General features: G+C 38.4%; 65 protein-coding genes and 1 riboswitch (2 of these 66 running past the window's edge). Of the genes, 60 read left to right on the forward strand and 5 right to left on the reverse strand.

Annotated elements, in window-relative coordinates; all coding sequences use genetic code 11:
- The 21 genes from lysA to ACFQRG_RS00685 form a co-directional block, all read left to right on the forward strand.
- On the forward strand, positions 1-1,087 hold the 3' portion of the coding sequence (gene lysA / locus ACFQRG_RS00585; RefSeq protein WP_380962579.1) for a diaminopimelate decarboxylase. The gene continues 236 nt to the left of window position 1, outside the view; only the last 1,087 of its 1,323 coding nucleotides appear in the window; its start codon lies beyond the left edge, outside the window; it ends in the stop codon at positions 1,085-1,087.
- Between the two features lie 71 nt (positions 1,088-1,158).
- Positions 1,159-1,308: riboswitch (FMN riboswitch) on the forward strand.
- Between the two features lie 232 nt (positions 1,309-1,540).
- A complete protein-coding gene (gene ribD, locus ACFQRG_RS00590) occupies positions 1,541-2,629 on the forward strand; it encodes a bifunctional diaminohydroxyphosphoribosylaminopyrimidine deaminase/5-amino-6-(5-phosphoribosylamino)uracil reductase RibD (RefSeq protein ID WP_380962581.1) in 1,089 nt (362 codons plus the stop codon).
- A gap of 5 nt (positions 2,630-2,634) precedes the next feature.
- The gene (ribE, locus tag ACFQRG_RS00595) at positions 2,635-3,291 is read left to right on the forward strand and encodes a riboflavin synthase (RefSeq protein WP_380962582.1); all 657 of its coding nucleotides are present in this window, start codon (positions 2,635-2,637) and stop codon (positions 3,289-3,291) included.
- Positions 3,284-4,504 carry a bifunctional 3,4-dihydroxy-2-butanone-4-phosphate synthase/GTP cyclohydrolase II gene (locus ACFQRG_RS00600; protein ID WP_380962584.1) on the forward strand — a complete coding sequence of 407 codons (1,221 nt, stop codon included), beginning with the start codon at positions 3,284-3,286 and terminating at the stop codon, positions 4,502-4,504. The genes ribE and ACFQRG_RS00600 overlap by 8 nt, the downstream gene beginning before the upstream one ends.
- Before the next feature lie 47 nt (positions 4,505-4,551).
- Complete coding sequence (gene ribH / locus ACFQRG_RS00605) at positions 4,552-5,022, forward strand: 6,7-dimethyl-8-ribityllumazine synthase (protein WP_380962586.1); 471 nt, start codon at positions 4,552-4,554, stop codon at positions 5,020-5,022.
- Between the two features lie 147 nt (positions 5,023-5,169).
- Positions 5,170-5,529 carry a GNAT family N-acetyltransferase gene (locus ACFQRG_RS00610; protein WP_380962588.1) on the forward strand — a complete coding sequence of 120 codons (360 nt, stop codon included), beginning with the start codon at positions 5,170-5,172 and terminating at the stop codon, positions 5,527-5,529.
- A gap of 456 nt (positions 5,530-5,985) precedes the next feature.
- A complete protein-coding gene (locus ACFQRG_RS00615; protein ID WP_380962590.1) occupies positions 5,986-6,237 on the forward strand; it encodes a hypothetical protein in 252 nt (83 codons plus the stop codon).
- A gap of 92 nt (positions 6,238-6,329) precedes the next feature.
- On the forward strand, positions 6,330-7,094 hold the full coding sequence (locus tag ACFQRG_RS00620; RefSeq protein WP_380962592.1) for a segregation/condensation protein A: 765 nt from the start codon (positions 6,330-6,332) through the stop codon (positions 7,092-7,094).
- Positions 7,081-7,671 carry an SMC-Scp complex subunit ScpB gene (gene scpB / locus ACFQRG_RS00625; protein ID WP_380962594.1) on the forward strand — a complete coding sequence of 197 codons (591 nt, stop codon included), beginning with the start codon at positions 7,081-7,083 and terminating at the stop codon, positions 7,669-7,671. Before ACFQRG_RS00620 ends, scpB begins: the two co-directional genes overlap by 14 nt.
- Positions 7,672-7,765: 94 nt before the next feature.
- Positions 7,766-8,230: a DUF3907 family protein gene (locus tag ACFQRG_RS00630; protein WP_380962596.1), complete on the forward strand. Its 465-nt coding sequence runs from the start codon at positions 7,766-7,768 to the stop codon at positions 8,228-8,230.
- 164 nt (positions 8,231-8,394) lie between these two features.
- Positions 8,395-9,549 carry a D-alanyl-D-alanine carboxypeptidase family protein gene (locus tag ACFQRG_RS00635; protein WP_380962598.1) on the forward strand — a complete coding sequence of 385 codons (1,155 nt, stop codon included), beginning with the start codon at positions 8,395-8,397 and terminating at the stop codon, positions 9,547-9,549.
- Complete coding sequence (locus ACFQRG_RS00640; protein WP_380962600.1) at positions 9,542-10,135, forward strand: nucleoside recognition domain-containing protein; 594 nt, start codon at positions 9,542-9,544, stop codon at positions 10,133-10,135. Before ACFQRG_RS00635 ends, ACFQRG_RS00640 begins: the two co-directional genes overlap by 8 nt.
- Complete coding sequence (locus ACFQRG_RS00645; RefSeq protein ID WP_380962602.1) at positions 10,136-10,666, forward strand: spore maturation protein; 531 nt, start codon at positions 10,136-10,138, stop codon at positions 10,664-10,666.
- 69 nt (positions 10,667-10,735) lie between these two features.
- Positions 10,736-11,464, forward strand: a complete 729-nt coding sequence (locus ACFQRG_RS00650; protein WP_380962604.1) for a pseudouridine synthase — start codon at positions 10,736-10,738, stop codon at positions 11,462-11,464.
- A 169-nt stretch (positions 11,465-11,633) separates the two neighbouring features.
- On the forward strand, positions 11,634-12,161 hold the full coding sequence (gene resA / locus ACFQRG_RS00655; protein WP_380962606.1) for a thiol-disulfide oxidoreductase ResA: 528 nt from the start codon (positions 11,634-11,636) through the stop codon (positions 12,159-12,161).
- Positions 12,162-12,176: 15 nt separating this feature from the next.
- Positions 12,177-13,829 carry a cytochrome c biogenesis protein ResB gene (gene resB, locus ACFQRG_RS00660; protein ID WP_380962608.1) on the forward strand — a complete coding sequence of 551 codons (1,653 nt, stop codon included), beginning with the start codon at positions 12,177-12,179 and terminating at the stop codon, positions 13,827-13,829.
- Positions 13,822-15,018, forward strand: coding sequence for a c-type cytochrome biogenesis protein CcsB (ccsB, locus tag ACFQRG_RS00665; RefSeq protein ID WP_380962744.1), 1,197 nt, complete (start codon positions 13,822-13,824; stop codon positions 15,016-15,018). The genes resB and ccsB overlap by 8 nt, the downstream gene beginning before the upstream one ends.
- Before the next feature lie 260 nt (positions 15,019-15,278).
- A complete protein-coding gene (locus tag ACFQRG_RS00670) occupies positions 15,279-15,998 on the forward strand; it encodes a response regulator transcription factor (RefSeq protein WP_380962610.1) in 720 nt (239 codons plus the stop codon).
- Entirely contained in the window at positions 15,998-17,794 is a 1,797-nt protein-coding gene (locus ACFQRG_RS00675) for an ATP-binding protein (RefSeq protein WP_380962612.1), read from the forward strand. Before ACFQRG_RS00670 ends, ACFQRG_RS00675 begins: the two co-directional genes overlap by 1 nt.
- Positions 17,795-17,883: 89 nt before the next feature.
- Positions 17,884-18,939: a FecCD family ABC transporter permease gene (locus tag ACFQRG_RS00680; RefSeq protein ID WP_380962614.1), complete on the forward strand. Its 1,056-nt coding sequence runs from the start codon at positions 17,884-17,886 to the stop codon at positions 18,937-18,939.
- Between the two features lies 1 nt (position 18,940).
- Entirely contained in the window at positions 18,941-20,197 is a 1,257-nt protein-coding gene (locus tag ACFQRG_RS00685) for an ABC transporter ATP-binding protein (protein ID WP_380962616.1), read from the forward strand.
- A 55-nt stretch (positions 20,198-20,252) separates the two neighbouring features.
- On the opposite strand, the gene ACFQRG_RS00690 is transcribed toward ACFQRG_RS00685, so the two are convergent.
- Complete coding sequence (locus ACFQRG_RS00690) at positions 20,253-20,507, reverse strand: ferredoxin (protein ID WP_380962618.1); 255 nt, start codon at positions 20,505-20,507, stop codon at positions 20,253-20,255.
- 199 nt (positions 20,508-20,706) lie between these two features.
- Between ACFQRG_RS00690 and ACFQRG_RS00695 the strand changes: the two genes are divergently transcribed.
- The 5 genes from ACFQRG_RS00695 to ACFQRG_RS00715 all read left to right on the forward strand — a co-directional run bounded on the left by ACFQRG_RS00695 (position 20,707) and on the right by ACFQRG_RS00715 (position 24,637).
- Positions 20,707-21,753, forward strand: coding sequence for a YpbB family protein (locus ACFQRG_RS00695; protein ID WP_380962620.1), 1,047 nt, complete (start codon positions 20,707-20,709; stop codon positions 21,751-21,753).
- A 1-nt stretch (position 21,754) separates the two neighbouring features.
- Positions 21,755-23,260: a RecQ family ATP-dependent DNA helicase gene (locus ACFQRG_RS00700; protein ID WP_380962622.1), complete on the forward strand. Its 1,506-nt coding sequence runs from the start codon at positions 21,755-21,757 to the stop codon at positions 23,258-23,260.
- On the forward strand, positions 23,257-23,844 hold the full coding sequence (locus tag ACFQRG_RS00705; RefSeq protein ID WP_380962624.1) for a CPBP family intramembrane glutamic endopeptidase: 588 nt from the start codon (positions 23,257-23,259) through the stop codon (positions 23,842-23,844). Before ACFQRG_RS00700 ends, ACFQRG_RS00705 begins: the two co-directional genes overlap by 4 nt.
- A gap of 2 nt (positions 23,845-23,846) precedes the next feature.
- Complete coding sequence (locus tag ACFQRG_RS00710; protein WP_380962626.1) at positions 23,847-24,116, forward strand: hypothetical protein; 270 nt, start codon at positions 23,847-23,849, stop codon at positions 24,114-24,116.
- Between the two features lie 71 nt (positions 24,117-24,187).
- Positions 24,188-24,637 carry a DUF2663 family protein gene (locus ACFQRG_RS00715; protein ID WP_380962628.1) on the forward strand — a complete coding sequence of 150 codons (450 nt, stop codon included), beginning with the start codon at positions 24,188-24,190 and terminating at the stop codon, positions 24,635-24,637.
- Between the two features lie 50 nt (positions 24,638-24,687).
- On the opposite strand, the gene ACFQRG_RS00720 is transcribed toward ACFQRG_RS00715, so the two are convergent.
- Genes ACFQRG_RS00720 through ACFQRG_RS00730 form a run of 3 tightly spaced genes read right to left on the reverse strand, consistent with a single transcriptional unit; the run spans position 24,688 to position 25,779 of the window.
- Positions 24,688-25,257, reverse strand: a complete 570-nt coding sequence (locus tag ACFQRG_RS00720; protein ID WP_380962630.1) for a manganese catalase family protein — start codon at positions 25,255-25,257, stop codon at positions 24,688-24,690.
- Between the two features lie 24 nt (positions 25,258-25,281).
- Entirely contained in the window at positions 25,282-25,551 is a 270-nt protein-coding gene (locus ACFQRG_RS00725) for a spore coat protein CotJB (protein ID WP_380962746.1), read from the reverse strand.
- Positions 25,552-25,557: 6 nt separating this feature from the next.
- Entirely contained in the window at positions 25,558-25,779 is a 222-nt protein-coding gene (locus tag ACFQRG_RS00730; RefSeq protein ID WP_380962632.1) for a spore coat associated protein CotJA, read from the reverse strand.
- A gap of 64 nt (positions 25,780-25,843) precedes the next feature.
- Here ACFQRG_RS00730 and ACFQRG_RS00735 point away from each other — a divergent pair, with 64 nt between their 5' ends.
- The 5 genes from ACFQRG_RS00735 (at position 25,844) to ACFQRG_RS00755 (ending at position 31,360) form a co-directional block, all read left to right on the forward strand.
- Positions 25,844-26,728, forward strand: coding sequence for a metallophosphoesterase (locus ACFQRG_RS00735; protein ID WP_380962634.1), 885 nt, complete (start codon positions 25,844-25,846; stop codon positions 26,726-26,728).
- 145 nt (positions 26,729-26,873) lie between these two features.
- Positions 26,874-27,482 (forward strand): genetic competence negative regulator, encoded by a 609-nt coding sequence (locus ACFQRG_RS00740; RefSeq protein WP_380962636.1) that lies wholly within the window; start codon positions 26,874-26,876, stop codon positions 27,480-27,482.
- A 282-nt stretch (positions 27,483-27,764) separates the two neighbouring features.
- Complete coding sequence (locus ACFQRG_RS00745) at positions 27,765-28,676, forward strand: D-alanine--D-alanine ligase family protein (protein ID WP_380962638.1); 912 nt, start codon at positions 27,765-27,767, stop codon at positions 28,674-28,676.
- A gap of 306 nt (positions 28,677-28,982) precedes the next feature.
- A complete protein-coding gene (locus tag ACFQRG_RS00750) occupies positions 28,983-30,257 on the forward strand; it encodes a Glu/Leu/Phe/Val family dehydrogenase (protein WP_380962640.1) in 1,275 nt (424 codons plus the stop codon).
- 101 nt (positions 30,258-30,358) lie between these two features.
- Entirely contained in the window at positions 30,359-31,360 is a 1,002-nt protein-coding gene (locus ACFQRG_RS00755) for a YpdA family putative bacillithiol disulfide reductase (RefSeq protein ID WP_380962642.1), read from the forward strand.
- An 18-nt stretch (positions 31,361-31,378) separates the two neighbouring features.
- On the opposite strand, the gene ACFQRG_RS00760 is transcribed toward ACFQRG_RS00755, so the two are convergent.
- Positions 31,379-32,353, reverse strand: a complete 975-nt coding sequence (locus ACFQRG_RS00760; RefSeq protein WP_380962644.1) for an asparaginase — start codon at positions 32,351-32,353, stop codon at positions 31,379-31,381.
- 125 nt (positions 32,354-32,478) lie between these two features.
- On the opposite strand from ACFQRG_RS00760, the gene prsW reads away from it, so the two are divergent.
- The 29 genes from prsW to trpD form a co-directional block, all read left to right on the forward strand.
- Positions 32,479-33,144: a glutamic-type intramembrane protease PrsW gene (gene prsW, locus ACFQRG_RS00765; protein ID WP_380962646.1), complete on the forward strand. Its 666-nt coding sequence runs from the start codon at positions 32,479-32,481 to the stop codon at positions 33,142-33,144.
- A gap of 112 nt (positions 33,145-33,256) precedes the next feature.
- Entirely contained in the window at positions 33,257-34,039 is a 783-nt protein-coding gene (gene sleB, locus ACFQRG_RS00770; protein WP_380962648.1) for a spore cortex-lytic enzyme, read from the forward strand.
- A gap of 15 nt (positions 34,040-34,054) precedes the next feature.
- Positions 34,055-35,377 (forward strand): germination protein YpeB, encoded by a 1,323-nt coding sequence (ypeB, locus tag ACFQRG_RS00775; protein WP_380962650.1) that lies wholly within the window; start codon positions 34,055-34,057, stop codon positions 35,375-35,377.
- A gap of 144 nt (positions 35,378-35,521) precedes the next feature.
- Positions 35,522-35,764, forward strand: coding sequence for a DUF5359 family protein (locus tag ACFQRG_RS00780; protein ID WP_380962652.1), 243 nt, complete (start codon positions 35,522-35,524; stop codon positions 35,762-35,764).
- Between the two features lie 62 nt (positions 35,765-35,826).
- Complete coding sequence (gene cmk, locus ACFQRG_RS00785; RefSeq protein ID WP_380962654.1) at positions 35,827-36,504, forward strand: (d)CMP kinase; 678 nt, start codon at positions 35,827-35,829, stop codon at positions 36,502-36,504.
- Positions 36,501-37,082: a lysophospholipid acyltransferase family protein gene (locus tag ACFQRG_RS00790; protein ID WP_380962656.1), complete on the forward strand. Its 582-nt coding sequence runs from the start codon at positions 36,501-36,503 to the stop codon at positions 37,080-37,082. The genes cmk and ACFQRG_RS00790 overlap by 4 nt, the downstream gene beginning before the upstream one ends.
- 266 nt (positions 37,083-37,348) lie before the next feature.
- Positions 37,349-38,494 (forward strand): 30S ribosomal protein S1, encoded by a 1,146-nt coding sequence (gene rpsA, locus ACFQRG_RS00795; protein ID WP_380962658.1) that lies wholly within the window; start codon positions 37,349-37,351, stop codon positions 38,492-38,494.
- 99 nt (positions 38,495-38,593) lie between these two features.
- Positions 38,594-39,190, forward strand: a complete 597-nt coding sequence (locus tag ACFQRG_RS00800; RefSeq protein ID WP_380962660.1) for a YphA family membrane protein — start codon at positions 38,594-38,596, stop codon at positions 39,188-39,190.
- A 181-nt stretch (positions 39,191-39,371) separates the two neighbouring features.
- On the forward strand, positions 39,372-40,688 hold the full coding sequence (gene der, locus ACFQRG_RS00805) for a ribosome biogenesis GTPase Der (protein WP_380962662.1): 1,317 nt from the start codon (positions 39,372-39,374) through the stop codon (positions 40,686-40,688).
- 18 nt (positions 40,689-40,706) lie between these two features.
- Positions 40,707-41,300, forward strand: a complete 594-nt coding sequence (plsY, locus tag ACFQRG_RS00810; protein ID WP_380962664.1) for a glycerol-3-phosphate 1-O-acyltransferase PlsY — start codon at positions 40,707-40,709, stop codon at positions 41,298-41,300.
- 69 nt (positions 41,301-41,369) lie between these two features.
- Positions 41,370-42,425 (forward strand): NAD(P)H-dependent glycerol-3-phosphate dehydrogenase, encoded by a 1,056-nt coding sequence (locus ACFQRG_RS00815; RefSeq protein ID WP_380962666.1) that lies wholly within the window; start codon positions 41,370-41,372, stop codon positions 42,423-42,425.
- A 79-nt stretch (positions 42,426-42,504) separates the two neighbouring features.
- Positions 42,505-42,765, forward strand: a complete 261-nt coding sequence (locus ACFQRG_RS00820) for a stage VI sporulation protein F (RefSeq protein ID WP_380962668.1) — start codon at positions 42,505-42,507, stop codon at positions 42,763-42,765.
- A gap of 208 nt (positions 42,766-42,973) precedes the next feature.
- Complete coding sequence (locus ACFQRG_RS00825) at positions 42,974-43,159, forward strand: DUF2768 domain-containing protein (RefSeq protein WP_380962670.1); 186 nt, start codon at positions 42,974-42,976, stop codon at positions 43,157-43,159.
- A gap of 44 nt (positions 43,160-43,203) precedes the next feature.
- Complete coding sequence (locus ACFQRG_RS00830; RefSeq protein ID WP_380962672.1) at positions 43,204-43,917, forward strand: hypothetical protein; 714 nt, start codon at positions 43,204-43,206, stop codon at positions 43,915-43,917.
- A gap of 174 nt (positions 43,918-44,091) precedes the next feature.
- Complete coding sequence (gene spoIVA / locus ACFQRG_RS00835) at positions 44,092-45,570, forward strand: stage IV sporulation protein A (RefSeq protein ID WP_380962674.1); 1,479 nt, start codon at positions 44,092-44,094, stop codon at positions 45,568-45,570.
- Positions 45,571-45,875: 305 nt separating this feature from the next.
- Complete coding sequence (locus ACFQRG_RS00840; protein ID WP_380962676.1) at positions 45,876-46,121, forward strand: hypothetical protein; 246 nt, start codon at positions 45,876-45,878, stop codon at positions 46,119-46,121.
- 24 nt (positions 46,122-46,145) lie between these two features.
- On the forward strand, positions 46,146-46,721 hold the full coding sequence (locus tag ACFQRG_RS00845; RefSeq protein WP_380962678.1) for a hypothetical protein: 576 nt from the start codon (positions 46,146-46,148) through the stop codon (positions 46,719-46,721).
- A gap of 253 nt (positions 46,722-46,974) precedes the next feature.
- Positions 46,975-47,247, forward strand: a complete 273-nt coding sequence (locus ACFQRG_RS00850; RefSeq protein WP_380962680.1) for an HU family DNA-binding protein — start codon at positions 46,975-46,977, stop codon at positions 47,245-47,247.
- A gap of 375 nt (positions 47,248-47,622) precedes the next feature.
- The gene (gene folE, locus ACFQRG_RS00855; RefSeq protein ID WP_380962682.1) at positions 47,623-48,186 is read left to right on the forward strand and encodes a GTP cyclohydrolase I FolE; all 564 of its coding nucleotides are present in this window, start codon (positions 47,623-47,625) and stop codon (positions 48,184-48,186) included.
- Between the two features lie 24 nt (positions 48,187-48,210).
- Positions 48,211-48,432: a trp RNA-binding attenuation protein MtrB gene (gene mtrB, locus ACFQRG_RS00860; RefSeq protein ID WP_380962684.1), complete on the forward strand. Its 222-nt coding sequence runs from the start codon at positions 48,211-48,213 to the stop codon at positions 48,430-48,432.
- Between the two features lie 135 nt (positions 48,433-48,567).
- Positions 48,568-49,371 (forward strand): heptaprenyl diphosphate synthase component 1, encoded by an 804-nt coding sequence (locus ACFQRG_RS00865; protein WP_380962686.1) that lies wholly within the window; start codon positions 48,568-48,570, stop codon positions 49,369-49,371.
- 4 nt (positions 49,372-49,375) lie between these two features.
- Positions 49,376-50,077: a demethylmenaquinone methyltransferase gene (locus ACFQRG_RS00870; protein WP_380962688.1), complete on the forward strand. Its 702-nt coding sequence runs from the start codon at positions 49,376-49,378 to the stop codon at positions 50,075-50,077.
- Positions 50,078-50,108: 31 nt separating this feature from the next.
- Positions 50,109-51,077: a heptaprenyl diphosphate synthase component II gene (gene hepT / locus ACFQRG_RS00875; RefSeq protein ID WP_380962690.1), complete on the forward strand. Its 969-nt coding sequence runs from the start codon at positions 50,109-50,111 to the stop codon at positions 51,075-51,077.
- A 311-nt stretch (positions 51,078-51,388) separates the two neighbouring features.
- On the forward strand, positions 51,389-51,832 hold the full coding sequence (gene ndk / locus ACFQRG_RS00880; protein ID WP_380962692.1) for a nucleoside-diphosphate kinase: 444 nt from the start codon (positions 51,389-51,391) through the stop codon (positions 51,830-51,832).
- Between the two features lie 135 nt (positions 51,833-51,967).
- Positions 51,968-52,744: a CheR family methyltransferase gene (locus tag ACFQRG_RS00885; RefSeq protein ID WP_380962694.1), complete on the forward strand. Its 777-nt coding sequence runs from the start codon at positions 51,968-51,970 to the stop codon at positions 52,742-52,744.
- Positions 52,745-52,876: 132 nt separating this feature from the next.
- Complete coding sequence (aroC, locus tag ACFQRG_RS00890) at positions 52,877-54,043, forward strand: chorismate synthase (RefSeq protein ID WP_380962696.1); 1,167 nt, start codon at positions 52,877-52,879, stop codon at positions 54,041-54,043.
- The gene (aroB, locus tag ACFQRG_RS00895; RefSeq protein WP_380962698.1) at positions 54,043-55,110 is read left to right on the forward strand and encodes a 3-dehydroquinate synthase; all 1,068 of its coding nucleotides are present in this window, start codon (positions 54,043-54,045) and stop codon (positions 55,108-55,110) included. Before aroC ends, aroB begins: the two co-directional genes overlap by 1 nt.
- 240 nt (positions 55,111-55,350) lie before the next feature.
- A complete protein-coding gene (gene trpE / locus ACFQRG_RS00900) occupies positions 55,351-56,853 on the forward strand; it encodes an anthranilate synthase component I (protein WP_380962700.1) in 1,503 nt (500 codons plus the stop codon).
- Positions 56,846-57,671, forward strand: partial view of an anthranilate phosphoribosyltransferase gene (gene trpD / locus ACFQRG_RS00905; protein WP_380962702.1) — the 5' portion only. It continues 197 nt past the right edge of the window; only the first 826 of its 1,023 coding nucleotides appear in the window; the start codon lies at positions 56,846-56,848; the stop codon falls past the right edge of the window. The genes trpE and trpD overlap by 8 nt, the downstream gene beginning before the upstream one ends.

Genomic DNA, 57,671 nt, shown 5'->3' on the forward strand with positions numbered 1-57,671 from the left:
TTTATCATTGGATGTTGTATCCGGAGGTGAATTGTATACTGCTGTTAAGGCGGGATTTCCGCCTGAACGGATTCACTTTCATGGAAATAATAAGACACCGGATGAACTTAAACTGGCTTTAGATGAAAAAATAGGAACAATTATTGTTGATAATTTTTATGAATTAACTTTATTGGATCAACTTTGCGCGGAACGTCATCAAACGATTGATGTTCTTTTAAGGACGACGCCCGGTGTCGAAGCACATACCCACACTTACATTATGACTGGTCAAGAGGATTCTAAATTTGGATTTAACCTTAATAACGGCAGCTTAGAAGAGGCGATACAGATGACCAGTGATTCGCCGAATATTGTATTAAAGGGGCTTCATTGCCATATTGGCTCGCAAATTTTTAATGATAAAAGTTTTGCGCAAGCAATTAACAAAATGTTTCAGAAGTTTGATAAATGGAGAAAACAATATGGTTTTCAGTTGAATGTTTTAAATGTGGGCGGCGGCTTTGGTATTAAATATTCTGAAGAAGACGAACCGCTAATGATTGAAAAATTTGTTGATACAATTGTCGATACGGTTATTGAAGAATGTAACAGGCTTAGTATGGCTTATCCGGAAATCTGGGTGGAACCGGGCAGAATTTTAGTTGGTGAAGCGGGAACAACCCTTTATACGATAGGTGCTTTCAAAGATATTCCCCAAACAAGAAAGTATATTTCTGTAGATGGCGGAATGACGGATAATCTGAGACCGGCCCTTTATCAGGCTAAATATGAATGCATGGTAGCTAATAAGGCACTGGCACCCGCTGATGATACAGTAACGGTTGCGGGTAAGTGCTGCGAAAGCGGAGATATTTTAATCTGGGATGCTAAACTGCCGAAAGTAACAGAGCCTAACGATATTCTTGCTGTTTTTTGTACAGGAGCTTACGGATATGCGATGGCAAACCATTATAACCGTATTCCGAAACCTGCGGTCGTATTTGTCGAAAATGGATCAGCACAACTGGTTATTCAAAGAGAAACATACGAGGATTTAATTAAACATGAATTACCGCTGATTCAATCAGTTTTAGTTAATAATTAGACAAAAGACAGCTTTTTTGTGTATAATAGATTTACAAACAGTGATGTTGAACATGTACTAATTGAATATAAGTATGCCTTCGGGGTTGGGTGAAATTCCCTACCGACGGTGATGAAGCAAATTCTGCTTCTAAGTCCGTGACCCGTGCGAGTGAAACTCAAGCGGTGGATCTGGTGAAAAACCAGAACCGACAGTAAAAGTCTGGATGGGAGAAGGCCGATGTTTTCTGATACTATCAGGATTTATATCTATGTATATTGTTTAAGGACTAATCATAGATATATAAGATAAGAGATAGTATAAGTAAAACTGCGAATCATAACGGATACTATAAAAATAGGTTATCTATGCTTATTTTTATGGCTTATTTCCTATGGAATCGTTTGAACCCCGAGGACAATTGTTCTCGGGGTTTTTGGTGTTCATTGTTTTCTTATGAAGGGAGTGAAGAGTGTGTCTGATATTGAGTACATGTCATTGGCTTTAAATATGGTTAAAGGAACCTCAGGACAAACAAGCCCGAATCCTGCCGTAGCAGCTATTGTTGTTAATCATGGTCGAATCGTCGGTTTAGGTGCTCATTTAAAAGCTGGAGAAGCACATGCGGAAGTACATGCTTTAAATATGGCGGGTCAAAAGGCGAAAGGCGGAACGATATATGTGACGCTGGAACCTTGCAGCCATTTTGGGAAAACGCCGCCGTGCGCTGATTTAATTATTGAAAAGGATATCTCGCGGGTTGTTATTGCAACAGTTGATCCCAATCCTCAAGTTGCCGGAACAGGTATAAAAAAATTAGAAGATGCCGGAATTGAGGTTACGGTTGGAGTCATGGAGGATGAGGCTCGTCAATATTATCAAAGCTTTTTTCATTATATTAAAACCAAAAAACCTTATGTAACAATAAAAATGGCTGTCAGCTTAGATGGGAAAATGGCAACTGCAAGCGGTGAAAGTAAGTGGATTACCGGCCCAGAAGCGAGAAAGGACGGACATTACTTAAGGCATACACACGATGCGATTTTAGTTGGCATTGGTACTGTGTTAGCTGATAACCCGTCACTGACAACGCGCCTTGACGATCATCAAGGCCGTCACCCTATCCGGATCATATTGGATCGCCATTTAAGAACACCGATCGAGGCAATTATAGTAAATGATGGCCTTGCGCCAACATGGATTTTAACTTCTAAAGAGCATGAAAATAGTCAAAAAGCAGCGGACTTAAAAACCCGGGGTGCCAATATATACTATTTTGAAAATTTATCCATTTATAACGTTCTCACCTTTTTAGGCCAAAAAGAAATCGTTACCTTGCTTGTAGAAGGAGGCTCAAGTGTCCATGACGCATTTCTTCAAACAGGTAAAGTGAATCAAATCATCGCTTATATCGCACCAAAAATTATAGGCGGTCAGGATGCTTTAACAGCTTTTGGCGGAAAAGGTGCAGCCAGTCTGGCAGATGCGCTGCCTCTGGAATTTGAAGAAATGACAAAGATAGGGAACGATTTGAAAATTGTTGCTCATGTAAAGGGGGAATAATTAACATGTTTACCGGAATTATTGAAGAAATAGGGACAATAAGAATGATTGAGCAATCAGGAGATGCTGTCGTTATGACGATTGAAGCTCCGCAAATTATAAAGGATGTTTCATTAGGCGATAGTATAGCGGTTAACGGTGTCTGTTTAACGGTTAATCATTTTCAGGACAGTATTTTTACCGTTGACTTAATGCCTGAGACGGTAAAAGCAACATCCCTCAGCCAATGCCGGACAGGCTCTAAAGTGAATTTAGAAAGGGCGATGGCGGCTAACGGCCGGCTTGGCGGCCATATTGTTTCAGGGCATGTTGATGGAATTGGTATGATAACAAAAAAGGAAGCCGTAGATAACGCTGTTTACTACACGATAAAAGTCTCTGAACAGTTATCACATTACATGGTATATAAAGGTTCAGTTACGGTTGATGGAACGAGCTTAACTATTTTTGGTTTAAATGAAAATGAATTTTTGATTTCTCTTATTCCTCACACGATGACTCATACAATATTAGGGGAAAAAGGCGTTAATGATATTGTTAATATTGAAACAGACGTTGTCGGCAAGTATATTGAGAAATTTATTCAGCAACGCGACAGCAGCGAGGATTCACAAGGTTTAACGATAACAAAATTAAAAGAGAGCGGGTTTATCAATGGATAAAAAAGCAGAACAAGGACAACTCTTTGATTCTATTGAAGAAGCGATTGAAGATTTAAAAGCAGGCAGTGTGATTATCGTTTGTGATGATGAAAACCGCGAAAATGAAGGAGATTTTCTCGCATTAGCTGATAAAGCGACACCTGCAGTGATTAATTTTATGGTTACCGAAGGCCGCGGATTGCTTTGTGCGCCAATTGATGAAGAAACAGCCTCAAGACTTCAATTAAGTCCGATGGTTGACCATAATACAGATTCTAATGGCACTGCATTTACAGTAAGTGTTGACCATAAAAACACAACAACCGGGATTTCAGCTTTTGAACGTTCAGAAACGATCCAAGCTTTGGTAGACCCATTTGCCGAAGCCTGTGATTTTAAACGGCCGGGTCATATTTTTCCGCTCATTGCCAAGTCAGGCGGTGTGTTAAGAAGAGCGGGACATACGGAAGCGGCGGTAGACCTCGCCCGTTTGTCAGGTGCCCGTCCAGCCGGTGTGATATGCGAAATTTTGAAAGAAGATGGTCAGATGGCCAGAGTTCCTGATTTAAGGAAAATCGCAGATCAATTTCATTTAAAAATGATTACTATAGAAGATTTAATACAATATCGAAAGGAACACGATCCGCTGGTAAAACGTGAAGTCGCTGTTGACTTGCCGACCGACTACGGTGATTTTAAAATTATTGCCTATTCAAATCAGATTGACGGCAAAGAGCATTTAGCCATTGTTAAAGGGGATATTTCTTCTGAGAGGCCGACACTGGTAAGGGTGCATTCTGAATGTTTAACAGGTGACATTTTCGGATCACATCGATGTGATTGCGGACCTCAATTGCATACGGCGCTTTCACAGATTGAAAATGCCGGTCAAGGCGTTCTCATTTATATGCGTCAAGAAGGCCGCGGTATCGGTCTGTTAAATAAATTGAAAGCTTATAAACTTCAAGAACAAGGATATGATACCGTTGAAGCAAATGAAAAGTTAGGATTTGCACCAGATTTACGAGATTACGAGGTAAGCGCACATATTTTAAAAGATCTTGGTATTAAATATATTCGTTTGCTGACAAATAATCCTCGTAAAATTAAAGGATTGACAAAGTACGGTATAGAAATAGAAGAGCGGGTGCCTCTCGAGATGCCGGCAAACAAAAGCAATATTCGCTATCTTAAAACTAAGCATGAAAAGTTAGGACATCTTATTCACTGTTAAAAATAGATGACACATAATAAATATAAAAGTTAACGGAGGTTAATATCATGGGACAAATCTTTGAAGGACATTTATCAGCGGAAGGAATAAAAACAGCAATTGTAGTTGCCAGGTTTAATGATTTTATTACTGAAAAGCTGTTGGCAGGTGCCAAAGATACGCTTAGGCGTCACGGCGGAAAAGAAGAAAATATTGATATCGTTTGGGTACCGGGTGCATTTGAGATTCCATGGGCCGCCAAAAAATGTGCCGATACCGGCAAGTATGACGCAGTTATTACTTTAGGCGCAGTCATTCGCGGGGCAACGCCGCATTTCGATTATGTTTGCAATAGCGCAGCTAAAGGTATAGCGGATATCTCTTTATCATCCGGTATTCCTGTTATTTTTGGTGTGTTAACAACAAATACGATTGAACAAGCTGTTGAACGTGCTGGTACTAAAGCAGGCAATAAAGGGTGCGAAGCTGCTTTAGCAGCTATTGAAATGGCAAGCCTCAATCGTGCATTATCAAATTAATGATGCACATTTTTTTCAAGATTGGTTATAATATATCACATAGGTATCATTTAATGATGTTCAAAAAGGCTAAGGAACCTTTTGAACTTGTATCATAAATTAATTATGGAAAGATTGATTTTTTAGAAGTAAGCTGAGGGGTTTATTATGTTAATTCGCTATAAGAAAAGCTATGAAAAAATAGCTATGGGATTATTGTCCTTTGTTCCGTCAGAAAAAGATTTGAAGAAGCTGCGGCAAACAATGAAAACTTATGAAGAGCAAAAGGATTGGCAGCTCTTTCTTTGGAAGGAAGAGGACATTATAGGGATTATTGGCATCAAGCTTCAAGAAAATAAGGCCGAGCTTCACCATGTAAGTGTCAATCCATCATATCGCGGACAAGGTATCGGAAAGAAAATGATTATCTCGCTTCATCAATTCCTGGGCGATGAATATACGATTGTTCCAACTAGACAGGTGTATGATTTTTATAAAAATTGTATTAAAAAGAACGAATCCGTTTAGTCAGTGGATTCCCGCTTATGAAGCTCATGCTGTATCAAGTTATCATTGGCCATATTGCTTGGTTTACCCCAAATAATATGATTTCAGTTACATCTTTCCATGTATTTGATTAAAATATTTTTCCGTAAAAATTGGAAAGTTAAATCCTTTAAATATTTGTATATACAAAATGTTGTTTATCTATGATTTTTAGTATTATAAAAAGCTCATTGACATTTATCCCTGTTTTAAACCATTTTAATAGGGATAGATATCTTTGAGCTTCTTTTCATTCGTTTAGAAGGTATCAAAGTACCTTTATATAATAAAATCCGCACTTACCCTCATATATACGACTATTGATATAAGCCCCTTTTTGCATAGTTTATCATAAAGGTTTTTTGAACCTGCATAAATACCTTTTTCTCCATCCCCAATTGTGAGAGGATAATTTATGAGGGAGTGAGGAGGTTAGCAATGTCAGCTGAATATTACTATAATCTTTGTGCTCAATCGGTCGGAGAAACCGTCGAGGTCGAGACATCTGACGGGGCTGTTGAAAGAGCTATGATAGCTGATCTCGATCATAACTACTTATATATCAATAAATTTGAAGTTTATGATAATGAAGTTAAATCGATGCAAAATTATTTGTTTCTAAAAAAAGAAATTTTCGCAATACCGCTTTCGTCTATTATGTCGTTGAATTTTATGCCGTGTTTATGGTAAAAAATTTTTATAGATTTAATAAACCTCGTTGCCCGAATGTTTTCGATTATGCTATAATACCGTCAGCTTAATGACGGTCGGGATGATGAATATTGGAATATAAAATTAAAATTGACGCCTTTGAAGGTCCGTTGGATTTGTTATTGCATTTAATTAAACAACTGGAAATTGATATATATGATATTCCTGTTGCCAAAATTACAGAACAGTATCTTGATTTTATACATCAAATGCAAGTTCTTGAATTAGATGTTGCCAGTGAATTTTTAGTAATGGCGGCTACATTAATTGAAATGAAGAGTAAAATGCTTTTGCCCAAACCGGAACCTTTAGAGGACGATTTAGAAGGACCTGTAATGGACATTGAGGATGATCCTCGGGAAGAATTAATGAGGAGATTATTAGAATACCGGCAGTATAAGCAAGCTGCACAAATTTTAAAAGAGCGGGAACAGGAACAAAGCATGCATTATACCAAGCCGCCAAGTAATCTCAGTCATTTAATGACGGAAACTCAACCGCAAGTATCAAATGTTACCATTTATGATATGGTATCCGCTTTTCAAGGGATATTTAAACGAAAGAAGCTCAATCAACCGCTGAACGCCAAAATACAGCGTCAATCATTGCCAATCGGTAAAAGGATGGGTGAAGTGATAGAAGTATTAAAAAGAAGCAAAGAACCTGTATCCTTCGAATCCCTATTCCCATATCCTAATCGGTCGCATATCGTTGTGACTTTTATGGCTCTTTTAGAATTAATGAAAAAAAAGCAAATCGTCTGTACTCAAGATCATAATTTCCAAGACTTTTCGATTTGTTTAGCGGAAGGGGCCGAAACAGTTGCAATTAAATGAAATGAAAGCCATTATTGAAGGACTGCTCTATATTACCGGGGACGAAGGTCTCTCAATGGAACAACTAAAAGCTGTTCTGGGTCAAGAAGAAACGGTCATTAAAAATGTAATAAATGATATGAAGAATGAACTTGACCAAGAAGACAGAGGGCTTATAATAAAAGAAATATCAGGCGGTTATCAGTTAATGACTAAGCCCTTCTTATCAAAATATATTGAAAGCTTTGTAGAGGCGCCAAAGCCTGCCACTTTATCTCAAGCGGCTCTGGAAACATTAGCGATTATTGCTTATAAGCAGCCGATTTCCCGGGCTGAAATTGAAGAAATCCGAGGGGTAAAATCCGAAAAGGCGCTGAATACTTTAACGACAAGAAATCTTGTTAAAGAGATTGGCCGGGCGGATGGCACGGGACGCGCCATTTTATACGGAGTAACTGAAGATTTTTTATCTCATTTTGGTTTGCAATCATTAAACGAACTACCGCCTATTGAAGAAGGAAAATGGGAAGAAACTCAAGGTGATCAGGAATCAGATTTGTTTTATGAGAACTTTAAACAAACCATTGATGATCTTTAATATAGTTTTTAATATCCTCTTAATAAAATTTAAGGATAGATAATCAATTTACGAATAATAATATTATGGAAAACATCGTTTTGGGGGGACATGGATGGATACTCCGCATGAGCAACAAGTTAATGGAGTAAAGAGAATTTTGCAGAATGCTTCTTCGTCTTTAGTTAATTATTTGGAGGAAACAACGTTAACCATGCTAATCGAGGAAGATATAAAAGCAGATAAGGAAAAATATCAAGCTGTTTTATCATCGATCCGCAGACTGTCTGTACATGTAGAAGAGTCTATAGATTTGTGTGAACGGTTGTCGAGAACAGCTTATTTATCCGAAGCAGCTAAGAATAAAGCATTCAAAAAACTCTATGTCCATTGTGTTGAAGCTTTTTATAATCCGAAAAATGATGCATGGCAGGAAAACAGCCGCGCCTCCTATAGCAATAAAATGGGAGTTGAATTTGATCAGCCGGTTGCAGGTTCATTGATTGAATTAATGAAAAAAATCAGTCCTGATTTTGATCAGCTTCGTGAAGAACTGGAAATATATGAACATCAATATTAAAACTTAGCCTTGGGGCTGAGTTTTTTTTATAGCAGGAAAAAATAAAGGTATGTTTCTTCGCCGTTTATTCACTGGCAAAGAAATCTTGATAGTGTTTTTCTTTATCATAATCATTTTGTCCTTGCATAAACTTGTACAAAACTCCTAGTAAGGGACGAGATGAGATGAAGAGATTTTGGAAAAGAGCCATGATAATGATATTAGTGTTATTCCTTCTCTATCCCGCACTACCGATGAAAAAGGCCTCAGCAAAAGTTTCAGTGTCGGCAGAGTCGGCAATTCTGATGGATCAAACGTCAGGAAGGGTTTTATTTAGGAAGGATATACATAAAAAAATGCGTATTGCCAGTATTACAAAAGTGATGACTGCAATATTAGCCATTGAATCCGGAAAAATGGATGAAACAGTTAAAATTAGTTCAAATGCGGTTGGCACAGAAGGGTCATCCATATATTTGAAAAAAGGAGAAAGAATTAAGCTTAAAGATTTAGTATACGGTTTAATGCTCCGGTCAGGCAATGATGCCGCTGTCGCCATTGCTGAGAAGGTAGGCGGCAGTGCCGATGGTTTCGTTTATTTAATGAATAAAAAAGCGCATGAACTTGGCATGTTGGATACGCATTTTTCAAATCCCCATGGACTGGACGGAAAGAATTTTACTCACTATTCAACCGCTTATGATATGGCATTACTCACGAAATATGCTATGAAAAATGAACAATTTAGAAAAATATTTAAAACAAAATTTCACAGCGTTCCTCAAGAGGGAGAAGACTGGCCCCGTTCCTGGAAAAACAAAAATAAACTCTTATTCAGATATGATTATTCAACCGGGGGAAAAACCGGCTTTACAAAACTTGCCCGGAGAACATTAATTTCAACAGCTTCTAAGGATGATCTCAACCTTATTACAGTGACACTTAACGATGGCGACGACTGGAAAGATCATATGAATCTCTTTAATTGGGGATTTAAAACATTTGATATGACGACAATCGTTAAAAAAGGTAAAATTTCCGGAATCAAATCAAAGTTTTATAAAAACCATTTATATGCCCATCGAGATCTATCGCTGCCTTTAACAAATAATGAACAAAAAGCATTATCCACAGAAATGGACTTATATCAGCCGCCGAAGAATGGGAAATGGGAAAATCCACCTTCCCCAATCGGAAAGCTTTATGTTAAATGGGGGGACAAAGAGCTTGCCCAGCTTCCGCTTTTTTATCATAAACCTCCTAAAAAAAAGGAGCATGGCTTCTGGACTTTGTTTAAACAGGTTTTTTTATCAGCATTAAGGATTGATGTCAATGATTAATATCATATGGGCAGTGATGTTTATTGTTGGTATTGTATTTGCGGCTTTTCATGGAACGATAGATCAAGTAAATAAAGCAGTTTTTGAATCTGCAAAAGAGGGTGTCGCCATTTGCTTTGGACTGATAAGTATTCTTGTTTTTTGGTTAGGGATTATGAAAATTGCTGAGAAATCCGGACTATTAAATTTGCTGTCCCGTCTATTTAAGCCTATTATGAAGCGCCTGTTTCCTGAGGTACCCGAGGATCATCCGGCAATGGGCTATATTCTCTCGAACGTCGTTGCTAATATGTTTGGCTTAGGCAATGCGGCTACCCCTATGGGACTAAAGGCAATGGAGCAGTTAAAAAAGCTTAACCAAAACCGCCCTGAAGCAAGCAGATCAATGATTACTCTGCTTGCCCTGAATACATCCGGCATGACCTTGATCCCTACGACTGTTATTGCGATAAGAATGAAGTATGGTTCAGCGGCACCGACAGAGATTGTTGGTACAACACTGGCGGCAACGATTTGTGCTACTATAGCAGCAATTATCATTGATCGTTATTTTCATTATCGGCGCGAGAGAAAGGGGAGAAAATAGATGGCGTTTATAACAGCTTTATCAGTGTGGTTAATTCCCATTCTTATTGGCGTCGTTATTTTACATGGAACAATTAAAAAGGTACCGACATATGAAACATTTGTAGAGGGCGGAAAAGAAGGATTTAATATTGCTATATCCATTATTCCTTTTATCGTCGGTATGCTAGTTTCTATTGGCGTGTTTCGGGCATCAGGGGCATTAGATTATTTTCTTAATATGTTAAAGCCTGCACTGAGTGCGATTGGTGTTCCGGCACAAGTCGTTCCCCTTGCACTTATCAGGCCTATATCAGGAAATGGAGCGCTTGGGATGATGTCTGACTTAATTGCTCAATACGGCCCGGATTCATTTATAGGACGGCTGGCATCAACGATTCAAGGCAGTACTGATACAACTTTTTATATTGTGACGGTCTATTTTGGCGCTGTCGGCATAAAAAAAATCGGGGATGCCTTAAAAGTCGGATTATTAGTTGATTTTGTCGGCATTTCCGCTGCAATCATCATAGTGACTTATGTGTTTGGATAATCATTAGATTAAACTATAAAAAGTTGAGAAATGATAATATAGACGGTATGATTAATTTGAGGTGAAGGTATGGACAGATTGCAGAAAGTCATTGCACAGGCAGGCGTAACATCAAGAAGAAAAGCGGAAACTCTCATTACAGACGGAAGAGTTAAAGTTAATGGACAAACAGTAACTGAATTAGGCGTTAAGGTAACCTCAAATGATAAGGTAGAAGTGGATGGGGTGCCTTTAGAGCGTGAAGAGCCTGTATATTTTTTATTATATAAACCAACCGGGGTCATCTCAAGCGTAAAGGATGATAAAGGACGCAAGGTAGTTACTGATTTTCTGCCGGAGGAAGTAGAGCAGCGCGTCTTTCCTGTAGGCAGATTGGATTATGATACATCTGGAGCGATTATCCTGACTAATGACGGCGAATTTGCTAATAAATTAATGCATCCTAAATTTGAAATAGACAAAGAATATGTTGCTAAAATTAATGGGATACCAACCAAACAAGAATTAAATCGATTAAAAAGAGGCATTAAACTCGAGGATGGTAAAACAGCCCCCGCTGAAGTCAAAATGCTGTCTGCTGACAGCAAGAAAAAAACAGCAATTATTCGGTTGATCATCCATGAGGGCCGCAACAGGCAAGTAAGAAGAATGTTTGAAGCATTGGGATATCAGGTGTTGAAATTAAAAAGGGAACGTTATGGAAACTTAGATTTAATACATATGAACCCCGGGGATATAAGGCCTCTTAAACCGCATGAAGTTAAATATTTAAACAAAATATCTGTAAAAAAGCAATAATTCATTTTACCTCCCCTATTAAAAAAGGATTTTCATTACATCATGTTGAAAAAAACATTAGGGGAGGTAATGATATTAATGCCGTTACTAAAAACTTACCGTTATTATTTTTAAACTATTAAAAATCTTATGCGTTATAGTAAGAATATGAAACAGCGAGGTGGTGCTAATGTCGTCCAAAAGGAAACGTTTAATTATTCGCACTGTCATAATTTTAGCACTCGTTTTAGCAGTCGGGTTCACAATTTACCAAATATTCAATAAGGATAAAACGGTAGAAACGGGTGATAGGGCGCCAGACTTTGCCCTTACAGATTTTAATGGTCATCAAGTAAAGTTGTCTGATCTGAAAGGGAAAGCTGTTATGTTAAATTTCTGGGCTTCATGGTGTGATCCTTGTAAGAAAGAAATGCCGTACATAGAAAATGTTTATAAAACAATGAATAAGAAAAAAGTTGTGATTTTAGCTGTTAATATTGAAGAATCTCATTTTGCCATTCAGAATTTTTTAAGTAAGCATCATATAACATTTCCAATTGTTATGGACAAAAATCGCGACGTGACAGACGCTTATGGCATAGGACCGATTCCAACGACCTTTTTTATTAATAAGGATGGGATGGTAGAAGAGAAAGTCGTCGGTTCAATGCCCAGTGAAAAATATATACGTCAAAAACTTTCAAAGATCGAGCCATAAAAAGAGGTGGCGGGCATGAGTCAGGAAATCATTTGTGATTGCGGTCATAGAAACCCGGAAGGAACAATATTATGTGAAGCATGCGGTAAACCTTTGCAAGCGGACGAGACTAAGCCTATTTTAAACATGCGGTACGAAGGCAGCGCGAGACGTTCACAAACATATAATAAAACGCCAATCGATAAAATATGGAATTTCTTCTCCTCTGTTAAGGTTGGTATTACTTTAATCATTTTAATATTAATTGCGATTGCCATAGGGACAATATTTCCCCAGGATGTGTATATACCGGCAAATGCCGATCCTCAAACTTTTTACAAAGATCAGTATGGTATTTTAGGAGAATGGTATAAGGCACTCGGATTTGACCATTTATATAATTCTTGGTGGTTTGTTATTTTATTAGGCTTGTTAGGGCTGTCAATTATAGTTGCCAGTATTGACCGGTTTATTCCGCTTCACCGGGCCCTGAAGAATCAAAAGGTAACCCGGCATGAACGTTTTATGAAGAAGCAGAGGCTTTTCGGTGTAACAAAAACGGACACCCCTGCGAGTCTTATAGAAAAGGCGGCCGAAGCCCTTAAAGAAAAGCATTATCGCATAAGGGAAGAAGACGGAAATATCCTGGCGGAAAAGGGCCGCTTTTCAAGATGGGGACCTTATGTCAATCATATTGGTTTAATCATCGTCCTTATTGGCGGAATGCTCAGATTTTTCCCGGGCATGTATACGAATGAAGTACTCTGGCTTCATGAAGGTGAAACAGCGAGTGTTCCGGGTACACATGATAAGTTTTATTTAACAAATCATAAGTTTATTTTTCAAACTTATAATCCAAATGATAAAAAGTATCAGCAAGCATTACAAACAGCGGGGGGGTCTATCGCAAAAAACTATCAATCTGATGTCACGCTGTATAAAGCCGAAGGACATCCGGTTTTGGGAGAGGAGCCCAAGCTGAAAAAAATTAAGGATGCAAGCGTACGGGTTAACCATCCGTTGGAATTTAATCATTATCAGTTGTTCCAATCCGATTTTCGCTTAGGCGAGTTATATAAAATGAATTTCGAATTAATTGATAAGCGGAATGACAAATCGCACGGTGAAATTTCAGTTAATTTGTTCAATCCAAAAAGTTCTTATAATCTGGGAAACGGTTATCGTATTAGATTACTGGACTACTTTCCCGACTTTTACTTTGATAAAAATAACGAACCTGCTTCTAAGAGTGATAATCCTAACAATCCTGCTTTTATTTTCAAAATGTTTTCACCGGATCATCCAAATGGGGAAACCAATTTTATTGCTATCAAAAAGAATTTAGAGCCATTAGGGAAAAACGACTATAAAATGATATTATCGGGTTTAAAAACAAGAAATGTATCAGGATTTGTTGTTAAAAGAGATTTTACAATCTGGATCGTTTTTTTGGGAGCTATTATCTTTTTAATTGGTGTTGCCCAAGGCATGTATTGGAATCATAGAAGAATTTGGCTAAGACGAAAAGGCAATGACATTTGGATGAGTGCAGTTACAAATAAGAACTGGTTCGGATTTAAAAAGGATATTCATTATTTAACTGAAAAAAGCGGGTTGTCTGTTCCTGTTGATCGGCTTGAACAAAAGTCATTTGAGCAAGAAAGGGGGAGAAGTCATGAACATAGTTAAGATAAGCAGCACATTGTTACTGATAGCTTTTATCCTTTATACGCTGGCAACAATTATTTTTACTGTATCGGTTACCGGGAAGAAGTTCCGGCAAAAGGACGGTGAGAGCGCGGGTAAACGGATAGGAAGATTAGGGTTTGTTGTCACAATTATTGGATTTCTTTCTCAAATAGGATATTTTTTCACCCGGTGGTCCGCTGACGGTCATGTGCCGGTCAGCAATCTCTTTGAGTACACAACCTTCTTTAGCATGATGATGATCTTAGCCTTTATCATTATTTATATTATTTACAGAAATAACGGAGTCGGGGTGCTGACCTTACCAATCGCCGTTGTTGTTATCGCCTATGCAAGTGTCTTTCCTCATGAAGTTGAACCGTTAATTCCAGCCTTACAAAGTAACTGGCTGAAAGTCCATGTCACGACCGTTGCATTAGGTGAAGGGATTTTATCCTTAAGCGCTGCGGCCGGCCTTGTCTATCTATTGCGGGCCGTTGATCAATCAAAACCGAGCAAGAGAACATTTTGGCTTGAGTTTGTCATGTATTCAATAGCCTCAACTCTGGCTTTTGTTATTATCAGTTTTTCCTTTCAGGCTGCTCACTATAATGAAAAGTTTAAATGGATTAATGAAAAAGGAAATGAAGCTGTACTGGTCTATCATATGCCCGCTATTGCCGGCCCTTATGAAGGGGAAAAAATCAGTGACGGCTTTGGTCCATTATTCCCTTCGCCTTCTTGGATGAATGGCGTTGAGGCCCCCCGTAAATTTAATACGGTCATCTGGGCGTTAGTCGGCGGGCTTATTCTATACTGGATTATTCGTCTAATCTTACGTCAGCGAATCAGCGCTGCTTTACAAAAAATACTAATGAATGTTAACCTGCCGCTGATGGATGAAATCAGTTATCGTTCCGTTGCAATCGGATTTCCAATTTTTACGCTTGGCGGCATCGTCTTTGCTGCAATTTGGGCCCAGCAAGCTTGGACGAGATTCTGGGGATGGGATCCAAAGGAAGTGTGGGCGCTCATTACATTTTTATTCTACGCGGCTTATCTTCATTTCCGCCTGTCACGGGGATGGCATGGAGAAAAGTCAGCTTGGCTCAGTGTCATAGGTTTTGTGATTATTATGTTTAATCTGGTTTTTGTCAATCTTGTTATTGCCGGCCTGCATTCTTATGCTTAATGATAAGTATCGGCAAAACGTTTTGTCATTAATCTGACACCTTCACAAGATGTGAAGGTGTTTTCTTTATATACTGTTTAAGGTTAAAATAAACTTGTAGAGGTTGTTCAAAAGTCTGGAAGCGGAGTTAAGTGTATGTGTGTGTGCTCCTGCGCCGTAGATTATTCAGTGGAGTTTTGCCGCTTCTCGTCGCAAAGCTGCAGAGAAGAAAATTCAAGCAGCAGCTTTTTTGAACAATGTACTTGTTAGGAGGTTTCATCATGGAAGAACAAAACGCTGTCGTTCTCGTTGTTGATGACGAAGAAAGAATAAGAAGATTACTGAAAATGTATTTAGAACGCGAAGGTTACATCATCGATGAAGCTGAAGATGGTGAAACAGCTCTAGATATGGCTATAAATAATGATTATGATCTTATCCTGCTGGATCTTATGCTTCCGGGCATAGATGGCATTGAGGTTTGTGAAAGATTACGGGAAAGTAAAGCAACGCCAATCATGATGCTAACTGCCAAAGGAGAAGAGGCTAACCGGGTACAAGGCTTTGAAGTGGGTACAGATGATTATATCGTTAAGCCGTTTAGTCCGCGGGAAGTTGTATTACGTGTTAAAGCTTTGCTGCGGCGTTCATCAAAAACCAAATTTTTAGAAACAGACACAACAGCAAAAAATGTGCTTGTATTTCCTCATTTAACAATTGATCATGATGCGCACCGTGTAACAGTTAACCAGCATGAGGTGAATCTCACGCCTAAGGAATATGAGCTGCTTTATTACCTGGCTCAATCACCTGATAAGGTTTTTACCAGAGAAGATCTTTTAAAGGATGTTTGGAATTATGAGTTTTTTGGTGATCTAAGGACTGTAGATACACATGTCAAAAGACTTCGTGAGAAACTGAACCGTGTTTCAGAACAAGCGGCAAGCATGATTGTCACAGTCTGGGGGGTCGGCTATAAATTTGAGGTTGTGAACGATTAATGATTTGGAGAAGTGTAGTTGGGAAAATATGGGGTACGATCCTTTTGCTTGTTTCGGTTGTGTTATTTTTTCTAACCATATTACTGCTTCAATTCTTTGAAAACTTTCATATCAGCGAAGTTGAACAGCAGATGACGGGTATCGGAAATAAAGTCTCTCAAATGATCTCAAAAAGTCATAATGAAAAAGAAACATTAAAAACTGTTTCTGAGATCATTGATGCATACTCGGCAAGAGCTGTTGTCATTGGAGATCATTCTACTTATTGGATATCACCGAAAGCGAATAAATTGCCGAAGCTGTCGGAAAGATTCTTTAATAATGACCCGTCACTGTCGAATGTCATGAAGGCTCATAAGCATGTTATTAAGCAGGGCGATTTTACTTTGATTAATAACGGTGAAAAAACGCACAGTAAAATGATGGTCGTCGGCGTCCCTTTAACCTTTCATTCGGGAGAAAAGGGCGCGGTATATGTCTATCAATCACTTGATGTTATTAAGCAAGCTACAAATCAGGCAAAAAAAATCATTTATATTAGCGCAGGCATTGCCATTATTCTGACAACATTCTTTGCATTCTTTTTATCTACAAGAATAACAGCGCCGTTAAGAAGCTTGAAAGAAGCGGCCTTACGGGTGTCCAAAGGTAAATTTGATTTAACTGTTCCTGTATTAACAAAAGATGAGATAGGCGAATTAGCTACAACCTTTAATCGGATGGCGAACAGGTTAAAAACAAATATCACTGAATTAAATCAAGAGAAAGAGCAGCTTTCAGGAATTCTAAACGGTATGGCTGACGGTGTCATGACTTTTGACCGCGATGGCCGGCTTTTAATTACTAACCCGCCTGCAAAGCGATTTCTCTATGCTTGGCGCTATGAACAAGAGGAGGACGAGCATCCGGAAAGGGTACCGGAGCCTGTCGCAAATCTTTTTACTCAAGTTGTTGAAAACGAGAAAAAACAAGTCGCGGAAATGAATTCCCAAGGCCGTACATGGGTCATTCTCATGACTCCGTTGTATGACCAGAATCAGTCAGTTGTAAGAGGTGCTGTTGCGGTTTTACGGGATATGACAGAAGAAAGGCAGCTCGATCAATTAAGGAAGGGGTTCATAGCGAATGTTTCACATGAATTAAGAACACCGATTTCTATGCTTCAAGGATACAGTGAAGCTATTATTGACGATATTGCCGGCTCCGAGGAAGAAAAAAAGGAAATCGCCAAAATTATTTATGATGAATCACTGCGTATGGGGCGGTTAGTTAATGAACTGCTGGATTTGGCACGGCTTGAAGCAGGCCATTTTCAAATGAATAAAACTGAAGTAGTTTTAGGTGATTTCTTTGAAAAGGCGGTTGGCAAATTTAATACATTGGCAAAGGAAGAGCACATTCATTTAGAACTTGCCGGTCCTAATCAAAGAGATGGTGTGTACATTTTTGATCCTGATCGTATAGAACAGGTTATTACAAATCTTGTTGATAATGCAATTAGACATACCGATAAGGAAGGTTCTGTAACCGTTGAAGTAGATGATCAAGATAAAGGGCTTTTCGTTAGAGTGACAGACACCGGTTCGGGTATTGCTCAAGAGGATTTGCCGTTTGTTTTTGAACGATTTTATAAAGCCGACAAGGCAAGAACCAGGGGGAAAGCAGGTACGGGACTCGGACTTGCCATTGCTAAAAACATAATCGAAGCCCATCAAGGGAAGATAATGGTCAACAGTAAAATCGGTGAAGGCACAACTTTTACCTTTTATCTTCCCCGAAAACTGAAGAAAATCTAATGACTATGCCGAATAATATTGTTTCATAAGAAACGCGGCGCTATTAAAATATTTATTAAGGATCGCGGTTGTTTAGGGAGTCGTTGAAGTTGCAAAAAAAAATTTTCAAGATGCGTTTAAATAATATTAGCGGCTATTTGGTTTCAATTGCTATTGCCTTTTTCGCAATTGTCATTGCAACATCTGTTGGGAGTGTATCACTCCCTTTTTTATCTGTTATTAAAGTCATTGTCCATCACGTGTTTGATATTCATTTTCGTGAACAAGCGGGCAGTATGAACGATAATATTGTCTGGTTAATTCGTTTACCGAGAGTTTTATTAGCTTTTCTTGTTGGGGCTTCATTATCTCTAGCGGGCTGCGCTATGCAAGGTCTTTTGAAAAATCCATTGGCTGATCCCTATACACTGGGCGTATCATCCGGGGCATCGGTCGGTGCGGTTTTTGTTATTTATTCAGGTTTAACCATTCCGCTGTTAGGGCAATTTACTTTACCTGTCGTGAGCATTATTACTGGAAGCCTTACAATATTTTTAATTTTAGGCTTAACCCGTCTTGTTAATCGCATCATGTCGATTGAAATTATGATTTTAGCAGGGATAATTACAAGTTCTTTTTTATCGTCCTTTTTATCGCTAATGATAGCCCTATCGGATAAAGACTTAAAAAATATTATGAATTGGTTAATGGGCAGCGTGGCAATGAAAGGATGGTCTTATACGCTCCTGATGATCCCTTTTATGGTTATTGGACTTATTATTTTACTTTTTAACCGGACAGAACTTAACATTTTATCCATTGGCGAAGAACACGCTCATTATTTAGGATTATCTATTAAACAAAGGAAACTGATCATTCTGCTCGCTTCAACCTGTTTAACCGGTGCAGCTGTTGCCGTTTCCGGTACGATTGGCTTTGTCGGTCTGGTCATTCCTCATATGATCCGCCTAATATGGGGCCCTAATTATCGTCACCTGATGCTATTATCATTTATTAACGGCGGAAGTTTCTTAGTATTGGCTGATCTGGTATCGAGAACCATCATTGCCCCGACAGAGCTGCCTGTTGGCGTGATTACATCATTTATTGGGGCACCAGTGTTTGCAATAATTTTAATTTATCAACGGAGAAAAAGAAGGGTTTAATATGTTAGCTGTTCAGAATTTAACAGTAAAATATCATCAATTCACCGCCGTTAAGGGTATTGATTTCGAGGTGAAATGCGGTGAATTTTTTGGCATTTGCGGACCGAACGGCAGCGGAAAGTCAACAATACTGAGAGCAATCAATGGAATATCAGCTTACCAGGGAGATATCTGGTTAGAAGGTCAAAATATAAAAGAATTTTCTCCCGGCGAGCGGGCGAGGCATATAGCTGTCTTGCCGCAGCATATTGACCTTTCATTTGCATTTAATGTCAAAGAAATGGTTAAGATGGGGCGCTATGCGCATCAAAAAGGTTTATTGAAATCTTGGTTGTCTAAGGACGAGGAGAGAGTAAATGCCGCCATGCAGTTAACTTCCATTGAACACTTAGCCGAACGGGATATAACAACGTTAAGCGGCGGTGAAATGCAGCGGGTATTTTTAGCAAGGGCCATTGTACAAGAGCCGCAGCTGCTTTTATTAGATGAACCTACCAACCATTTGGATATTGCCCAACAAATGAAACTTTTAGAGCGCATTTATCATTTATCAAAAAGTGAAGGATTAACAATTATCGGTATTTTTCATGATCTTAATATCGCCGGGCTGTTTTGTGATCGTCTATTAATGTTAAAGGACGGGGAGGTTCAAACAATAGCTGCTCCCGAGGATGCACTTAATGAACCGTTGCTCGAAAGCATTTATGAAAGTCCATTAATTCGCCGCGACCACCCAAAAACTCCTGCACCATCTATTAATATGCAAAGGAAAGTAAATAAAGAAACAATGAAAATAACCCGGAAATTGGCGAAAGGTCAGCACTGGGAAATTGAATGTTATCCCCCGATGAAATTTTTGGGCAATCAAGGGTTAAGAAATCCATTTGAATGGAAGAGTAAGATTTTGATAGGAAAACCAACAGATCAACAAGCTTCACCGTATGTCATGTTAAATATAGATGGAGATTTTGAATCGATTAAATGGTATGAAAACCGGGAAGGACCTTTCTCCGGGGAAATAAAAATAGCTAAGAAGCATGATGACGTACAATGTGTGATCGTATTGTTTGATGGGATCATCGTGGAAACGGATTATTTAAAACTGTTTCAGATTATAAGCTGCATGATTGCAAAACATATAAAAAGACCAATAGTTGATGTACCAGTATTAATAGGTGCAACGATTCAAGAACCAAGAATTAATTTCAAAAAAATTTCATCTTGGCTGGAAACTGCTCTAGAAATTGAATTAAAATAATAGAAAAGCAGAAGGATCCCCTTAGTTTTTAACCCTGGGGATCCTTTCCGGATACTTATTCCTCTTCAAATCTATCAGCATCACCGTCAAAAGGTTCATTTGCAACACGAACTGAATCGGTTGGACATCCCTCGTAAGCATCGATTAAATCATCCATCAATTCATCAGGTACTTCGCTTGTACCTGTATTGTCATCAAGAATGCCAAAGGCGATGCCGTCATCATCGTAATCAAAAATTTCAGGAGCTGAAGCCCCGCAAGCGCCGCAAGCAATACAAGTATCTATGTCAACTATTGTAAATTTAGCCATAGCTTGTTGACCCTCCTTAAAACAACAACCAACATTAATTGTAAAGCTGAAGCCGTGTTTTTTCAATAAATTAAAGTAAATGACATTAAATTACTAATAACTATGCACAAAAAACTATCGAGTTTTGATAAAATGTATTAATATCGTATCAAAGGAACCCGGTTATGATTAATTTTTAAAACGAAAGCCTGGAGATAACATGTCTTTTAAACGATATATTTTTCTATATTTAATAGACAAAATTAAAGGTGAACGCTCAATTTATGGTATTTATCATTTATTAAAGGGCAAACGGTCATCACAAACGATACAAGACAGTATGTTATATTCATTGCAAAAGCTGTTTCAATCAATGGAAAACATTACAAGAAAAGAAATTGAATCGGCTTACGAAGAATATGAACGGGAAGGACTTATTGTCAAAAGCGGACAAGACAGTTATATATTATCTGAAAACGGGCGGCAATGTTTAACAAAATATCAATATCATTACCAGCTTCCTGATGGATTAATGGGATTTCAATACGCTGCCCAGGCTAAGACATTTTGGAAAAGGTTAAGAGTTGTCATTCAAAGTTTGTCACATCTCATCCATTATGAAAAAGCTTATTTGCCGGTGACAAATGAAAGGGATGTCCTTGAGTGGGTCAAAGCGTTTTTTAAACGTCTTGAATATGATCGCTTTGAACTGGCGGCGCAATGTTACTCAGAACTTGAAGTTTTATTAAGTCATAGATCTGACCATGAGGCTTTTATTTTTGTACAGCAATTATCTGGTTATAAAAAGGTTGGACTGACTATAGAACAAATTGCTTTATCAGTTCATTTGGATAAATATGAAACGATGCTTTTGTTTCAAGCGTGTTTACAAGCATCTGTTAAGGAAATTTTGGACAACCGTTCTAAGTTTTCAACACTTTATTTGTTAATAGAACTAAATGAAAATACCAGTTTAACAAGTTCTGCGAACAAAACTTATTTTTATATAAAAAAGGGGTTTCCCTTACATAAAATTGCTGAGCACCGAAGATTATCAATCGGAACAATTGAAGACCATATTGTTGAAATCGCTATGAATGAACCGGATTTTAATGTAATGAATTATATTCCTCACGATGATTATGTAAAAGTAAAAAAGGCAATCGCATCTCTTTCAACAAAAAGGCTTAGGGCAATAAAAGAAAGGGTTGGCGATGGAATAAGTTATTTTCAAATTAGACTCGTTATGGTTAAAGAAGGTGTGTGATATGATGCTTGAGAAAATTTTAAAAGATCGTTTCGGCTACTCACACTTTCGAGAAGGGCAACACGAAATTATTGAAGACGTTTTGAGTAAGAGAGATGTTTTTGCCATGCTGCCTACAGGCAGCGGCAAGTCGCTTTGTTATCTCTTGCCGGGTTATATTTTACACGGGCTGATCATTATTGTTTCACCATTGTTATCCTTAATGGAAGATCAATGCCAGCAGATTCATATGTCAGGAGAAAAGCGGGCGGCCGCCCTAAATAGTTTCTTAAATGGCAAAGAAAGAACAATTGTTATGGATAGGCTGGACAGGTTGAAATTTCTATTTATATCCCCAGAGATGTTGCAAAGCCGGAAAGTCATACAAAAATTATCAAGATGTCATATCAGTTTATTTGTTGTTGATGAAGCCCATTGTATATCACAATGGGGCCATGAATTCAGACCGGATTATTTAAAACTTGCGGACGTTAGGGAAACTTTGGGTTCCCCTCCTTGTCTTGCTTTAACCGCAACCGCAAATGATAAAGTCCGTAAAGATATCCTTAATCAATTAAAAATAGACGATGCCCGTCAGCATTTATACAGCGTTGATCGTGAAAATATTGCTATGCTCGTCTATAAATTGAATAATATTGACGAAAAAATATCTAAAACTATTGATGCTGTTTCAAATATTGAAGGACCTGGCATTATTTACTCTTACAGCCGGGAATGGGCAGAAAAACTTTCTTGGATGCTTAAAGAACATACGAATTTAAGGGCGGCTTATTACCATGGCGGTTTGCAGCCGGAAGACCGGCTCTTGATTCAACACCAATTTCTTAATAATCAGCTTGATGTGATTTGTTGTACGAATGCTTTCGGTATGGGAATTAATAAGCCAAATGTTCGCTATGTTATTCATTTTCATTATCCGAGACATATCAATTCATATATACAAGAAATAGGAAGAGCGGGACGGGACGGCTTGCCCAGTGCGGCTATTACCTTTTATTGTGAGGAAGATGAGATTCTTCCAAGAACGCTTATTGAGAGCGAGTACCCTAATCAAAAAGCACTTTCCCGGATATTACAGAAGGTTAAGTCAAATCAGCTGCCTCCGGATTCCAATGAAGCTATCCAAGTGTTTATAGAAGAAGGATGCAGCGAAACAGCTGCGCGTTTTTTACAATATCAATTCAGTTTAATTAACGTTAAAGAATATACAATTGAAGAAATTGGTATTTATTTGGAAAAGATCATTACATCAAGAAAGCAGCAGAAATTCCAAGAACTATATGAGATGCAATGTTGGCTTGTAACCAAAGGGTGCAAAAGAGAGGCTTTATTAGCAGCTTTCGGTGAAAAAAAGACAAACATAGTGTCCAAATGCTGCAGTTATTGCGGGGTAGCCATTAAAGAATATAAAAAAACAGCTGCTGGATATACACAGGAACAAGCATCATTAGATACTTGGAAGGAAACGCTGGGGCATCTTTTAGGACAGGAAGCAGGCGTAACATGACAGATAAGACATACCTTGATCAATTGTCTGATAAAGAAGTGATAAAATCACTCTACTTTTCACAAGGACTTATTATCCTTGCCGGTATAGTATTTATCCTTATTTTTATAAGAAATCCGGGTATTTGGTTTGAATCACTTTGGCAAATTAACCTGACAGAAATCATACTTTATGGTTTCGGGACAGGAATTATCGTTGTTTTAATAGAATATATCATAGATAAAGCTGCTCCCAAAGGATGGTTCGAGGATGACGGCATTAATGAAAGGGTTTTTCAGGCGCTGTCTTATCCTCATGTTTTCTTTGCCATGGCAGTTGTTGCAGTATTTGAAGAGATATTATTCAGAGGACTTATCCAGTACAAATTTGGCATGATTATCGCCAGCTTGATCTTTGCATTCGTTCACGGGCGTTATATTAAAAAACCCTTACTCCTTATATTAACGATTATTCTTGGGTTTTATTTAGGTTGGCTGTATGAATTAACAGGAAAGCTTCTAGTACCAATCACAGCGCATTATACCATTGATGTGATATTAGGGGTTATTTTGAAATGGCAGTCAAGTAAACGACGGGGGACATGATCATGAATCAAGAAGAATTAAAGGAATGGGATTATACCGAAGAGTCATTGCCGTCAAGGCGTTCGCGAAATCACAGAAGTGGGTCAATAGGAAAACCTGAAGAAAAACAGATATATAGAAGGAGACGGCACCAAAAGTCACAATCTGAGGAATCTCAAGAAGAGATATCCAGAAAGAATAGAAAGTCTAATCCTTTGGTTATAACAAATGTCATTTCATGGATGTTTATAATCATGGTATGTATTGTTATTTTGTCATTGATCATCTTTTAAATCATTTTAAGCTAAATACCTGTCCTATTTTTAAAGTATCGACATACGATTAAAATAGGAGGGTCAAATATATGAATAAACTAAAAGAACTTAGGGATAACGGGCAAATCCCCGATATCACTTATCATATATTAGTGAAGCTTATTGAACGAAAGGAAAAAGAGGCGAAATACAAAAAAAGGCTTTCGATATTTGGACTGGCATCAATGATTGTTTACGGTGCGCTTATTTATTATTTGTTTTTTTATAAGCTTGAAACAACACAGAACTTTTATGAGTTTACATATGTTTTGGGAGATCCGTTTTTATGGTTCCTGGGGGGAGCAGCCTTTATAATGACAATCGCTTGGAATTCAGCCAGAAAAAATTATGATGATGCTGATGAAGATTATGATGAATTGAGAAAAGAGGTCATAGACAGGAACTATGAATTATGGTATGAACAGATAGATTGGAAAGGCAAAAGCGAGGTTTTAGAATTTCTCGATAAGGAGAAAGATATTAATTTATATCATAAATAGAGTGATAAGAGGATTGAACTGAACAAAAAAGATGCCTGAAACCAAGGCATCTAAAAATACTTTTTTTTACCGTTCTCTTCTTTTATAATCTCTACTGCTTCTCTAAAGCGTTGTGAGTGAACGACCTCTCTTTCCCGTAAGAATTTTAAAGAGTCATTAATAAATGGATCATCAGACATGTTAATAATCCACTGATAAGTTGCCCGGGCTTTTTCCTCGGCAGCAATATCTTCATAAAGGTCGGCGATCGGGTCGCCTTTTGCTTGAATATAAGTTGTTGTGAAGGGATTTCCTGCTGCATTTTCGTAAAACAAAGCTTTATCATGGTTTGCGTAATGCTCGCCAAGCCCTGCTTCTTTGAGCTGTTCAGGCGTTGCATCCTTTGTCAGTTTATATACCATAGTCGCGATCATTTCCAGATGGGCAAATTCTTCAGTGCCTATGTCTGTTAATAATCCAATCACACGATCAGGTATTGTATAGCGCTGGTTTAAATAACGTAGAGCTGCCGCCAGTTCTCCATCCGCGCCGCCGTATTGTTCAATAAGAAATTTTGCAAGCTTGGGGTTGCAGGACCTTACTTTGACAGGGTATTGAAGCTTTTTCTCGTATAGCCACAAAAGGCATCACAACCTTTCAGAAGATTAAATTTGCCACGGCCATGGCGTTGTCGCCCATTTCCAAGGATATGATGAATAACTGTTGCCAAACTCCTGCAAGGGTCCGTACTCTTGTTCAATCCTTTCCTTTAATTCATGACGTTTTTTTGCGCAAGTATTATATTGTTTAAGTGCTTCAAGATCATCTGGATGAGTATCAAGATACAGCGTCAGTTCAACAAGTACAAAATCTATCGCTTGCAATTCCTCAATACGCTCATAATAATCATTAGGCAGGGCTCTATCTTCTGTCATCATAAATCACCCCTTTTTATGGTGTTCAAACGGACTGGAGTAAGGTGAGTAAAGTGCCGGCCATAGCGTTCCTTTTTTTAAAGCTTCTAAAGGCTGAAATTGTTCCAACCCCGGCGGTTGAAATCCTAAATATAAATTAGGCGGTGTCTCATAAGTTTTAACGGTTTGCGGCGGACAAGGATCATGCGGACTGACAAAAGGGTGGTAAGATTTTCTGTTAGTGGACATAACCATACCTCCTTTTCCAAAAAATTATTTGTCATTGCTGTTATATGTTTAAACAGCTTGTCGAATGTTTAATACATATAAAAAGAATCGATCAGGTAAGTCACGGTTAAATGTCCTTTCATACAATACGGTATGGGAGGGGGTTATTGATGAAGGGGCTGGTTTATTGTTGGGCTTTTGGTGGCTTTTATTGATAATTATCATTGCTTTAGCAATAACTTTTTTAAATATGCTTTTTCAGGCAAAACGGCATATCGTTATAAAAAAGGATATAGCGGTAAGTGGGCTTTCAAAAGTATTTGATGGCTTTCAGATCTTCTTTATTTCTGATATTCATCGCCGGAAGGTTTCCGAGAAGCTAATAAACAAATTAGGCGGTAAACCCGATGTTGTTGTGATAGGCGGTGATTTAACGGAGACGGGGGTCCCTTTTTCAAGGGTCGACGAGAATGTCAAACGCTTATCAGGGGTTGGCCCTGTCATATTTATATGGGGCAACCATGATTTATATGTTGATAAAGATAAACTCAAACAAATATTTACAAAATATCAGGTTAAAATATTAGATAATCAAGTCGATGTCGTCACTAGAGATAATGATTATTTAAACATTGTTGGTATAAATGACGTCACTAACAATTTGGATAGACTTGAAGCAGCCTTAGAAGGAAGAAAGGAAGGGGCGACAGTTTTATTAAGCCACAACCCTGATATTAAGTATAAATTGCATGAACATCACAATATTCCTTTAGTGATAAGCGGACATACACACGGCGGGCAGATTCGGCTGTTTGGCTGGGGGTTGAGGGAAAAAGGGGGAATTAAGAAGAAATCTTTTGGCACCCTTATTATCAGTAATGGCTATGGTACGACTTGGCACCCTTTAAGATTAGGTGCGCCTCCGGATACGCTTTTGTTAACATTACGATCATCAAATTCAGAAATATAATATAATCTCTTTTAAATAATTGTTTTTACTTGTCCTATTATCATCTTCCAGTGTATACTACATTAAAGCTTCTTTATTATGAACAACGGAAAGGCACCCGGCATATAGTATAAAAAGAGTTTGCGTATGGTAAGGAGGGCGAATAATGCGGTTGGAGCGACTAAATAGCGATAAGATCAAAATTTTTTTAACCTTTGATGATTTAAAGGAACGCGGCATATCAAAAGAAGATATGTGGCATGATTTACCTAAAGTGCATCAGCTGTTTAGAGATATGATTATGGAAGCAGATGATGAGCTTGGATTTCAAGCAGAGGGGCCCATTGAAGTTGAAGTGTTTTCCTTACCTGCTCAAGGCATGGTTGTCATAGTATCCAAATCCTTTAATAATGATGATTTATTTGATGATGACGATGATTACATTGAGATGCAAGTCACCCTTGATGAATGTGATGATATCTTATACAAAATTGATGACTTTGAAGATGTCATCGCTTTAGCTCATAAGCTGCATGATTTAGGTATATCAGTTGGAAAACTGTATTATTTTGATAATAAATACTATCTTCACTTTGATGAGGAGACAGATGAACTCATTAATGATTTTGATCTCCTTGTCGCAGTATTAGCGGAATATGGGAATCCATCAACGATGACAAGCCATCGTTTAATTGAATATGGAAAAGTAATTATGAATCATCATGCCGTGCAGCAACTTTATCATTATTTTGTTGAAAAGGAAACCTCACATTAACAAAAGTGTGGGGGTTCTTAAGCTTAACTGATAAATATCCAATCCATAAAGCCCGCGAATTAAGCGGGTTTTCTTTATGCTTATGAGCAAGATATACATATTATGCTTTTCATTAATGAATGTGCAAAATCTTTTTTCAAGAAAATGACCATTTTTATTTTCAAGAAAGACAAATGCTAATATAATAAAGTGAAACTTCTATTAGCAGGGGTTCTTTCCCTTCGGGGTAAAACAATATGAGATTCATAGATTTGGCATTGACTTCATCAAGGAGGAAACAAAATGAAAATTGCAGTAATATATGGCGGGACATCTTCGGAACGGGAGGTGTCTTTATCAACCGGAAAAGGCGTAATGGAAGCACTTGAAAGAAAGGGCCATGAAGTCGTAGGCGTCGATTTTGATCCTGAGAATTTGAATGAAATCATTAAATTGAACGTCGATTTGGTTTTTATTGGTCTGCACGGTAAATATGGTGAAGACGGGCGCATACAAGGTCTTCTTGATATTTTGAAAATCCCTTATGTCGGTTCCGGTGTTATGGCTTCATCTATTGCCATGGACAAAGCACGAGCCAAGGTTTTATTTAAAAATGCCGGTATACGTACTGCTGAAGGGTGTTCAGTTCGAAAAGGACAAAGTTATCAATCTTCCCCATTCGGCTATCCGGTTGTCATTAAACCAAATAGCGAAGGTTCTACTATCGGGTTAACTATTGCCGAAAACGATGAGCAATTTCAAAAAGGGATTCAAACAGCATTAAAGTATGATGAAACGGCACTTATTGAAACTTTTATTGATGGAAAAGAACTGACTGTCTCTGTATTGGGAAAAGGAGAAGAAATCAAAGCACTTCCGGTTGTAGAAATAGTTCCTAAGAATAAATTTTATGACTACGAGGCAAAATATGCTCCAGGAATGAGTACACATTATGTTCCGGCAAGAATTCAGGATGATGTGACGAAGAAGCTCCAGAAATGGTCTGTTCTTGCTCATAGACAATTAGGGTGTGAAACATATTCACGCGTTGATTTTATTTTACCGAATGATGGCAGTGAGCCTGTTATATTAGAGGTTAATACATTGCCCGGAATGACGCCGACAAGTTTATTCCCGGATGCAGCAAATGCTGTCGGTATTTCCTATGACGACATGATTGAGCAACTGGTTAATCTTACGGTTCAATCTAACTGATTTAAGAAGTTGTTTAAAATCCTTTTTTTGAACTTATATTTAAACAAAAAATCCCTTTAATATTTGTTGAAAAGTTTAGACTTTTCCTCAAGTAGTAAAGGGTTTTCAAAACAATTTTAACATAGTTTTTGTCCGCATAAAAAATTATTGTTTTTTGTCGTACATGTATTGAAATATTGAAGTGAATTCACTATAGTTAATGTGTAAAAAGAATCCATAGTTTTTTTGGATTAATAAATAAATCCCATTTAATGGTCATCTGCATAGAGACAGATGTTGATGGAAGGTCACAGGAGGTAATTGGAAATGGTAGCCAATAACGGCTCGGAAAACCCAAAAGTTGAAGATAATGATGTACTCGCATCAACTCAATCGGTGATTCATGAAGCATTAGACAAACTCGGTTATCCGACTGAGGTTTATGAATTACTTAAAGAACCATTACGTTTATTTACCGTAAGAATTCCGGTTAGAATGGATGATGGTTCAACTAAAATTTTTACCGGCTACCGAGCGCAACATAATGATGCTGTAGGTCCTACAAAAGGTGGCGTGCGCTTTCATCCTGATGTCACTGAAAAAGAAGTGAAAGCGTTGTCAATATGGATGAGTCTTAAGGCTGGTATCGTGGATTTACCGTATGGCGGCGGTAAAGGCGGCATTATTTGTGATCCGCGTGAAATGTCTTTTAATGAAATTGAAGCACTTAGCCGCGGATATGTAAGAGCTATAAGTCAAATTGTAGGGCCGACTAAAGATATTCCGGCACCGGACGTTTTTACAAATTCACAAATTATGGCCTGGATGATGGATGAGTACAGCAGAATAAGAGAATTTGACTCTCCTGGATTTATTACAGGCAAGCCGGTTGTATTGGGCGGTTCTCATGGCCGTGACGCAGCAACAGCTACAGGGGTAACGATTGTTATCCGCGAAGCTGCAAAGAAACGCGGTATTGACCTTAAAGGCGCTCGTGTCATTGTTCAAGGTTTTGGTAATGCAGGCAGCTATCTTTCTAAATTTATGCATGACGCCGGTGCTAAAGTTGTGGGGATTTCCGATGCTTATGGTGCTTTATACGATCCTGAAGGTTTAGATATCGATTATTTACTAGATCGTCGTGACAGCTTTGGCACGGTTACAAAGCTATTTAAAAATACAATTACAAATAAAGAATTGCTTGAATCTGATTGTGATATTCTTGTACCGGCAGCAATTGAAAATCAGATCACTCATGAAAACGCAGACAAAATCAAAGCTGATATTGTTGTTGAAGCAGCTAACGGCCCAACGACTCTGGAAGCAACGAAAATTTTAACTGAGCGCGGCATCTTGCTTGTACCGGATGTTCTTGCAAGTGCTGGCGGTGTTACTGTTTCTTACTTTGAATGGGTACAAAACAATCAAGGTTATTATTGGACTGAAGAAGAAGTTGCCCAACGTTTGGAAGAAGTACTGGTTAAAGCGTTTAATAATGTTTATACGACTGCAGAAAGCCGTAAAGTGAACATGAGACTCGCCGCTTATATGGTTGGCGTTAGAAAAATGGCTGAAGCATCAAGATTCCGCGGTTGGATATAATTTTGTTTTCGGACAGCTTCTTTAATTAATATCATTTGCAATAGCAGGAAACTTCCCCTATTATCAAAGGGGAAGTTTTTTTATATACGGGGGTTGAGACTATGACAAGAGAAGATGTAATTGTTATCGGTGCGGGACCTTGCGGGTTATCTGCAGCTATTTACTTACAAGAAAAAGGTTATCAGCCATTAATTATAGAAAAAGGCAATATCGTTCAAGCTATTTATAATTATCCAACTCACCAGCAGTTTTTTAGTTCCAGCGAAAAGCTGGAAATTGGTCAAATGCCTTTCGTTATTGAAGGGAGAAAACCAAAACGAAACCAAGCGCTTGCTTATTATAGAGAAGTTGTCCGCAGAAAAAAATTAAGGATTAATGCCTTTGAAACGGTTACAAACGTTCAGAAGAAAGACAGCGGTTTATTTGAGATAACAACCTTTCGTGATAAATATCAAGAAGAAGCTCATTATAATGCCCGATTTGTTGTTATTGCTACAGGCTACTATGACCACCCAAATTATATGGGTGTCCCCGGAGAAGATCTTCCGAAAGTTTTTCACTATTTTAAGGAAGCTCATCCTTTCTTTGACTGTGATGTTGTTGTTGTGGGCGGGAAAAATTCCGCAGTTGATACGACAATGGAACTTGAAAAAGCAGGCGCAAGAATCACGGTTATATATCGGGGCAAGGACTATTCTCCAAGTGTTAAACCGTGGATTTTGCCGGAATTCCAATCATTGGTTAAGCATAATAAGATAAAAATGGTTTTTGAAGGGCATATTAAGGAAATTAAAGAGGATACAGTTATTTATACAACCCAAGACGGACAAACTCATGAGATTGCTAATGATTATGTCTTTGCCCATACTGGTTATCATCCTGATCAAGACTTTTTAAAAAGCATAGGTATTCAAATTGAAGAAGAGTCTGGGAAACCTATTTATGACCCGGATACGATGGAGACCAACGTCAGCGGTGTCTTTATAGCGGGTGTCATCGCCGCCGGGAATAATGCTAACGAAATATTTATCGAAAACGGCCGTTGGCACGGAGAAGCGATAGCAAAAGCTATTGTTGAAAAAGACAAAGAAAAAACAAGGTAAGTTCACCTTGTTTTTTCTTTATCTTAGAAATATATCTTGAAGCTCTTTAGGATCATTCGTTATTTCCAGTGCAATCATCAGTTTAAGCCGTGCTTTTTGTCCGTTAAGGCCATTTGAGAAAATCACACCGATTGATTTAAGCTGTTTACCTCCGCCTTCATATCCGTATACGTCTTGAACAATGCCGTTAAAGCATCTTGAGACAATCACAATGGGCAACCCCTGATTGATTAATTTTTCTAACTCAGGAACAATAGCTGGAGGAAGGTTGCCCTGCCCCAAGGCTTCAATAACAAGGCCGTCGTAACCTTTCTCTCCAACAGATTGAATAAGATCCGGTTCCATGCCTGCATAAGCTTTTAATAAAGTTGTCCTTTTACTTAGTTTGTTAATATCATAATAATCCCGTTGAATAGGATGATGATGGAAGAAGACGCCGCTTTTCGTGACAATGCCAATGGGACCGAATTGAGGGCTTTGAAAAGTTGCGACGTTGCTCGTATGTGTCTTTGTGACGTTTTTAGCTGTATGAATTTCGTCATTTAATACGACAAGGACACCTTGACCGCGTGCCTTGTCGCTGGCGGCAGTTTGCACGGATTCAATAAGGTTTGGCGGACCGTCATAGCCCGGTTCATTACTGGAACGCATAGAACCTGTCACAACCACAGGTTCTTCAAGGTTTAATACAAGGTCAAGAAAATAAGCGGTTTCTTCAAGTGTATCCGTACCATGTGTGACCACAGCGCCATCAAAATGGTCGTCAGTAAATTTTTGCTTAATGAAATTAGATAAGTCATACATATTTTTTGGCTTTATGTGGGGCGAAGGTACGTTAAGAAATTCAAATTCAGTAATATCCGCCCATTGGTTAAGCGTATCCATCATGTTTTTCAAAGGGTGATCTTTGCTTGGCTTAACAGCGCCTGTTTCAAGATCCTCTGCCATTGCTATTGTACCGCCTGTGTGAATGATTAAAATTCGTTTTCTCATAGATGTCAACTCCAGTATTTAGTAAAGGCTTTGCAAACCATAAATAGAAAAACTCTGCAAATGGAAGTTTCACTTTATAAAATAACATGTTACGATAGAAAAAAATAGTGAAATGAGGATAGGGCATGCTGACTATTATCACGACCGGGATTGCGCCTGGGATAGCATTGCTGTCTTATTTTTATTTAAAAGACAAATATGAAACTGAACCTATCGGGATGATTTTAAAAACATTTATTTTTGGCGCATTGATTGTCTTTCCTGTCATGGCTATTCAATATGCTTTTGAAACTGAGCATATCCTGCAAGGATTATTGACAAATAGTTTTTTGCTGAATGGCTTGCTTGAAGAATTTTTTAAATGGTTAATTATTATTTATACAGCTTATCGTCATACAGCATTTAATGAACGCTATGACGGGATTATTTACACGGTATCCGTTTCACTTGGTTTTGCCACTGTCGAAAATATTTTGTATTTGACCGTCTATGGTATTCATTATGCTCTGTTTCGCGCGATCCTTCCGGTCTCCAGCCATGCTTTATTTGCTGTTATCATGGGTTATTATATTGGAAAAGCCAAGTTTTCAGTAAAGAAAAAACGATATTTGTTTATCGGGTTATTGATTGCTGCGCTGATCCACGGCCTGTACGATTTGATTCTTCATATAGATAAAGCGTGGCTTTATATTATTATTCCTTTTATGATTTATCTATGGTGGAGTGCCCTTAGAAAAATCAAGTTAGCTCACAATCAGCACCAACTATGGCTTGAACAAAAAAACATTTGAAAAAAGAGGCAGTCAAAGATTGACTGTCTCTTTTTATGCCTGCATAATTTTTCTTCTTTAAGAAAAACTACGCTTATAAAATGACAATGCAGATACCGAGGAGGACTAATAAATGCTATTGAAGCGTCAACTCTATTTGGCGGGTATTTTAACCTTCCTAATCATGATGGGCGGTTTATGTGTTGATAGCCCTAGACAAACCGAAGCTTTTACTTCCCAGGTTATTCATCAGGGATCGGTGGGAAATGATGTCATTGAGTTGCAATCAAGACTGCAATACATTGGCTTTTACCATGGTAAAATAGACGGTGTTTTTGGTTGGAGTACTTATTGGGCATTAAGAAACTTTCAAGAAAAGTTTGGGTTAAAGGTTGATGGCATGGCTGGTTTAAAGACAAGACAAAAGTTGGTTGCCGTAACGAAATACAATTATAGAAATCAATCAAATAGTTATGCCGCAAATAAAAACAAGAATCAAGGGAACACAAACGCCAATCAAAATAACAATCAAAGTGCCAATCAAAATATTCCTAAAGGATTTTCGCAAAGTGATATTAACTTAATGGCTAACGCAGTATATGGTGAAGCCCGCGGAGAACCTTTCGTCGGACAAGTTGCTGTTGCCGCTGTTATTTTACATCGTGTAGAAAGTCCAAAATTCCCAAATACAGTTTCCGGTGTTATCTTTCAACCGGGAGCGTTTACAGCCGTTTCTGACGGGCAAATTTGGTTAACACCTAACGCAGAGGCGAAAAAAGCAGTGATTGATGCAATAAACGGATGGGACCCGACTCATGACGCAATGTATTACTTTAACCCTGATACAGCCACTTCCGCGTGGATTTGGTCGCGGCCGCAAATTTTAAAAATAGGTAAACATATTTTTACAAAATAATTGGAGGTGAGAATCATGATTCGATCAGTGCTTGTTGTATTATTAGTTTTCGTTGTTGCCGGAGTAGGTTACTGGGGGTATCAGGAGCATCAAGAAAAAAATGCTGTCCTAATTAACTCGGAGAACCACTATCAGCAGTCTTATCACGAGCTTTCTTACTACGTTGATCAGTTAGATAATAAGATTGGTACAACGCTCGCGATGAGTTCAAGAGATACGATGAGGCCGCAGCTTGCGGAAGTTTGGCGATTATCTACAATGGCTCATAGTGCAGTAGGCGAACTGCCTTTAACTTTGCTGCCTTTTAATAAAACCAATGAATATTTAAGTCATTTAGGTCAGTTCAGTTACCAGGCGGCTATTAAAAATCAAAGTGATCAGCCATTATCTGACAAAGAATATCATCAGCTTGAGAACCTGTATAAACAATCCAATCAAATCGAAAATGATTTAAGAAACGTACAAAATAAAATCATGAAAAATCATTTGAGATGGATGGATGTTCAAATGGCGCTGGCCAATCATAAACAAAATAATGATAATCAAATCATTGATGGTCTAAAAACAGTAGATGGCAAAGTAGGGAGCTTTCAAAACCAGTGGGGCCCGGAAATGTCTCAAATGAGCTTAAATCAAGAAAAAAACTTTAGCCAGTTAAAAGGTCCAACTATCTCAAAAAATATGGCTGTTAAAAAAGCAAAAGATTTCCTTAACCTAAAAGATTCATCAACCATTACCGTTCAAAAAAGCGGCAAAGGTGCCCATTATGATTCTTATAATATGACTGTAAAAAATAAAAAGACAGGTCAAAATCTTGTCGCCTCGGTAACAACTAAAGGCGGTTATCTCATATGGTTTATTAATCATCGTCCGGTTAATTATGATCGAATAAGTCTATATAATGCATCAAAGAAAGCCGAGCAATTTTTAAAACAGCATGGCTTTAAAAATATGACATTGGTTAAAAGTAATCAATATGACCATATGGGCGTATTTACTTATGCTGAAAGTGTTGATAATGTAAGGGTCTATCCTGCATCCGTAAGAATAAAGGCAGCCTTGGATAATGGACAAATCATGGCATTTGATCAGACAGATTATTTGGCCAACCATAAAGTCAATATTGATTTAAAACCAAAAATTTCTGAAGCAAAAGCACGGAAGGTTTTAAATAAAAATATAAAAATTCAAGAAACTCATTTGGTTGTTTATCAAAATGAGCTTGGGAAAAATACATTATGCTACGAGTTCTTAGGAACAAAAAGAAATGACACCTACAGAATGCTTGTTAATGCTGATAACGGTCAACAGGAAAAAGTTGAGCTGCTCAGCGATTAAAAATTTAAAACGAAAATCCGTTTATAGGTATGGAGAAACTTTTGGTTTTCTTCATGCCTTTTTTCTTAATTAAGGCCGGATATATTATTAAAAGTTAGTAAAAACTAAGATAATATCATTTCTGTAAATGAAAAGGGGTATTGTATGCAATCAAAAACACTGGCCGATATAATTGAAATTTGGATAAAGCGGGTCATTATCATCCAATTTATTTGTTTACTTTCAGGTCAATATTTTATGGCGAATCATCATACAGCGCCCTATCTAAACAAAGCCATCCAATATGAAGGTGTATATAAATCAAAGTCCAATAAGACGTCTGAAACAATGGAACAGCCCCGGTCATTATGGTATAGTAATCATGTTAAGATTGGTCAACATAAATAAAACAGTACTCGGTTTTTTTGAACAACCTCTAAAGGTTTTGGATCGGAATTTGGGGAGGAACTATGAAGAAAAATATTCGAATAGCAATTGATGGTCCTGCAGCAGCAGGTAAAAGTACGGTAGCAAAAAAAGTTGCAGACGTTCTTTCATATATTTACATAGATACAGGTGCTATGTACCGGGCTTTAACATACAAGGCTTTAAAAGAAGGAACCGATCTGCATGACGGTAAAGCTTTGGGAAAGCTTCTGCAGGAAACAACAATTAAATTAGTACCGGCAGAAATTGGACAAAAAGTTTTAGTTAATGGCGAAGATGTAACTGAAGAAATTAGGTACTCAAATGTTACGAGTCATGTCTCTTTAGTTTCTCAGCATAGAGAGGTTAGGGAAGAAATGGTTCAAAGGCAAAGAGAATTAGCAACTGAAGGCGGGGTCGTAATGGATGGCCGCGACATCGGTACGCATGTTTTGCCTGACGCAGAAGTGAAAATTTTTCTGAAAGCTTCAGTAGAAGAACGGGCTTTACGCCGTTATAAGGAACAGCAGTCAAAAGGGATCGAAACGCCGCTTGAGAAATTAAAGGAAGAAATAGCACTTCGCGATAAACTGGACAGTGAAAGAGAGGTTTCCCCATTAATAAAAGCTGATGATGCGCTTGAGATTGATACAACCTCTATGGGTATAGAAGATGTTTCAAATCTTATCTTAAATATTGTGAAAGAGAGGAATGAAGAGTGAATCTTTATTCCATCTGCAAGCCTATAGTTGCCGGCCTTTTTAAAATTCTTTTTCGATATAAAGTCTATGGGAAAGAAAATGTGCCAACCGAAGGCGGGGTTATACTTTGCAGCAATCACAAATCAAATTTTGACCCGCCTTTGATTGGGTCTGTGTGTCCGCGCGAATTAAGTTTTATGGCGAAAGCGGAATTGTTTAAAATTCCTTTGTTTAGCCAATTAATTTCCAATTTAAATGCTTTCCCGGTAAAAAGGGGACATGCAGACCGTCAAGTTCTTAAAATGACGATGAAACTGCTTGAAGAAGGGAAAACAATTATTATTTTTCCTGAGGGAACAAGAAATAAAACAAATCAGCTAAAAAAAGGACTCTCTGGAGTGGGTTTTTTTTCTTTAAGAACAGATGCTCAAGTTGTTCCGTGTGCAATAATTGGTTCGTATAAACTCTTTAAGCCTACTAAAGTTATATTTGGTAAGCCAATAGATTTTTCCGAGTTAAGGATGCGTAAAGCAAAACCGGCTGAAGCGACAGAAATCATCATGACACATATTCAAGCGTTAATTGACCAATATAAATAAAGAGAAAATACCAGGTTATTCAAAAGACTTTATTCCCGGTTAGCCGGGCGCCTGCCGGAATCATTAACTAAGGAAAATAACAAAGTCTGCCTCAAGAATCATAAAGTTCTTCCAAGCTGCAGGATCGTTGCCGTCATCTGGAATCGCGCTGGTATGGAAGTTTTACTTTATAGATCATACTACTTGACAAAAGCTGTTATTTGTAAGAACTTAAAATAAAGGCATTTTTTATGTTTTTGTGTTTCAATTAAAGGAGGTCACTGTCAATGGTTGAAGACATGAATAACGAAATGGCAACATTTGATGCATTATCAATCGGTGATGTCGTTAAAGGGAAAATTACCAAAGTAGAGGAAAAACACGCTTTGGTTGATGTTGGATATAAGGTGGACGGCATCCTGCCTATCAGTGAATTATCCAGCTTACATGTTGAAAAGGTAAGCGATATTTTATCTGTTGGGGATGAAGTCACAGTCAAAGTGACTAAATTATCTGATGATGAGCTTGTTCTTTCCAAAAAGGAAGTTGATGCGGATAAAGCATGGGAAGATCTTGAAGAAAAGTACAAGGAAAAGACAACGTTTTCAGTTGAAATTGCCGACGTTGTTAAAGGCGGACTTGTTGTTGATTTAGGTGTTCGCGGTTTTATTCCGGCATCTTTGGTTGAGCGGCATTTCGTAGAGGATTTTACCGACTATAAAGGTCAGAAACTTGATGTTAAAATTGTAGAACTTGATCGGGAAAAACGCAAGGTGATTTTATCTCATCGTGCGGTGCTTGACGAAGAAGCAGCCCTTGCAAAACAGAAAACATTAAACGAAATAAAACCTGGTGATATCTTAGAAGGAACAGTTCAAAGAATTACTGATTTCGGCGCATTCGTTGATATCGGCGGCGTTGACGGTCTTGTCCATATTTCCCAGCTTGCCCATCATCGTGTTGAAACGCCTCAAGAAGTTGTTTCCGAGGGTGATACTGTCAAAGTTAAAGTGCTTTCTATTGACAGCGATAATGAAAGAATTTCATTGTCTATTAAGGATACGCAACCCGGCCCATGGGAAGAAGCGAAGGGCAAAATTAATTCCGGTGATGTGATGGAAGGCACTGTTAAGCGGTTAGTGCCATTCGGTGCATTTGTAGAATTATTCCCTGGTGTTGAAGGATTGGTTCATATTTCAGAAATATCTCACCGTCATATCGGCACGCCTGGTGAAGTATTAACTGAAGGCGATACAGTTAAAGTGAAGGTTCTCGATGTTAATTTTGAAGAAAAACGAGTTTCTTTAAGTATTCGTGAGCTGGAAGAAGAGCCAAAGCAAGTTCAAAACAATCATGTAAAAGAACAAGATGATAATAACACTGGTTTTTCTCTTGGCGATATGATTGGCGATCAACTCAAGAAATATAAATAAATGAATAAATATGACAAAAGAAGCGTCCAAAAGGACGCTTCTTTTGATATAGGTTTAATTTTCAGGCAATTCTTCCATAATGTACATGAGGTGATATTTATGGAAGGTATTGTTTTTTATTGGGTCATGTGGGGATTATGGATAGCAACAACTTTTATTATGGGATACCGCCCTTTAAGATTTTGGGCCAGTTTTACTTGTTTAATAGCCATCATCCTTTCAAATTCATTTTTACATATTGAAATGATTAAAATAAATGATACTTATATCTTTTTCTTCGTTGTCGGCTTAGGGTTGCTTGGGAGATCTTCTTTTTTAAAGTTAAGTTATTATTTCGTTGTACATTTGATTGTTATGATGCTCTATATTATTTATACAATATACACGATGTATGAACCGGCTATTCTTTTAATGATCAATCAATGGCTGTTTTTTATTGCCATGTTTTTTGTTGTTCAATTGCTTGTGAAGCCCTTCGGTATACGCCTTGCAGTCATCATTGTCGGCTTATGTCAGGCGGAATGGGTAGAAAGTTTGTTGTTATACCCAAAAGACTTTGTCATCGGTGATTACCAATTTCTTGACAAGTTAGCCTTTTTAATTTTTATGACCGCAGGTTGGTATGCGGCTCTTAGAATGAGTTATCTCTTACATCATGCCCTGAGCAGATCATCTATTCGTAAATTTGAAAGGTAATCGGTTTATTTAAAATAGATTGAGTGTCTAATACTTTTTTGGTAAGATGATAAAGCTAAGGGAAGAATCAATGCTGTTAGCGTTTGGCATGTTTTTATTACATAAAAAAATGATATAAATAAGGTAATTTTTTAAAACTTTTTTTCTAACCTATAACTTCTAGAACAAAGGATGTGCAAGTATGGCAAAACCAATTGTAGCCATCGTTGGAAGACCGAATGTAGGTAAATCAACAATTTTTAACCGGATTGTCGGTGACAGGGTAGCGATTGTTGAAGATACGCCAGGAGTAACAAGAGATCGTATTTACGGTGCCGGCGAATGGTTGAATCATCATTTTAATATTATAGATACAGGCGGAATAGAATTAGGTGATGAGCCCCTGTTAGTTCAGATGCGTGAACAGGCGCACATTGCTATCGATGAAGCCGATGTTATTTTGTTTATTGTTGATGGTAAAGACGGGCTGACAAGCGCTGATGAGGAAGTCGCCAGTCTATTATACCGCTCAAAAAAACCGGTTGTCCTTGGTGTTAATAAAATTGACGATTTTAAGCAAGAAATGAATCTTTATGATTTTTACTCTTTAGGAATGGGCGAACCTATTGCGATATCCGGTGCCCATGGACGCGGCTTAGGAGATTTATTAGATGAAGTCATTGCTCATTTTCCTAAAACTGAAGATGACGATTATGATGAAACAACAATTAAATTCTCAATTATCGGCCGCCCAAATGTCGGGAAATCTTCCCTTGTCAATGCTATCCTTGGCAAAGATCGTGTGATTGTCAGTGATATAGCCGGTACGACGAGAGATGCTGTTGATACCCCTTTCACAAGAGAAGGCCAAGATTATGTTATCATCGATACAGCCGGTATCAGAAAGCGCGGTAAAGTATATGAAAAAACGGAAAAATACAGTGTCCTCAGAGCTCAAAAAGCGATTGAAGGTTCTGATGTTGTTCTCGTTGTGATTAATGGCGAAGAAGGTATTATTGAGCAGGATAAGAAAATAGCCGGCTATGCTCATCAGGCGGGAAGAGCAATTATTATAGTCGTTAATAAATGGGATATCGTAAAAAAAGATAATAAAACAATGGAAAATTTCAAACGTAAAATTCGCGATAACTTCCAATTTTTGGATTATGCACCTATCGTGTTTTTGTCAGCTGCGACAAAACAAAGACTTCATCATTTATTGCCGATGATTCAAACCGTTTCTGAAAATCACAGCCTGAGGGTGCAAACTAGTCTTTTAAATGACGTGATTATGGATGCAACAGCTATGACGCCTCCGCCTTCAGATAAAGGCAAACGATTGAAAATTTATTATGCGACACAAATTGGTGTTAAGCCGCCAACATTTGTTCTGTTTGTTAATGATCCTGAATTACTCCACTTTTCATATGAGCGGTATTTAGAAAATAAAATAAGGGATACTTTTGGTTTTGTCGGTACACCAATAAAGATCTTCACTCGAAAAAAGCATGATCAATAGGAGGTACAGGGGGTTATCATGTTTATTTTATCGTTTATTATTGCCTATCTTATCGGCTCTGTCAGTTTCAGCTATCTTATGACCAAGAAAATAAAAAAGGTCGATATTCGAAAATACGGCAGCGGTAATGCCGGTGCAACAAATACATTGCGTGTTTTAGGAGTTGGACCGGCCATTTGTGTGTTATTACTGGATGTCCTTAAGGGCGTTGTGGTTATTTTGCTGGCACGAGCCATGCACCTAGAGCCTTGGGCGGTTGCCGCAACAGGATTAATTGCTATTATTGGACATAACTTCCCGATTTTTTACGGATTTAAAGGGGGGAAAGGTGTCGCGACGACAATCGGTGTATTTGCGACATTATCCTTTCTTCCAACGCTTATTGCCGCTATTATTGCTATTATCATTATTTTAATTACTAGATTTGTTTCATTAGGCTCCCTTGTTCTTATTATCTTGACGCCAATTATTTCTTGGTTGCTCGGAAGCTTTCCATTAAGCTATATTTATATTGACGTTCTTATTGTATTACTTGCATTATGGCAGCATCGGGCAAATATCAAACGTTTAATCCGGGGAGAAGAGAACAAGCTTGGGAAGAAAGGCGCCTGACAATTGATGTTCATAGGATTTTCGCTTTCTTTTTTGAACACAATCTAGTACATACCAGGGAGGATTTTTATGAATGATATAACAGTGCTTGGAGCTGGAAGCTGGGGAACAGCATTGGCTATCGTCCTTGCTGATAATGGATACAATGTTAAGATTTGGGCAAGGAGACATGATCAAATAGATGAAATTAACCAGCATCATACAAATGCCCGCTACTTACCTGATATCTCATTGCCTAAAAATATTAAAGGGACATCAAGTATAGAAGAAGCTGTACAGGATGTCGATACGATTGTAGTCGTGACGCCGACTAAGGCGATCAGGGATGTTCTGAAGCAGGTTAAGCCTTTCTTAAAAAAACCTGTGTTATTTATTCATGGTACAAAAGGGATTGAACCCCGGACATCAAAACGTGTATCAGAGATGATCGAGGAAGAAATTCCGGAAAATCTTCGTGAAGCTGTTGCCGTTTTATCCGGACCAAGTCACGCGGAAGAGGTTTGTCACCGCCAGCCAACAACTGTTACAGTAGCGTCTTATAACAAGGAAGCGGCCAGAAAGGCACAGGATATGTTTATTAACCAAAATTTCCGTGTCTATACCAATCATGATGTTATTGGCGTTGAAATCGGCGGTGCGCTGAAAAATATTATTGCATTGGGCGCCGGTATTTCCGATGGCCTAAACTACGGTGATAACGCAAAAGCCGCCCTTATTACCCGGGGGCTTGCTGAAATTACCCGTCTGGGTACAAAAATGGGTGCCCATCCGTTAACTTTTACAGGACTTGCAGGCATGGGCGATTTAATTGTTACGTGTACAAGCGTCCACAGCAGAAACTGGCGGGCCGGAAATCTTCTTGGCAAAGGTCACGATCTGAAACAAACATTAGATCAAATGGGTATGGTTGTTGAAGGTGTAAGAACAACTGAAGCGGCATATTACCTTTCGGAAAGCCAAGATGTTGAAATGCCGATTACAAAGGCTATATATGAGTTATTATTTAATGATAAACCTGCTAAAAAGGCCGTAGATGAATTAATGGGCAGAGGAAAAACAAATGAAATCGGTGATTTATCAGACATATTAATACAGAGAATGGAAGAGGAAGACAGCCCTTTTTAACCCATAAAAAAGCGTATGGCGCACAATGAAAGTCCCCTCGCATATAATGTCATGAAAGCAGGGAAAAGGAGGACTTTCATTGGATCCGAACAATCCTTTTTTTGATCAAATTGAAAAGAAAACGAATGTAAAAAAAGAAGATATCTTTGCACTTGCTAATTCTGTTGCAAATGCCAATTTTCAAGATGAAAAAACGGTTAGACAACTCGTCGGCCGTGTAGCTAAATTAGCAAATGTATCTGTTCCGAAGCAAAAGGAAGACGCTATTGTAAAGGCGATAGTGAATAATAATATTCCTTTGAATTTTTCTTCCTTGTCAAAAATGTTTGATCAAAAGTAAAAAACTAGGCCATAGTCAGAGACAATCTATTGTCTTATGGCATACGGTATAATGAATACACAATTAATCCTAGGAAGGGCTGTCAATGTACGGAAGGATTTAGTCACTCAGAAGGAAGCTGCCGCTTCCTTCTGTTTTTATATATTCAGAAATATTTTAATTAATAGTATTATGTTATAATATTAAGGGTAAAGGAGGAGGGATAAATGTGAGCCCGGGTTTAATTCAAATGTGGATATCATTTATTGCAATGGGTTTAATGATTATCGCCGCCCTGTTAATCATGTTAAGCCGGTTTAAATTAAAAGGGATATTTAGATTTACTTTGTCTTTTATTTCATATTTTATCTTTATTATTGGCGGGTTCTTAATGTTACTTGTAGTCATAACATAACTGGCCGGATATATATTTGAAAAATACATAAAGGGTGACTTTTCATGCGCTGGTGTCTTAGTATCATTTGCAGTTTATTTATTGTTAATATTCTATCGGGATGTATGGGTCAAGAAACGAATGCTTCTCAAAGCCATATGGCCTATCAGTCTCAGTTGGATGAGGTCAGAAGCGCCGTTTTAAATTACAGAAAAGACACAGGCGTTCTTCCAATATTAAATAGCACTCAAAATACACCGATATACGAAAAATACCGGATTGATTTTAAACGTTTAGTACCCCAGTACATGTCAGAACCGCCATCTAACGCCTATTCTAAAGGCGGTTATTTTGAATATGTGCTGATTCATCCCGAAACGGATCCGCAAGTGAAAGTGTTTGATTTAACACTTGTTAATAAAGTTCAAGAAATAGAACAGCAAATACAAGATTATCGGTATAATAAGGGCTATTCTCCCCTTGGCGGTGTCATTACTGAAAAGAGATACAAAATCGATTTTAAGGATCTTGGTTACAAAACCCCCCCAAAAGTGATCAGTCCATACAGCGGCAAACCTTTAAGCTTTATTATGGATAATCATTCTCATGTTTATATAAATTACTTACCTGATATCGAACAAGCTTACAAAAAATCAAAACAGCATGTCCGTGAAGGGGAAGATCTCCGTAAACTGCTGGTTGAACATTCTTTATATGTTCCTGTTAAATCTGTTCCATATACGGTAAAAAATAATCGTGTGATTTTTTTAGTAAAGTAGTCATCAAATGCCCTCTCTCAAAATAGCTTATATGAGAGAGGTTTTTTATACAGGATTAATAAGGTTAACGAAAAGAAAATATAGTTTAGTTGGTATATTTAATGGACAAAGTCATAGTTATATAGTATTGAATAACGTCAATGATTGAATCTGGAGACCGGGAGGGTGTTTAATTTGGAAAGAGTCGATATTTTTAAAGATATCGCTGAAAGAACAGGGGGGGATATCTACCTTGGCGTTGTTGGTGCTGTCCGTACCGGTAAATCGACTTTTATTAAAAAGTTTATGGAACTCGTCGTTTTACCTAATATAGAAAATGAAGCGGAACGTGCCCGCGCGCAAGATGAATTACCGCAAAGCGGTGCCGGAAAACAAATTATGACCACCGAACCAAAATTCGTTCCCAATTCAGCTGTTGCTGTAAAAGTGGATGAAGGACTTGAAGTTAACATTCGTGTCGTTGACTGTGTGGGTTATGCGGTAGCGGGTGCTAAGGGATTTGAGGATGAAAATGGCCCGCGTATGGTTCACACTCCTTGGTATGACGAACCGATTCCTTTTCAAGAAGCTGCTGAAATCGGCACAAGAAAAGTTATTCAAGAACACTCGACACTAGGTATTGTGGTAACGACAGATGGTTCTATTGGTGAAATTTCCCGTCATGATTATTTAGAAGCTGAAGAAAGGGTTGTTGAAGAATTAAAAGAAGTGGGCAAACCGTTTGTTATGATCGTTAATTCCGCCCATCCTCATCATCCCGATACAGAATCGCTCAGAAGAGAGCTGGCGGAAAAATACGATATACCTGTTCTTGCCCAAAGCGTTGAAAATATGACAGAACATGACATTAATAATGTTTTAAGAGAGACTTTATATGAATTTCCAGTACTTGAGGTTAATGTCAACTTACCAAGCTGGGTCATGGTGCTTAGGGAAAATCATTGGCTCCGAGAAAGCTACGAGGATGCCGTTAAGAGCACCGTAAAAGACATTAAGCGTTTGCGAGATGTTGACCGCGTTGTCGGCTATTTTAATGAATATGAATTTATTGATGATGCTCAGCTTGCGGGCATTGATATGGGGCAAGGCATTGCGGAAATTGACTTATATGCTCCTGATGACTTGTATGACCAAGTGTTAAAAGAAGTTGTTGGAGTAGAAATACGCGGAAAGGATCATCTGCTTCAACTCATGCAGGAATTCGCTTATGCTAAACGGGAATATGATCAGGTGGCTGACGCCTTAACGATGGTTAAACAAACCGGGTACGGCATTGCTGCACCGGCGATAACCGATATGAGTCTGGATGAACCTGAAATCATTCGGCAAGGCTCCAGGTTCGGCGTACGATTAAAAGCAGTGGCGCCTTCAATTCATATGATCAAAGTTGATGTAGAATCAGAATTTGCACCGATAATCGGTACAGAAAAACAAAGCGAGGAACTTGTCAGATATTTAATGCAAGATTTTGAGGATGATCCGCTGTCAATTTGGAATTCCGATATCTTTGGAAGGTCACTTAATTCGATTGTTCGTGAAGGTATATCTGCCAAACTATCGCTAATGCCTGAGAATGCAAGATATAAATTAAAGGAGACTTTGGAAAGGATCATTAATGAAGGCTCAGGAGGCCTGATTGCCATCATATTGTAAATAGAACCAACCGTACACAGACTCTCAAAGTGAGGGTCTTTTTTGTATAACTAAAATCAAACGGCATGCACAGGACAATTCCCTGAGCTCATATAGTAATTGTAACTCACATCCCAATGGTTTTTCCATTTTAATAAAGCGTCAAGTGACAAACCTCTCGAAGCCTTATTGAAAAAAAGTATATGACAAGATTGAGACTTTTTACAAGAAAGGCTATTGAGACGATTGGTCTTTATAAAGATCACATTTTTTCAAGGCTTTAAAGCGGTTTCTATGGGCTTAAGGTGTAAAAAGGAGAGGTAAAAGTGGCTATTAATCTTAGTTTTGGATCGATAAATGTTAATTCACAAGCCCGTAATTCTGCGGTTAATGTTGGGGAGACCAGTATGCCTGGATGGAATTATTATGGTAAAAGTGCTTACGGAAACGGCTTTTACATCGGGATAAATAATACACAATTTGTAGCCGGTAATGTAAATGATATGGATGGAATAGATAATCCGATTGGTACCGCGACAAATGATCCCAGCGTTCAAGGTCAAAGCTTATAATCAAGTCTTAATTAGGAGGAAGATATGAACATAAAAAAAACAGCCGTAGTAAACTTTCAGCAATTATCCATCAATAGTATTGATACTTCCTCGGGAGTCTTTATTGGACAAATTCAAGCAAATGGATGGTATAATTCAAAAAAAGATAACTTTGGGTTTGGGACGGTTAGTAACTCGAAGATTAAAGATACCGTCCAAATTGTTATTGATAATGACAATATTGATATGCCTATAAATAATTACAAATATAACCTTTATGATAAAGGGTTGAAAGATAAAGATGGACAGATAAATAACGCATATGACAAAGAAGAAGGATACAGTCAAAAAGATGAGGAGAGTCTTCAGCAAGATATTCAATTTAATGATATCAATATTAATGATTCTTCAACAAACGCCGCGGTAACAATAGGACGGAGCTTACTGGACGGCTGGCATTCGCAGACAAAAAATAATTACGGACTAGGCAGATTCATAGGGGAAATTTATGCGGAGTATCTTGCGGGTAACGTCAACGATCAAGACCTGTTGGACGCTGCAACTTATACCCATAACATTAATTCACCTGATACTTCATTTCGTCGGAAAATAGACTCGTAATGAAAGATGACAGATGCCATATGTTTAAAAAATAATAATTTTTTTGACAAGATGCACAAAAATAGGTTTGACTTACAATAAAAGTGGTTATGATTATAATAAACTAGAATATTTACTTAATAAGGGTTTCCAGCGGTTATTATTTAAAAAAATGTTGAATTCCTGCATGACTTCGTATAAGATAAGCGTTGATAATGCATTTAAAAAAAGCAGATGTTTTTTAAATGACATTATTTGAGAGGAGGTGAAGGCATTGAATAAGACTGATTTAATTAATGCTGTTGCGGAATCAGCCCAACTATCAAAAAAAGATGCTACTGCAGCTGTAGATTCCGTATTTCAAAACATTGCTGATGCCCTCAAAGAAGGTAGTAAGGTTCAATTAATAGGTTTTGGTAACTTTGAAGTTCGCGAACGCTCTGCACGTAAGGGCCGTAACCCGCAGACAGGTGAGGAGATTGATATCCCTGCAAGCAAAGTACCGGCCTTTAAACCAGGTAAGGCCCTAAAGGATGCTGTTAAATAACATAAATACATAGGGCAAAAAAAAAGAGCCAATACGGCTCTTTTTTATTTTTTTCATTTTAATAGTCGGGGTAGTCACGGTGGTGCTTCTGCGCCGACGCTTATTCAACGAAGCATCTCCACTTCTCGTCGCTCTATGCCAGTACCTTATAGTTTTCTTTACTTTTTATAGTCTGGTATGCTCCTGCGCCGAAGATTATTCAAGGGGGTATCTCCACTTCTCGTCGCAGCTCGGAGCAGTTCGAGATGTTATGCTCGTTGCTTCTTCTCCATTAACTTTTAAAGCTTGCCAATCGTCAGGTTTTCTTTACTTTTGATAGACGGTTGTGCTAATATTTTGGTGATAAGATAGGTCGTTTGAAATGGAGGGCACACTGTGAGCGTAGATCATGAAAAAATTGAAAAAGCAGTTAAAATGATTATTGAAGCCATTGGAGAAGACCCTGACCGCGAGGGTTTATTAGATACACCGAAACGTGTGGCAAGGATGTATGAAGAAGTCTTCCAAGGTCTTAACCAAGATCCGGAAGAATACTTTGCGACAATCTTCGGAGAAGATCATGAAGAACTGGTACTTGTTAAAGATATCCCTTTTTATTCAATGTGTGAGCATCATTTAGTTCCTTTCTATGGAAAAGCCCATGTCGGGTATATTCCAAAGGGCGGAAAAGTAACGGGATTAAGTAAACTGGCAAGAGCGGTTGAAGCTATAGCCAAACGTCCGCAGCTGCAAGAAAGAATTACAACAACTATTGCCGATGCTATTGTAAATACACTCGACCCTCATGGTGTGATTGTCGTTGTTGAGGCCGTACATATGTGTATGACAATGCGGGGAGTGAAAAAGCCGGGATCCAAAACAGTGACGTCTGCTGTCAGAGGCATTTTTCAGAAGGACGCATCTGCCCGTTCAGAAGCTATGATGCTGATTAGAGATTAATTGGCGGGAAAAGGAGGGTTTCTATTGGCTGAAAATGTTTTTAATGACTTTATGGTTATAAAAGCTGAGGAAAATGGTGTGAACGTCATGGGCCTGACCAGAGGTGCCAATACCCGTTTTCATCATATTGAAAAACTCGATAAAGGTGAAGTCATAATAGCCCAATTTACTGAACAGACTGCTGCGGTTAAAGTTCGGGGCAAGGCTACAATACAAACGAGACACGGGGTTATTAATGCTGAATAAGGAAAACTTTCTGTATTATAATATAAAAGCAGGTTACCCTGCTTTTATTGTTTAATGCAGGATATAATTTATGATATAATATTTAAAGGTTTTTTGAGCGTATGACTTATTCTTGATTAGTGTGGGGGACATATAATGACCATCAATGAAGAGCTTTTAGATATTAAAGAGAAATTAAAATATACAATGGAGCACCCATACTTAGATAAATATTCAGTTCGTCCTTATATCGATGAAGATAAACTTCTAGCCTTTTATTTGCTTTTAAAGGAGAATGGCTCTTACAAAAAAGTATATGACTATGTCATTGTCATGATGCTTGTACAAATTGCACTAGATACCCATGATCATGTGACCAATGAGCCGTTAAAGAACCAAAGTCAAAATAAATCAAGGCAGCTGACGGTATTAGGCGGGGACTATTACAGCGCGCTTTACTATTTTATTTTGACAAACATTCCTGACTTGCAAATGACCAAACAAATAGCTAAAGCGATTCAAGAAATTAACGAATATAAGATGGCGTTTTTTAGCAATGACCATGTTCAATGGACAACTTTATTTCAGCAGCTTGGCCGCATTGAATCCGTTCTTGTGACCAAAATTGCTTCGTATTTAGGTTTTTCCGGTTGGACAAAAATAATCTTCGATTATTTCTTGCTAAAAAGACTGTCCCTTGAAAAAAATAAATCCAACAGTAATCACAATCATACCTTTTCATTTTTTCATCATCTTGATATCGTTAATAAAAACCCTGATATCCGAAAAGTTACAAAGCAAAAAATTGACTACTATTTTAAGGAATTGAAGTTAAATCTGGAACAAACTTTAAAAGAACAGCCGTTATTTAATACGTTTTTTAAAAACTGTTCTTTAAAACTGGTATTTGAGAGTGAAGATCACTTCCTTTTTGATCATCGGCTAGCGGAAGAAGGTTAAAATTATGAATGAAGCAAAGCGTGAAAAAGTACATGATGTATTTCAAACAATATATAAAAAATATGATTTTATGAACTCGCTTATGAGCTTCAATTGTCATAAAGCATGGCGCAAAAAGACAATGGCGCTAATGAACGTTCAGCCGGGTGAGAAGGCCTTAGATGTTTGCTGCGGTACAGGGGACTGGACAATATCACTTGCCGAGGCAGTGGGAAACAGCGGCGAAGTTAACGGGTTGGATTTTAGTGAGAATATGCTTCAGGTTGCTGAAAAGAAAGTAGAAGAAAATCACTTAACCAATGTTAAATTAATGCATGGCGATGCTATGAAAATGCCTTATGAAGATGGTCAATTTGATTATGTTACCATCGGCTTTGGATTACGTAATGTTCCCGATTATTTAACAGTACTTAAGGAAATGTATCGTGTTTTAAAACCGGGAGGGATGGTTGTTTGCTTGGAAACTTCCCAGCCTGCTATTCCGGTTTATACACAGCTTTATTTTTTTTACTTCAAACATATTATGCCTCTATTAGGCAAATATTTTGCTAACAGCTATGATGAATATGTTTGGCTGTATGAGTCCACCAAGAATTTCCCAGATAAAAAGACGCTTGCAGGACTGTTTCAAGAAGCTGGTTTTTCTCGCGTGAAAATTAAGTCTTTTATGGGTGGAATCGCTGCTGTCCACCATGCAAGAAAATAAGACGACATAATAAAATAAAGGTGAATTGGGTATGTCACTGACAAGAATTTACAGAGAACTTAAACGGGATTTAAATGAAATTGAAAAAGGGATAGAGGAAGCTGTCACATCTGATCATCCAACGCTTCACCAGGCAGGGTATGAGTTATTAAAAGCCGGGGGTAAACGGATAAGGCCGATATTGGTATTACTGGCCTCTCATTATGGGGATAAAGACGATCCAGCAGTAAAGAAAGCCGCTATTACATTGGAGCTTATTCATACGGCTTCACTTGTCCACGATGATGTCATCGACAATGCAGAACTTCGGCGGGGCAAGCCTACGGTAAAAGCGAAATGGAACAATCGCGTTGCCATGTATGCGGGTGATTACATATTTGCCAAAGCCATCGACTTAATGGCTGATATTCATGACACATATGCCAATCAAGTTGTGGCAAAAGCGATGCAAGAAATGAGCATAGGAGAAATTGAGCAAATTAAGGATCAATTTAATTGCCATCAGAATCTTCGGAAGTATTTATTAAGAATTAAACGGAAAACTGCATTGTTAATGGCTATTAGTTGTGAATTGGGAGCCGTATCAGCGGGTGCTTCCAGGTCTATTAGCCGTAAACTCTATTATTACGGCTATTTCATGGGTATGTCTTATCAAATCACTGATGATATCCTTGACTTTGTAGGGACGGAAAAACAATTAGGAAAGCCTGCCGGAAGCGATCTGAAGCAAGGGAATATTACATTGCCAACGCTAATGGCTTTCCGTCATTCAGATATTAAAGAAGCTGTTATGCTGACGCTCCAATTAGACAACCCTTCCCAGAAGGATTTCGATCATATCATAAACTTAATTAAACAATCCGGTGCAATTGAAGTTTCACAGGAAGTGAGCACACAATATCTGAATAAGGCGTACAGGGTCCTGAATGATCTTCCAAATAACTCAGCAACCCGTTCATTTAAGGAAATTGCTGATTATATCGGTACAAGAAAATATTGATTTGTATTTGCGGAAAAATTTTGATAGACTTAGGCTGATACAAACTTTATACTAATGTTACAGGTTCGATTACAGTCTATCAGAAGGGCCTCTGCTCCTTCTGGTTATCGAACATCCTTTTTTGTAAGGGTTTAAAAAGGAGGACAAACAGGGCCAAGAAGTTCGAGGCGCGGAAGTCACGAGGACCGGAATGTAGATAATTGCTACTTGAGGACCGGAGTGACGACGCAACGAAGAAATTCGCCGGCAGTGTTTCCCAGACTTTTTAAACATCCTTTCAGAGAGTACATAGGAAATGGAGAGAAATCACAATGGAAAAGACTTTTCTAATGGTGAAACCTGACGGCGTTCAACGCAATTTAATCGGGGAGATCGTTCACCGCTTTGAAAGCAAAGGTTTTCAGCTTGTTGGAGCAAAACTTATGAAGGTATCTCAAGAGCTCGCAGAAAAGCACTATGGCGAACATAAAGATAAGCCTTTTTTTGGTGAGCTTGTCAGCTTTATTACTTCCGGACCTGTTTTTGCTATGGTTTGGCAAGGGGAAAATGTTATTGCACAAGCTCGTCAAATGATGGGGGCTACTAATCCTGCTGATGCTACTCCCGGCAGTATTCGCGGAGATTTTGCCGTTCAGGTTAGCCAAAATATTATTCATGGTTCAGACTCGCCTGAGAGTGCAGAACGCGAAATTGCCTTATTTTTTGATGAAAGCGATCTCATAAGTTACGAAAAAATTGTTAATAAATGGGTATGAAGTAATGTATGGCGTTCACTAAGCGAGGTGCTGGTGAACGCCTGTCATTTAATCATAATTAAAACCAGCCTGCGGGGCTGGTTTTTTGACACCCTGTTTGATATTATATGCTGAGGTAAAGGTTGGGGCGGCATCGTGCAGACCGATTTTGAATGGTTTAAAGTTAAGATGTACCACTTAACTGGCATTGATTTATCACTCTATAAAGAAAGTCAGATGAAAAGACGTTTAAATTCGCTAAGAATGAAACGGGGAATAACTTCGTTTAAAAATTACTATGAAAGTATGTTACAATCAAAAGAACTATTAGAAGAATGTCTTGATAGAATGACGATTAATGTCACAGAATTTTATCGTAACCGTTCAAGGTGGGAAATTCTTGATAAGTTTTTAATTCCAAAAATTCGAGAAACGTCAGCCAGCATGAATGTTTGGAGTGCTGCATGCTCAACTGGAGAAGAACCTTATACATTATCGATTATTTTATCAAAGCACTTTAAATGTTCTGAATTTAACATTTGGGCAACTGACATTGATAAACAAGCTTTAACATTGGCTTCAAACGGGAAATATTCTAAACAGGCACTTAAATCATTTTTAAATCAGGAACGAGAACAATTTTTTGTCAAAGAAGGTTCAGATTACCTGATTAAAGATGATTATAAAAGTCCTATTGTATTCCAGAAACATAATTTATTAGCTGATCCCGTCAATCATAAATTTGATTTAATTGTATGCAGGAATGTTCTTATATATTTTACTGATAATGCAAAACAAATGATTTATCAAAAATTTAGCCGCGCTTTGAAGCCGGGCGGTATATTATTTGTAGGAAGTACAGAGCAGATTTTTAACCCGGAAACTTACCAACTTAAGAGTATTGAAAGTTTTTTCTATGAAAAACTTAAATAAATTTTAAGGTTTGGTTTGAATTTTAATAAAAATATAAAATGGACAAGGAGGGAGACCGTTTTTGAAAAACATGTAACATTATAGAACTGTTAAAATTAACGTTCTATATGTTTTTCATAACGGATATAAAAAATGAGATTTCTAACAGCAGGAGAGTCACATGGACCGCAATTAACAACGATAATTGAAGGGCTTCCAGCTCATTTGGGAATTACAGCGGAGGCGATAAATGCCGAACTTAAGCGGAGACAAGGGGGCTATGGCCGCGGGCGCAGAATGAAAATTGAGACTGATCAAGTTCAAATTTTATCCGGTATCAGACATGGACAGACAACAGGTGCCCCGGTAGCGCTGGTCGTTCAAAATAAAGACTGGAAGAATTGGCAGGACATTATGGGAGCGGAGCCGATTGATAGCTCTCAAGAAGTTAAAAAGCAAGTGACCCGCCCAAGACCGGGGCATGCCGATCTAAACGGTGCCATTAAATATGGACATCGGGATATGAGAAATATTTTGGAACGTTCTTCCGCGAGGGAAACGACGATTCGCGTTGCCATCGGGGCGGTAGCAAAACAATTTTTGTCACAGTTTGGTATTGAGATAGCAGGACGTGTTGTAGAAATTGGCGGTGTAAAAGATGAACATGAGTATTCTTCATCTATAGAAGACATCCGGACAGTAACTGAGGCTTCACCGGTTCGTTGTATGGATAAAGATGCGGAACAAAAAATGATAGCAGCCATTGATGAAGCGAAAAATAATGGTGATTCTCTCGGGGGAGTCGTTGAAGTTATCGTCACAGGCGTACCAGTAGGACTGGGCAGCCATGTTCATTATGACCGTAAGCTTGATGCACGGATTGCTATGGCAGTGCAAAGTATCAACGCTTTTAAAGGTGTTGAATTCGGCATTGGATTTTCTGCCGCGCATATCCCGGGAAGTCAAGTTCACGACGAAATTATTTGGTCGGAAGATAAAGGATTTACCAGAAAAACAAACAGACTTGGCGGTTTTGAAGGCGGAATGACAACAGGTATGCCGATTGTTGTCAGAGGGGTTATGAAACCAATTCCGACGCTCTACAAACCTTTGCAAAGTGTTGATATTGAAACGAAGGAACCATTTTCTGCAAGTATTGAACGCTCTGATAATTGTGCGGTACCTGCGGCAAGTGTTGTGTGCGAAAATGTTGTTGCCTGGGAGATTGCTCAAGCCATGATGGAAAAGTTCCCTGGTGACAGAATGGAAGAAATGAAAGAAGCCTTCGAAAAATATCAAGAATGGGCGATGAATTTTTAATGGATAAATTAATCATTCAAACAAAACAAGCTGATTATCCTGTTTATATTGGTCCAGGCTTAAGGTTTCGTTTGGCTGAAATGATTCCGGAAAAGTATTCAAGTTTTTATATCATTACCGACGATCAGGTTGGCCGTTATTACGGTGATGAAGTGTACGAGGCTTTATCCGGCTTTAAAACATCTATATATACCGTCCAATCAGGTGAAAATGCCAAAAGCATGAACACGTATCAGGAGATTTTGGATGATATGCTGGAAAAACAACTCGATCGCCGTACGTGTGTCATTGCGCTTGGAGGCGGCGTTGTCGGTGATTTGGCAGGTTTTGTTGCTGCGACTTATCTAAGAGGCGTTGGCTTTATTCAAATGCCGACAACACTGCTCGCTCATGACAGCAGTGTTGGCGGAAAAGTCGCAATCAACCATAAAATGGGTAAAAATTTAATTGGTGCTTTTTATCACCCCTCTGCTGTGATTTACGATACCGAAACACTTGAAACGCTTTCGTTAAGGGAAAGGCGTTCAGGGTTTGCAGAGCTTATCAAACATAGTCTGATTGATTCAACACGGTTTTTTGAGCAATTAAAAGCAGCGATTCCTGATGAAGCAGCGATGACACCGGAAAATATTCAGCCTTTTATCAAGGAAGGCATCCGTGTGAAAGCGGGTATTGTCCGCGAAGATGAGCGTGAATCAGGGATTAGAACGCATTTGAATTTTGGGCATACGCTGGGCCATGCGATTGAAAGTGAATTTGGGTACGGCAGGTTGGCGCATGGCGAGGCAGTGGCAATCGGGATGGTGTTTGCCATGCATCTAAGTGAACATTATTATGGTCATAAGCTGAGGACAGCTGAAGTATCATCATGGCTTGAGGCCCTGGGATTACCGACTCAAGTACCCGCCGGTCTTAGTATTGAAAGCATTTTGCACCGTATGATTTATGACAAAAAGACACAAGAGGGTCGCCTGCGGTTTGTTTTAATGAAAGAAATTGGCAGCGTTGAAACTAAAACGGTTGACATAGAAGAAGTTAAAAAAGTTTTATCTGCTTTTATAAAGTAAAATGAATAAAGACTGTTGACAATTTACAGTTTTTTATTTTATACTTTCATAAAGTTTAAAGTGATAATTATTAGATGAGTTTAGTTGAGATGAGAATGAGTGTATAGAGTAGAGTTGAGCTGAGGGTAATTAATGATGGATAAGTATACCCATGGGCTGTTCCTTTACCCATGGGTTTTTTGCCTTCTCTTGACCTCGATCGCACTTATTCCCCCTTAGATGACAAGGAGGAGTGAGATCATGAATCCCCGAAAAAGGTATGTCACTATTCCGCTTAAGGATAGTTTTTTTACAGATGTGTTTACCCCTATTGAAATTGCTGAATTGTTCCAAGACCAATTCTGTTATTTGCTTGAAAGCCGTGATGGTCAATCATCATGGGGCAGATTTTCATTTATAGGTCTTAATCCTTTCGCTTATATAAAAAAACATGGAGAGCGCTTTGTCTTAGAAGATACTAACGGCAGCGTTCTTATTGAAGCAAGTTCATTGAAAAATATTATGAATAGGTCCAAGGATTTTTTTAACGTTATCAAAACCGATTTAGACTTGCCTTTTTCCGGCGGTGCTGTTGGTTGTGTCGGTTATGATGCGGTATCTGATTTCGAAAAAATTCCGAAGCATCATAGCAATGATCTCAAAACGCCAGTATATGAGTTTGTATTTTGCCGGACAATTATCGCGTTTGATCATTTTGAACAGATGGTTAATGCCATTCATTATTTAACGTTTGAAGAAGCTTTGTCTGAAAAAGAACGTCAAATATGTCTGGAAAATGAAAAGAACTTTTTAAATCAAATTGTCAATCAGCTTCGTAATAAATCATTAAGCCATTCTTTCATTCGTTTTTCTCAAAATAATGTTGATGATAAGGCTTCAGGTCTTTCTATTACATCAACCATGAGTAAGCAAGAGTATTGTCAAAAGGTTGAAGAAATTAAAGAGTACATTACTGCCGGGGATGTTTTTCAAACGGTTTTATCCCACCGGATGGAGATTGATCTGCCTGTCTCATCGTGGGAGCTGTATCGTGCATTACGGGTTACCAATCCATCACCTTATCTATTTTATTTTAAAGGCTCCGGCTATGAGCTTGTCGGCAGTTCTCCTGAAAGAATTGTTAAAGTACAGGATCGGGTAGCGGAAATTCATCCGATAGCGGGTACGCGTCCGCGCGGTAATGATAAAGAAAATGACCGCAGATTAGCTGAAGAATTGCTCCAAGACGATAAAGAACGTGCTGAACACTTAATGCTTGTTGATTTAGCAAGAAACGATATCGGAAAAGTTTCAGAGTTTGGCAGTGTAGAGGTAACGAAATTAATGGAAGTAGGAAGATTTGCTAAGGTGATGCACCTTGTATCTGTTGTTCAGGGGACGCTGAAAGAAGATGCCTCGCCTGTTGATGCACTGATGGCAGCTTTCCCTGCCGGGACGCTTTCTGGAGCGCCTAAGATTAGAGCAATGGAGATTATTAATGAACTTGAGCCTGTATCCAGAGGCTTTTACGGTGGAGCGGTTGGTTATATAGGGTTTGATGGCAATATGGATATGTGTATTACCATTCGAACGTTTACATGTATTGGCGAAAAAGCCTATATTCAAGCGGGAGCCGGTATTGTAGCCGATTCGGTACCTGAAGCGGAATGGGAAGAGACGTTCAATAAGGCACGGGCATTGCTGCAAACGGCGGAAAAGGCCCGGGTACTCTTTACGGCAGCCAAGGAGGGTCAATATGTTTAAAAAAACATTGGAATATATCATTAACGGCGGTACTTTAACTGAAAAAGAAGCGATGAAAACAATGGAAATGGTTATGAACGGCACGGCATCGCCAGTTCAAATTGCCAGCTTCCTGTCAATGGTCAGGTTCCGGGGAGAGACGGTAGACGAACTAACTGGATTTATCCGTTCAATGCGTTCGCATGCTTTAAAAATCGAGCATGAAGAGGATGTTATGGATACTTGCGGAACAGGAGGGGACTGTGCATCGACTTTTAATATTTCAACTGCATCTGCTATTTTATTATCATCTATGGGTGTCAAAGTTGCTAAACACGGAAATCGCGCGGTTTCATCGAAAAGCGGCAGTGTCGATGTCCTTGAGCTGTTAGACATTCCAGTGCAATCTGCCCCGGAAGAGGCCGTTCAGTCACTCAAAGATCATGATTTATGCTTTTTATTTGCACAGAGCTATCATCGTTCAATGAAACATGCCGCAGAGCCAAGACGGGAATTAGGATTTCGGACAACATTTAATCTTCTTGGCCCGCTTGTTAACCCTGCCTCGTGCAAAAAGCAGCTCATTGGTGTTTATGACTGTCATTTAGCGGAAAAGCTTGCTCAAGCGCTTGTAAGGTTAGGAGCGAAACGAATGCTTCTGGTAACCGGAGAAGATGGATTAGATGAGGTAACGATAGCTGGAAAAACGAAGATGATTCTTGTTGAAGGAGAAAAAATAGAGCATTTTTCAATTTCTCCGGAGGATGTCGGGTTAAAAAGCCATCCTTTGTCGGCCATTCAGGTTGCAAATGCAAAGGATAGTGCTGATTTGATTGAAG

Origin of the sequence: Scopulibacillus cellulosilyticus (assembly GCF_042665295.1) — a bacterium.
Classification (GTDB): Bacteria; Bacillota; Bacilli; order Bacillales; family Sporolactobacillaceae; genus Scopulibacillus_A; species Scopulibacillus_A cellulosilyticus.

What these genes read in the sequence shown, in the direction of transcription:
- ribE (WP_380962582.1), top strand. Translation starts at nt 2,635, where the DNA reads ATGTTTACCGGAATTATTGAAGAAATAGGGACAATAAGAATGATTGAG.
- ACFQRG_RS00600 (WP_380962584.1), top strand. Translation starts at nt 3,284, where the DNA reads ATGGATAAAAAAGCAGAACAAGGACAACTCTTTGATTCTATTGAAGAA.
- ribH (WP_380962586.1), top strand. Translation starts at nt 4,552, where the DNA reads ATGGGACAAATCTTTGAAGGACATTTATCAGCGGAAGGAATAAAAACA.
- ACFQRG_RS00610 (WP_380962588.1), top strand. Translation starts at nt 5,170, where the DNA reads ATGTTAATTCGCTATAAGAAAAGCTATGAAAAAATAGCTATGGGATTA.
- ACFQRG_RS00615 (WP_380962590.1), top strand. Translation starts at nt 5,986, where the DNA reads ATGTCAGCTGAATATTACTATAATCTTTGTGCTCAATCGGTCGGAGAA.
- ACFQRG_RS00630 (WP_380962596.1), top strand. Translation starts at nt 7,766, where the DNA reads ATGGATACTCCGCATGAGCAACAAGTTAATGGAGTAAAGAGAATTTTG.
- ACFQRG_RS00635 (WP_380962598.1), top strand. Translation starts at nt 8,395, where the DNA reads ATGAAGAGATTTTGGAAAAGAGCCATGATAATGATATTAGTGTTATTC.
- ACFQRG_RS00640 (WP_380962600.1), top strand. Translation starts at nt 9,542, where the DNA reads ATGATTAATATCATATGGGCAGTGATGTTTATTGTTGGTATTGTATTT.
- ACFQRG_RS00645 (WP_380962602.1), top strand. Translation starts at nt 10,136, where the DNA reads ATGGCGTTTATAACAGCTTTATCAGTGTGGTTAATTCCCATTCTTATT.
- ACFQRG_RS00650 (WP_380962604.1), top strand. Translation starts at nt 10,736, where the DNA reads ATGGACAGATTGCAGAAAGTCATTGCACAGGCAGGCGTAACATCAAGA.
- resA (WP_380962606.1), top strand. Translation starts at nt 11,634, where the DNA reads ATGTCGTCCAAAAGGAAACGTTTAATTATTCGCACTGTCATAATTTTA.
- resB (WP_380962608.1), top strand. Translation starts at nt 12,177, where the DNA reads ATGAGTCAGGAAATCATTTGTGATTGCGGTCATAGAAACCCGGAAGGA.
- ACFQRG_RS00670 (WP_380962610.1), top strand. Translation starts at nt 15,279, where the DNA reads ATGGAAGAACAAAACGCTGTCGTTCTCGTTGTTGATGACGAAGAAAGA.
- ACFQRG_RS00675 (WP_380962612.1), top strand. Translation starts at nt 15,998, where the DNA reads ATGATTTGGAGAAGTGTAGTTGGGAAAATATGGGGTACGATCCTTTTG.
- ACFQRG_RS00685 (WP_380962616.1), top strand. Translation starts at nt 18,941, where the DNA reads ATGTTAGCTGTTCAGAATTTAACAGTAAAATATCATCAATTCACCGCC.
- ACFQRG_RS00690 (WP_380962618.1), bottom strand. Translation starts at nt 20,507, where the DNA reads ATGGCTAAATTTACAATAGTTGACATAGATACTTGTATTGCTTGCGGC.
- ACFQRG_RS00695 (WP_380962620.1), top strand. Translation starts at nt 20,707, where the DNA reads ATGTCTTTTAAACGATATATTTTTCTATATTTAATAGACAAAATTAAA.
- ACFQRG_RS00700 (WP_380962622.1), top strand. Translation starts at nt 21,755, where the DNA reads ATGATGCTTGAGAAAATTTTAAAAGATCGTTTCGGCTACTCACACTTT.
- ACFQRG_RS00705 (WP_380962624.1), top strand. Translation starts at nt 23,257, where the DNA reads ATGACAGATAAGACATACCTTGATCAATTGTCTGATAAAGAAGTGATA.
- ACFQRG_RS00710 (WP_380962626.1), top strand. Translation starts at nt 23,847, where the DNA reads ATGAATCAAGAAGAATTAAAGGAATGGGATTATACCGAAGAGTCATTG.
- ACFQRG_RS00715 (WP_380962628.1), top strand. Translation starts at nt 24,188, where the DNA reads ATGAATAAACTAAAAGAACTTAGGGATAACGGGCAAATCCCCGATATC.
- ACFQRG_RS00725 (WP_380962746.1), bottom strand. Translation starts at nt 25,551, where the DNA reads ATGACAGAAGATAGAGCCCTGCCTAATGATTATTATGAGCGTATTGAG.
- ACFQRG_RS00730 (WP_380962632.1), bottom strand. Translation starts at nt 25,779, where the DNA reads ATGTCCACTAACAGAAAATCTTACCACCCTTTTGTCAGTCCGCATGAT.
- ACFQRG_RS00735 (WP_380962634.1), top strand. Translation starts at nt 25,844, where the DNA reads ATGTTTAATACATATAAAAAGAATCGATCAGGTAAGTCACGGTTAAAT.
- ACFQRG_RS00740 (WP_380962636.1), top strand. Translation starts at nt 26,874, where the DNA reads ATGCGGTTGGAGCGACTAAATAGCGATAAGATCAAAATTTTTTTAACC.
- ACFQRG_RS00745 (WP_380962638.1), top strand. Translation starts at nt 27,765, where the DNA reads ATGAAAATTGCAGTAATATATGGCGGGACATCTTCGGAACGGGAGGTG.
- ACFQRG_RS00750 (WP_380962640.1), top strand. Translation starts at nt 28,983, where the DNA reads ATGGTAGCCAATAACGGCTCGGAAAACCCAAAAGTTGAAGATAATGAT.
- ACFQRG_RS00755 (WP_380962642.1), top strand. Translation starts at nt 30,359, where the DNA reads ATGACAAGAGAAGATGTAATTGTTATCGGTGCGGGACCTTGCGGGTTA.
- ACFQRG_RS00760 (WP_380962644.1), bottom strand. Translation starts at nt 32,353, where the DNA reads ATGAGAAAACGAATTTTAATCATTCACACAGGCGGTACAATAGCAATG.
- prsW (WP_380962646.1), top strand. Translation starts at nt 32,479, where the DNA reads ATGCTGACTATTATCACGACCGGGATTGCGCCTGGGATAGCATTGCTG.
- sleB (WP_380962648.1), top strand. Translation starts at nt 33,257, where the DNA reads ATGCTATTGAAGCGTCAACTCTATTTGGCGGGTATTTTAACCTTCCTA.
- ypeB (WP_380962650.1), top strand. Translation starts at nt 34,055, where the DNA reads ATGATTCGATCAGTGCTTGTTGTATTATTAGTTTTCGTTGTTGCCGGA.
- ACFQRG_RS00780 (WP_380962652.1), top strand. Translation starts at nt 35,522, where the DNA reads ATGCAATCAAAAACACTGGCCGATATAATTGAAATTTGGATAAAGCGG.
- cmk (WP_380962654.1), top strand. Translation starts at nt 35,827, where the DNA reads ATGAAGAAAAATATTCGAATAGCAATTGATGGTCCTGCAGCAGCAGGT.
- rpsA (WP_380962658.1), top strand. Translation starts at nt 37,349, where the DNA reads ATGGTTGAAGACATGAATAACGAAATGGCAACATTTGATGCATTATCA.
- ACFQRG_RS00800 (WP_380962660.1), top strand. Translation starts at nt 38,594, where the DNA reads ATGGAAGGTATTGTTTTTTATTGGGTCATGTGGGGATTATGGATAGCA.
- der (WP_380962662.1), top strand. Translation starts at nt 39,372, where the DNA reads ATGGCAAAACCAATTGTAGCCATCGTTGGAAGACCGAATGTAGGTAAA.
- plsY (WP_380962664.1), top strand. Translation starts at nt 40,707, where the DNA reads ATGTTTATTTTATCGTTTATTATTGCCTATCTTATCGGCTCTGTCAGT.
- ACFQRG_RS00815 (WP_380962666.1), top strand. Translation starts at nt 41,370, where the DNA reads ATGAATGATATAACAGTGCTTGGAGCTGGAAGCTGGGGAACAGCATTG.
- ACFQRG_RS00830 (WP_380962672.1), top strand. Translation starts at nt 43,204, where the DNA reads ATGCGCTGGTGTCTTAGTATCATTTGCAGTTTATTTATTGTTAATATT.
- ACFQRG_RS00845 (WP_380962678.1), top strand. Translation starts at nt 46,146, where the DNA reads ATGAACATAAAAAAAACAGCCGTAGTAAACTTTCAGCAATTATCCATC.
- ACFQRG_RS00865 (WP_380962686.1), top strand. Translation starts at nt 48,568, where the DNA reads ATGACCATCAATGAAGAGCTTTTAGATATTAAAGAGAAATTAAAATAT.
- ACFQRG_RS00870 (WP_380962688.1), top strand. Translation starts at nt 49,376, where the DNA reads ATGAATGAAGCAAAGCGTGAAAAAGTACATGATGTATTTCAAACAATA.
- hepT (WP_380962690.1), top strand. Translation starts at nt 50,109, where the DNA reads ATGTCACTGACAAGAATTTACAGAGAACTTAAACGGGATTTAAATGAA.
- ndk (WP_380962692.1), top strand. Translation starts at nt 51,389, where the DNA reads ATGGAAAAGACTTTTCTAATGGTGAAACCTGACGGCGTTCAACGCAAT.
- aroC (WP_380962696.1), top strand. Translation starts at nt 52,877, where the DNA reads ATGAGATTTCTAACAGCAGGAGAGTCACATGGACCGCAATTAACAACG.
- aroB (WP_380962698.1), top strand. Translation starts at nt 54,043, where the DNA reads ATGGATAAATTAATCATTCAAACAAAACAAGCTGATTATCCTGTTTAT.
- trpE (WP_380962700.1), top strand. Translation starts at nt 55,351, where the DNA reads ATGAATCCCCGAAAAAGGTATGTCACTATTCCGCTTAAGGATAGTTTT.